The sequence below is a fragment of the Nocardia sp. NPDC055165 genome (assembly GCF_053606985.1).
Window position 1 is genome coordinate 222,831 of sequence record NZ_JBSGSS010000010.1, and the last position, 55,301, is coordinate 278,131.

General features: G+C 67.8%; 58 protein-coding genes (2 of these 58 cut by a window edge). 38 read left to right on the forward strand and 20 right to left on the reverse strand.

The window, feature by feature from the left end:
- The 3 genes in view from ACWFRF_RS22130 to puuE are tightly spaced (at most 59 nt apart) and all read left to right on the forward strand, a layout consistent with a single transcriptional unit that may run on beyond the window.
- A protein-coding gene (locus ACWFRF_RS22130; protein WP_452452002.1) for a DUF6986 family protein crosses the window boundary here: on the forward strand, window positions 1–957 show its 3' portion. The gene continues 267 nt to the left of window position 1, outside the view; the window shows 957 of its 1,224 coding nt (coding positions 268–1,224); its start codon lies off the left edge, out of view; it ends in the stop codon at window positions 955–957.
- A 59-nt stretch (window positions 958–1,016) separates the two neighbouring features.
- Entirely contained in the window at window positions 1,017–1,991 is a 975-nt protein-coding gene (gene alc / locus ACWFRF_RS22135) for an allantoicase (RefSeq protein ID WP_452452004.1), read from the forward strand.
- On the forward strand, window positions 1,988–2,962 hold the full coding sequence (puuE, locus tag ACWFRF_RS22140) for an allantoinase PuuE (protein WP_452452006.1): 975 nt from the start codon (window positions 1,988–1,990) through the stop codon (window positions 2,960–2,962). Before alc ends, puuE begins: the two co-directional genes overlap by 4 nt.
- Before the next feature lie 44 nt (window positions 2,963–3,006).
- Here the strand turns inward: puuE and ACWFRF_RS22145 are convergent, their stop codons facing one another.
- On the reverse strand, window positions 3,007–3,297 hold the full coding sequence (locus tag ACWFRF_RS22145; protein WP_452452007.1) for a hypothetical protein: 291 nt from the start codon (window positions 3,295–3,297) through the stop codon (window positions 3,007–3,009).
- 77 nt (window positions 3,298–3,374) lie between these two features.
- Window positions 3,375–4,517, reverse strand: coding sequence for an alpha/beta hydrolase (locus ACWFRF_RS22150; RefSeq protein ID WP_452452009.1), 1,143 nt, complete (start codon window positions 4,515–4,517; stop codon window positions 3,375–3,377).
- Between the two features lie 497 nt (window positions 4,518–5,014).
- Here ACWFRF_RS22150 and aceA point away from each other — a divergent pair, with 497 nt between their 5' ends.
- The 5 genes from aceA (at window position 5,015) to ACWFRF_RS22175 (ending at window position 11,120) form a co-directional block, all read left to right on the forward strand.
- Window positions 5,015–6,304, forward strand: coding sequence for an isocitrate lyase (aceA, locus tag ACWFRF_RS22155; protein ID WP_266293925.1), 1,290 nt, complete (start codon window positions 5,015–5,017; stop codon window positions 6,302–6,304).
- 163 nt (window positions 6,305–6,467) lie between these two features.
- Window positions 6,468–7,340, forward strand: a complete 873-nt coding sequence (locus ACWFRF_RS22160; protein WP_358186489.1) for a 3-hydroxybutyryl-CoA dehydrogenase — start codon at window positions 6,468–6,470, stop codon at window positions 7,338–7,340.
- Between the two features lie 350 nt (window positions 7,341–7,690).
- Complete coding sequence (gene metE / locus ACWFRF_RS22165; protein ID WP_378991100.1) at window positions 7,691–10,015, forward strand: 5-methyltetrahydropteroyltriglutamate--homocysteine S-methyltransferase; 2,325 nt, start codon at window positions 7,691–7,693, stop codon at window positions 10,013–10,015.
- A 110-nt stretch (window positions 10,016–10,125) separates the two neighbouring features.
- A complete protein-coding gene (locus ACWFRF_RS22170; protein ID WP_452452011.1) occupies window positions 10,126–10,545 on the forward strand; it encodes a VOC family protein in 420 nt (139 codons plus the stop codon).
- Entirely contained in the window at window positions 10,545–11,120 is a 576-nt protein-coding gene (locus ACWFRF_RS22175) for a TetR/AcrR family transcriptional regulator (RefSeq protein WP_387445637.1), read from the forward strand. The genes ACWFRF_RS22170 and ACWFRF_RS22175 overlap by 1 nt, the downstream gene beginning before the upstream one ends.
- A 66-nt stretch (window positions 11,121–11,186) precedes the next feature.
- Here the strand turns inward: ACWFRF_RS22175 and ACWFRF_RS22180 are convergent, their stop codons facing one another.
- Together ACWFRF_RS22180 and ACWFRF_RS22185 are read right to left on the reverse strand one after the other, a co-directional pair.
- Window positions 11,187–12,521, reverse strand: coding sequence for a DUF1254 domain-containing protein (locus tag ACWFRF_RS22180; RefSeq protein ID WP_452452014.1), 1,335 nt, complete (start codon window positions 12,519–12,521; stop codon window positions 11,187–11,189).
- Between the two features lie 136 nt (window positions 12,522–12,657).
- The gene (locus tag ACWFRF_RS22185) at window positions 12,658–13,197 is read right to left on the reverse strand and encodes a TetR/AcrR family transcriptional regulator (protein ID WP_452452015.1); all 540 of its coding nucleotides are present in this window, start codon (window positions 13,195–13,197) and stop codon (window positions 12,658–12,660) included.
- 97 nt (window positions 13,198–13,294) lie between these two features.
- Between ACWFRF_RS22185 and ACWFRF_RS22190 the strand changes: the two genes are divergently transcribed.
- Entirely contained in the window at window positions 13,295–14,578 is a 1,284-nt protein-coding gene (locus ACWFRF_RS22190; protein ID WP_452452017.1) for a phthiocerol/phthiodiolone dimycocerosyl transferase family protein, read from the forward strand.
- Window positions 14,579–14,600: 22 nt separating this feature from the next.
- Here the strand turns inward: ACWFRF_RS22190 and ACWFRF_RS22195 are convergent, their stop codons facing one another.
- Window positions 14,601–15,671 (reverse strand): S1C family serine protease, encoded by a 1,071-nt coding sequence (locus tag ACWFRF_RS22195; protein WP_378991089.1) that lies wholly within the window; start codon window positions 15,669–15,671, stop codon window positions 14,601–14,603.
- Window positions 15,672–15,790: 119 nt separating this feature from the next.
- Here ACWFRF_RS22195 and ACWFRF_RS22200 point away from each other — a divergent pair, with 119 nt between their 5' ends.
- The 7 genes from ACWFRF_RS22200 (at window position 15,791) to ACWFRF_RS22230 (ending at window position 22,107) form a co-directional block, all read left to right on the forward strand.
- The gene (locus ACWFRF_RS22200) at window positions 15,791–16,843 is read left to right on the forward strand and encodes an NAD(P)-dependent alcohol dehydrogenase (protein WP_452452019.1); all 1,053 of its coding nucleotides are present in this window, start codon (window positions 15,791–15,793) and stop codon (window positions 16,841–16,843) included.
- A gap of 51 nt (window positions 16,844–16,894) precedes the next feature.
- Window positions 16,895–18,085 (forward strand): AI-2E family transporter, encoded by a 1,191-nt coding sequence (locus tag ACWFRF_RS22205; RefSeq protein ID WP_378991086.1) that lies wholly within the window; start codon window positions 16,895–16,897, stop codon window positions 18,083–18,085.
- A 7-nt stretch (window positions 18,086–18,092) separates the two neighbouring features.
- Window positions 18,093–18,824: a ZIP family metal transporter gene (locus tag ACWFRF_RS22210; RefSeq protein ID WP_379312792.1), complete on the forward strand. Its 732-nt coding sequence runs from the start codon at window positions 18,093–18,095 to the stop codon at window positions 18,822–18,824.
- A 33-nt stretch (window positions 18,825–18,857) separates the two neighbouring features.
- Window positions 18,858–19,829, forward strand: a complete 972-nt coding sequence (locus ACWFRF_RS22215; RefSeq protein ID WP_452452021.1) for an alanine/glycine:cation symporter family protein — start codon at window positions 18,858–18,860, stop codon at window positions 19,827–19,829.
- Between the two features lie 15 nt (window positions 19,830–19,844).
- Entirely contained in the window at window positions 19,845–20,690 is an 846-nt protein-coding gene (locus ACWFRF_RS22220) for a polyphosphate kinase 2 family protein (RefSeq protein WP_452452023.1), read from the forward strand.
- Between the two features lie 92 nt (window positions 20,691–20,782).
- Window positions 20,783–21,544, forward strand: coding sequence for a DsbA family protein (locus tag ACWFRF_RS22225; RefSeq protein WP_379312790.1), 762 nt, complete (start codon window positions 20,783–20,785; stop codon window positions 21,542–21,544).
- On the forward strand, window positions 21,544–22,107 hold the full coding sequence (locus ACWFRF_RS22230; protein ID WP_378991240.1) for a vitamin K epoxide reductase family protein: 564 nt from the start codon (window positions 21,544–21,546) through the stop codon (window positions 22,105–22,107). Before ACWFRF_RS22225 ends, ACWFRF_RS22230 begins: the two co-directional genes overlap by 1 nt.
- Here ACWFRF_RS22230 and ACWFRF_RS22235 read toward each other — a convergent pair.
- The 4 genes from ACWFRF_RS22235 to ACWFRF_RS22250 form a co-directional block, all read right to left on the reverse strand.
- Entirely contained in the window at window positions 22,093–22,737 is a 645-nt protein-coding gene (locus ACWFRF_RS22235) for a class I SAM-dependent methyltransferase (protein ID WP_452452025.1), read from the reverse strand. The genes ACWFRF_RS22230 and ACWFRF_RS22235 overlap by 15 nt on opposite strands.
- Window positions 22,734–23,978, reverse strand: a complete 1,245-nt coding sequence (locus ACWFRF_RS22240; RefSeq protein ID WP_452452027.1) for a saccharopine dehydrogenase family protein — start codon at window positions 23,976–23,978, stop codon at window positions 22,734–22,736. Before ACWFRF_RS22240 ends, ACWFRF_RS22235 begins: the two co-directional genes overlap by 4 nt.
- A gap of 22 nt (window positions 23,979–24,000) precedes the next feature.
- Window positions 24,001–25,434 (reverse strand): ABC1 kinase family protein, encoded by a 1,434-nt coding sequence (locus ACWFRF_RS22245; protein ID WP_378991074.1) that lies wholly within the window; start codon window positions 25,432–25,434, stop codon window positions 24,001–24,003.
- Window positions 25,435–25,560: 126 nt separating this feature from the next.
- Window positions 25,561–26,247 (reverse strand): TetR/AcrR family transcriptional regulator, encoded by a 687-nt coding sequence (locus ACWFRF_RS22250; protein WP_378991072.1) that lies wholly within the window; start codon window positions 26,245–26,247, stop codon window positions 25,561–25,563.
- Between the two features lie 339 nt (window positions 26,248–26,586).
- Here ACWFRF_RS22250 and ACWFRF_RS22255 point away from each other — a divergent pair, with 339 nt between their 5' ends.
- The 6 genes from ACWFRF_RS22255 to purU all read left to right on the forward strand — a co-directional run bounded on the left by ACWFRF_RS22255 (window position 26,587) and on the right by purU (window position 31,457).
- Window positions 26,587–27,840 (forward strand): DUF445 domain-containing protein, encoded by a 1,254-nt coding sequence (locus ACWFRF_RS22255; RefSeq protein ID WP_387445885.1) that lies wholly within the window; start codon window positions 26,587–26,589, stop codon window positions 27,838–27,840.
- Between the two features lie 113 nt (window positions 27,841–27,953).
- On the forward strand, window positions 27,954–28,400 hold the full coding sequence (locus ACWFRF_RS22260) for a helix-turn-helix domain-containing protein (RefSeq protein ID WP_101465494.1): 447 nt from the start codon (window positions 27,954–27,956) through the stop codon (window positions 28,398–28,400).
- Entirely contained in the window at window positions 28,400–29,047 is a 648-nt protein-coding gene (locus tag ACWFRF_RS22265; RefSeq protein WP_378991069.1) for a heparin-binding hemagglutinin, read from the forward strand. The genes ACWFRF_RS22260 and ACWFRF_RS22265 overlap by 1 nt, the downstream gene beginning before the upstream one ends.
- A gap of 91 nt (window positions 29,048–29,138) precedes the next feature.
- A complete protein-coding gene (locus ACWFRF_RS22270; protein WP_235569396.1) occupies window positions 29,139–29,417 on the forward strand; it encodes a DUF2516 family protein in 279 nt (92 codons plus the stop codon).
- A 76-nt stretch (window positions 29,418–29,493) separates the two neighbouring features.
- The gene (locus ACWFRF_RS22275) at window positions 29,494–30,546 is read left to right on the forward strand and encodes an alpha/beta fold hydrolase (protein WP_452452030.1); all 1,053 of its coding nucleotides are present in this window, start codon (window positions 29,494–29,496) and stop codon (window positions 30,544–30,546) included.
- Between the two features lie 20 nt (window positions 30,547–30,566).
- A complete protein-coding gene (gene purU / locus ACWFRF_RS22280; RefSeq protein WP_378991066.1) occupies window positions 30,567–31,457 on the forward strand; it encodes a formyltetrahydrofolate deformylase in 891 nt (296 codons plus the stop codon).
- A 1-nt stretch (window position 31,458) separates the two neighbouring features.
- Here purU and ACWFRF_RS22285 read toward each other — a convergent pair whose 3' ends face one another.
- On the reverse strand, window positions 31,459–31,986 hold the full coding sequence (locus ACWFRF_RS22285) for a GNAT family N-acetyltransferase (RefSeq protein ID WP_378991064.1): 528 nt from the start codon (window positions 31,984–31,986) through the stop codon (window positions 31,459–31,461).
- 92 nt (window positions 31,987–32,078) lie between these two features.
- On the opposite strand from ACWFRF_RS22285, the gene deoC reads away from it, so the two are divergent.
- Window positions 32,079–32,744: a deoxyribose-phosphate aldolase gene (gene deoC, locus ACWFRF_RS22290; RefSeq protein ID WP_452452033.1), complete on the forward strand. Its 666-nt coding sequence runs from the start codon at window positions 32,079–32,081 to the stop codon at window positions 32,742–32,744.
- Between the two features lie 35 nt (window positions 32,745–32,779).
- Here deoC and ACWFRF_RS22295 read toward each other — a convergent pair whose 3' ends face one another.
- Complete coding sequence (locus ACWFRF_RS22295; RefSeq protein WP_378991062.1) at window positions 32,780–33,514, reverse strand: LmeA family phospholipid-binding protein; 735 nt, start codon at window positions 33,512–33,514, stop codon at window positions 32,780–32,782.
- Window positions 33,515–33,620: 106 nt separating this feature from the next.
- Here ACWFRF_RS22295 and ACWFRF_RS22300 point away from each other — a divergent pair, with 106 nt between their 5' ends.
- A complete protein-coding gene (locus tag ACWFRF_RS22300; RefSeq protein ID WP_358186434.1) occupies window positions 33,621–34,229 on the forward strand; it encodes a hypothetical protein in 609 nt (202 codons plus the stop codon).
- Here the strand turns inward: ACWFRF_RS22300 and ACWFRF_RS22305 are convergent.
- The 3 genes from ACWFRF_RS22305 to ACWFRF_RS22315 all read right to left on the reverse strand — a co-directional run bounded on the left by ACWFRF_RS22305 (window position 34,215) and on the right by ACWFRF_RS22315 (window position 36,764).
- Entirely contained in the window at window positions 34,215–35,012 is a 798-nt protein-coding gene (locus ACWFRF_RS22305) for a class I SAM-dependent methyltransferase (RefSeq protein ID WP_387445658.1), read from the reverse strand. The two genes, ACWFRF_RS22300 and ACWFRF_RS22305, sit on opposite strands and share 15 nt — an antisense overlap.
- Window positions 35,013–35,035: 23 nt before the next feature.
- Window positions 35,036–35,563 (reverse strand): DUF2505 domain-containing protein, encoded by a 528-nt coding sequence (locus ACWFRF_RS22310; RefSeq protein ID WP_378991059.1) that lies wholly within the window; start codon window positions 35,561–35,563, stop codon window positions 35,036–35,038.
- A gap of 64 nt (window positions 35,564–35,627) precedes the next feature.
- Window positions 35,628–36,764, reverse strand: a complete 1,137-nt coding sequence (locus ACWFRF_RS22315) for a UDP-N-acetylmuramate dehydrogenase (protein WP_452452035.1) — start codon at window positions 36,762–36,764, stop codon at window positions 35,628–35,630.
- Between ACWFRF_RS22315 and ACWFRF_RS22320 the strand changes: the two genes are divergently transcribed.
- Both ACWFRF_RS22320 and ACWFRF_RS22325 read left to right on the forward strand, forming a co-directional pair.
- Window positions 36,763–37,251 (forward strand): DUF2505 domain-containing protein, encoded by a 489-nt coding sequence (locus tag ACWFRF_RS22320; RefSeq protein ID WP_387445661.1) that lies wholly within the window; start codon window positions 36,763–36,765, stop codon window positions 37,249–37,251. The two genes, ACWFRF_RS22315 and ACWFRF_RS22320, sit on opposite strands and share 2 nt — an antisense overlap.
- A 174-nt stretch (window positions 37,252–37,425) precedes the next feature.
- Window positions 37,426–38,556, forward strand: a complete 1,131-nt coding sequence (locus tag ACWFRF_RS22325) for a L,D-transpeptidase (RefSeq protein ID WP_378991238.1) — start codon at window positions 37,426–37,428, stop codon at window positions 38,554–38,556.
- Between the two features lie 61 nt (window positions 38,557–38,617).
- On the opposite strand, the gene ACWFRF_RS22330 is transcribed toward ACWFRF_RS22325, so the two are convergent.
- Both ACWFRF_RS22330 and ACWFRF_RS22335 read right to left on the reverse strand, forming a co-directional pair.
- Window positions 38,618–40,060 carry a DHA2 family efflux MFS transporter permease subunit gene (locus ACWFRF_RS22330; RefSeq protein WP_452452037.1) on the reverse strand — a complete coding sequence of 481 codons (1,443 nt, stop codon included), beginning with the start codon at window positions 40,058–40,060 and terminating at the stop codon, window positions 38,618–38,620.
- Complete coding sequence (locus tag ACWFRF_RS22335) at window positions 40,057–40,659, reverse strand: NADPH-dependent FMN reductase (protein ID WP_378991056.1); 603 nt, start codon at window positions 40,657–40,659, stop codon at window positions 40,057–40,059. Before ACWFRF_RS22335 ends, ACWFRF_RS22330 begins: the two co-directional genes overlap by 4 nt.
- A gap of 171 nt (window positions 40,660–40,830) precedes the next feature.
- Between ACWFRF_RS22335 and ACWFRF_RS22340 the strand changes: the two genes are divergently transcribed.
- On the forward strand, window positions 40,831–42,189 hold the full coding sequence (locus ACWFRF_RS22340) for an MFS transporter (RefSeq protein WP_452452039.1): 1,359 nt from the start codon (window positions 40,831–40,833) through the stop codon (window positions 42,187–42,189).
- An 82-nt stretch (window positions 42,190–42,271) separates the two neighbouring features.
- On the opposite strand, the gene mscL is transcribed toward ACWFRF_RS22340, so the two are convergent.
- Window positions 42,272–42,724, reverse strand: a complete 453-nt coding sequence (gene mscL / locus ACWFRF_RS22345) for a large conductance mechanosensitive channel protein MscL (protein ID WP_378634088.1) — start codon at window positions 42,722–42,724, stop codon at window positions 42,272–42,274.
- Between the two features lie 295 nt (window positions 42,725–43,019).
- On the reverse strand, window positions 43,020–43,754 hold the full coding sequence (locus ACWFRF_RS22350) for an SDR family NAD(P)-dependent oxidoreductase (RefSeq protein ID WP_387445665.1): 735 nt from the start codon (window positions 43,752–43,754) through the stop codon (window positions 43,020–43,022).
- Window positions 43,755–43,879: 125 nt separating this feature from the next.
- On the opposite strand from ACWFRF_RS22350, the gene ACWFRF_RS22355 reads away from it, so the two are divergent.
- The 5 genes from ACWFRF_RS22355 to ACWFRF_RS22375 all read left to right on the forward strand — a co-directional run bounded on the left by ACWFRF_RS22355 (window position 43,880) and on the right by ACWFRF_RS22375 (window position 49,256).
- Window positions 43,880–44,698, forward strand: coding sequence for an alpha/beta fold hydrolase (locus ACWFRF_RS22355; protein ID WP_378634094.1), 819 nt, complete (start codon window positions 43,880–43,882; stop codon window positions 44,696–44,698).
- 119 nt (window positions 44,699–44,817) lie between these two features.
- The gene (locus ACWFRF_RS22360) at window positions 44,818–45,831 is read left to right on the forward strand and encodes an alpha/beta hydrolase (RefSeq protein ID WP_452452042.1); all 1,014 of its coding nucleotides are present in this window, start codon (window positions 44,818–44,820) and stop codon (window positions 45,829–45,831) included.
- Between the two features lie 430 nt (window positions 45,832–46,261).
- A complete protein-coding gene (locus tag ACWFRF_RS22365; RefSeq protein WP_378991236.1) occupies window positions 46,262–47,254 on the forward strand; it encodes an alpha/beta hydrolase in 993 nt (330 codons plus the stop codon).
- A gap of 152 nt (window positions 47,255–47,406) precedes the next feature.
- Window positions 47,407–48,765 (forward strand): D-inositol-3-phosphate glycosyltransferase, encoded by a 1,359-nt coding sequence (gene mshA / locus ACWFRF_RS22370; RefSeq protein WP_452452058.1) that lies wholly within the window; start codon window positions 47,407–47,409, stop codon window positions 48,763–48,765.
- Window positions 48,762–49,256 carry a type III secretion system chaperone family protein gene (locus ACWFRF_RS22375; RefSeq protein WP_378991050.1) on the forward strand — a complete coding sequence of 165 codons (495 nt, stop codon included), beginning with the start codon at window positions 48,762–48,764 and terminating at the stop codon, window positions 49,254–49,256. The genes mshA and ACWFRF_RS22375 overlap by 4 nt, the downstream gene beginning before the upstream one ends.
- Window positions 49,257–49,307: 51 nt before the next feature.
- On the opposite strand, the gene ACWFRF_RS22380 is transcribed toward ACWFRF_RS22375, so the two are convergent.
- Window positions 49,308–50,483 (reverse strand): lipase family protein, encoded by a 1,176-nt coding sequence (locus ACWFRF_RS22380; RefSeq protein ID WP_378991049.1) that lies wholly within the window; start codon window positions 50,481–50,483, stop codon window positions 49,308–49,310.
- Between the two features lie 187 nt (window positions 50,484–50,670).
- Between ACWFRF_RS22380 and ACWFRF_RS22385 the strand changes: the two genes are divergently transcribed.
- The 4 genes from ACWFRF_RS22385 (at window position 50,671) to ACWFRF_RS22400 (ending at window position 53,074) form a co-directional block, all read left to right on the forward strand.
- On the forward strand, window positions 50,671–51,564 hold the full coding sequence (locus ACWFRF_RS22385) for an ROK family protein (RefSeq protein ID WP_452452043.1): 894 nt from the start codon (window positions 50,671–50,673) through the stop codon (window positions 51,562–51,564).
- Between the two features lie 86 nt (window positions 51,565–51,650).
- On the forward strand, window positions 51,651–51,827 hold the full coding sequence (locus tag ACWFRF_RS22390; RefSeq protein ID WP_170112119.1) for a KOW domain-containing RNA-binding protein: 177 nt from the start codon (window positions 51,651–51,653) through the stop codon (window positions 51,825–51,827).
- Between the two features lie 27 nt (window positions 51,828–51,854).
- Window positions 51,855–52,592: a phosphoglyceromutase gene (locus tag ACWFRF_RS22395; RefSeq protein WP_378634111.1), complete on the forward strand. Its 738-nt coding sequence runs from the start codon at window positions 51,855–51,857 to the stop codon at window positions 52,590–52,592.
- A gap of 134 nt (window positions 52,593–52,726) precedes the next feature.
- Window positions 52,727–53,074, forward strand: coding sequence for a DoxX family protein (locus ACWFRF_RS22400; protein WP_449967548.1), 348 nt, complete (start codon window positions 52,727–52,729; stop codon window positions 53,072–53,074).
- A gap of 77 nt (window positions 53,075–53,151) precedes the next feature.
- Here ACWFRF_RS22400 and ACWFRF_RS22405 read toward each other — a convergent pair whose 3' ends face one another.
- Window positions 53,152–53,862 (reverse strand): NADPH-dependent F420 reductase, encoded by a 711-nt coding sequence (locus ACWFRF_RS22405; RefSeq protein WP_452452045.1) that lies wholly within the window; start codon window positions 53,860–53,862, stop codon window positions 53,152–53,154.
- 106 nt (window positions 53,863–53,968) lie between these two features.
- On the opposite strand from ACWFRF_RS22405, the gene ACWFRF_RS22410 reads away from it, so the two are divergent.
- Window positions 53,969–54,349, forward strand: a complete 381-nt coding sequence (locus ACWFRF_RS22410; protein WP_379298636.1) for a winged helix-turn-helix transcriptional regulator — start codon at window positions 53,969–53,971, stop codon at window positions 54,347–54,349.
- 130 nt (window positions 54,350–54,479) lie between these two features.
- Window positions 54,480–55,301 carry the 5' portion of a sensor histidine kinase gene (locus ACWFRF_RS22415; protein WP_056816211.1) on the forward strand. The gene runs 417 nt beyond the window's last position, so 822 of the gene's 1,239 nt are visible here — the first part of the coding sequence; it begins with the start codon at window positions 54,480–54,482; its stop codon lies off the right edge, out of view.

Below are 55,301 nucleotides of genomic sequence, written 5' to 3' on the forward strand. Positions count from 1 at the left end.
CGGCCGGTGCAGGACATGCGTATCGACTTCGAGGACGGTTACGGGTTCCGGGCCGATGACGAGGAGGACGCGGCGGCGAAGGCGGCGGGCGAGGCGCTGGCGGCATGGGCCGACAAGCCCGGCGCACCGGTCTCGTTCGGTGTTCGGACGAAAGGTCTGGCCGCGAACGAACGTCGGCGCGCGTTGCGCACTCTCGAACTCGTCCTCGACGGGGCGGGCGGCGCACTGCCCGGATTCGTGTTCACGGTGCCCAAGATCCGTGCCGCGGAACAGGTGTCGGCGATCGTCGATCTGTGCACCGGACTCGAGCGCGGCCACGGCCTGCCCGAACGGTCGCTACGTTTCGAGCTCCAGATCGAGAGCCCGCAGGCGATTGTCGCCCCCGACGGCACCGCGCCCATCGTCAAGATGATCCACCTGGCCGACGGCCGCTGTAGCGCACTGCATTTCGGTACCTACGACTACACCGCCGCCTGCGGCATCGCGGCCACCGATCAGGCCCTCGACCATCCCGCCGCCGACTACGCCAAGTCGGTGATGCAGGTCGCCGCCGCGCAGACGGGGGTGTGGATCTGTGACGGCTCCACCCAGATCGTCCCCGACGTCGATCCCGAAGTCGCCATGGCCAACCACCACCGCCTGGTCGAGCGGGCCTTGCGCCGCGGCTACTACCAGGGCTGGGACATGCACCCCGGCCACCTGATCACCCGCTGGCTCGCCACCTACGACTTCTTCCGCGGCGCGCGCGAGGTGGCGGTGCCGCGCCTGGTCGCCTACCTGGACCGGCGTGGCGGGGGTGTGATGGACGAGCCCGCGACCGCCGAAGCCTTGGCGAGCACCGTGCTGCGCGGCCTGCGTGCCGGTGCGTTCACCGAGGCCGAACTGCTCGCCGATGCGCCGGGTCTGACCGGCGAGGTTCTGCTCGATCTCGCCGCTCGACGGGTGCGCGCGACGTGATGAGCCCGGCACAAATAGCGGTATACCAGTAATATGGCACCCGACCCCAGGAGGCACCCGTGAGCCGATTCACCGGCAGCGACGATTTCACCCTGCTCCCTGATCTGGCCGTCCGCACCCTCGGCGGTTCCGTGATCTGGGCGAACGACGAATTCTTCGCGGAGAAGGAGAACCTGGTCAGCCCGGGTCCGTCGGAGTACCAGCCGGCGACATTCGGCCACAAGGGCCAGGTCTACGACGGCTGGGAGACCCGCAGGCACCGCGGCAAGCCCGGCGACGATTCGGCCGTCGTGCGCCTCGGCGTGCCCGGCGTGATCCGTGGCGTCGTGGTCGACACCGCCTGGTTCAAGGGCAACTTCCCGCCCGAGGTATCGCTGTCGGCGCTGGCGATCGAGGGCTACCCGCCTGCCGAGCAGATCGCGGCCCGCACCGACTGGGTGACCCTGCTCGACCGCGTGAAGGTCGGTGGTGACAGCCGTAATCCGTTCGCCATCGACAGCGAGAACCGCTGGACCCATGTGAAACTCACCATGCATCCGGACGGCGGCGTCGCCCGCCTGCGCGTGCACGGCGAAGGCCGCCCCGATCCCGCGCTGCTCGGCCTCGGCCCACTCGATCTCGCCGCGCTGGAGAACGGCGCCGTCGTGCTCGACTGCTCCAACCGGTTCTACAGCTCGCCCAACCAACTGCTCTACCCCGGCCTGGCCAGGGAAATGGGCGACGGCTGGGAGACGGCACGCCGCCGCGACGACGGAAACGACTGGGTACGAATCCAACTCGCGGGACCGGGGGCGATCCGGCTGGCCGAGATCGACACCTCCTGCTTCCTCGGCAACAGCCCCGGCGCGGCCTCGCTCACCGGATTCACCAGTGACGGAACCGAAGTCGAGCTCTTGCCGCGCACCGACCTGCTGCCCGACACCCGCCACCGGTTCGTGCTACAGCCCGCAGCCGCCTCCGTCGTGGAGGTACGCCTCGACATCTATCCCGACGGCGGCCTCGCACGGCTGCGCCTCTACGGGGAGCTCGGATGAGCGCAGTATCGCGCAGCGATTCCGTGGGGGGTGGCGGCCGGGCGACGGGTGGGCGCGATATTCGCGATTTCGTCGGGTACGGGCCGAATCCGCCCGACCCGCAATGGCCCGACGACGCGCAGATCGCCGTGCAGTTCGTGCTGAATTATGAAGAGGGCGGGGAGAACAACGTCCTCGACGGTTCGCCGCATTCGGAGACCTTCCTCTCCGAGATGACGCCCGCCGATGCCTTCCCGAACCGGCACATGAGCATGGAATCGCTCTACGAATACGGTTCGCGCGCCGGGTTGTGGCGGGTGCTGCGCGCCTTCGAACGGCGTGACCTGCCGCTCACCGTCTTCGCGGTGGCGCGAGCCATGCAGCGCAATCCCGAAGCGGTGGCGGCCTTTTCCGAACTGGGCCACGAAATCGCCTGCCACGGCTTGCAATGGAAGTCCTATCAGCTGATCGATCGCGATATCGAGCGCGCCGATATGGCAGAGGCGATCCGCATCCTCACCGAACTCACCGGCTCCGCCCCGCTCGGCTGGTACACCGGCCGCGACTCCCCGAACACCCGCGAATTGGTCGTCGAACACGGCGGTTTCGTCTACGACTCCGACTCCTACGCCGACGACCTGCCCTACTGGACCGAGGTGCGCGGCCAGAGCCACCTGGTGGTTCCGTACACCCTCGACACCAACGACATGCGCTTCGCCTCCCCGGCGGGCTTCGCCAACGGCGAGGAGTTCTACGCCCACCTGCGCGACGCCTTCGACGTTCTCTACCGCGAAGGGGCCGAGGACACCCCGAAAATGCTCTCCGTGGGCCTGCACTGCCGTATCGCGGGCCGTCCCGCCCGCACCGCCGCCCTGGAACGCTTCCTCGACCACGTCCAATCCCACGACCGGGTGTGGACAACCCGCCGCATCGACATCGCCGAACACTGGCGCAAGGTGCATCCGGCGGGCGTCCGGCTCCTGGGCAACTGACGCGAAACGTCGACCCCGGTAAGGGGCCGACGTCGGCTCGGTGTCTAGGCCAGACCGCAGCGTTCGATATTGCTCAGCGTGATCTGGCGATCGGATTCCTTGGCCTGCGGAACGCGGTTGTAGGCGCCCATGGAATCCATGTAGTTGACGAACGTGTCCGCGATCTCCTCCGGCGTCGCATCCGGTTTCGCGGCGCGAACGTTGTCGACCAGGGTGCGCGTGGTCTCGCACTGCTCTTCCGGAGTGAAGATCGGCGGCGGCGGGTCGGCGTGCGCGAAAGCCGGTGCGAGCAGCAGCACGAAAGCGGCCAGGGCGGCGGATCGAATAATTCTCACTCCGGCGACTCTACGTATCGAAACCGCAACGGCCCCAAGCTACTCGGCGTAGCGCGGGGCCGTTGTCGTGCTCGTCGTCAGTCGAACAACGCGCTGACGAAGGGGAGGGAATCGACCAGGGAGGCGTTCACGGTGCCGTCGTGGTCGGTGGGGTAGGTGCGGAAGGTGACGGGCTGGCCGTTGGCCTGGAGGACCGCGGCGTAGCGGAGAGTTTCAGGGGTGACCACGTCGGTGTCCCGCAGGCCCTGGCCCAGGAAGAGTGGGCGGTCGAAGCCGGATTCGGGCAGGCCCATGTAGCGCGCGAGCAGGCCGTGGACGTCGGGGATCGACGACAGCGGGCGGGCGAACATGCTGCCGACCGAGGGCTTCGCGGCGGCCAGCTCGTCGCCCAGTGGGCCGATGCAGCCGGTTTGGGCGCGGGCGAGCCAGGTCCGGCCGGTGTCGGTGAGCAGGCCGTCGATGTCCAGGTCGGGGTAGGTGGTGCGCAGACCGCTGAGGATGTAGAGGACGTACGCGGTGAGGTGCGAGCTCAGGGCGATCGGGGGCACGCCGGGGCCGATGAGCCCGATGACGTCCTCGATGTAGGCGGGCACGCCGGTGCCGACCGCGCCGCGGTAGTCCAAGTCGGTGCCGCCGAATTCGGTGGCGTAGCGAGCGGTGAACACCGCGGCGCCGGCGCCCTGGGACTGGCCGACCACGGCCCACTTGTTCGACAGGGACGCGTACTGCTCGGTCGCGGCCTTGACCCCGTCGACCACGTTGTGCGCTTCGGCGATGCCGTTCAGATAGGGATGTTCGCCGGGTCCGCCCAGGCCCGCGTAGTCGGCGGCCACGATCGCGTAGCCCTGTTTCAACCAGGTGCCGAGGTAGGCCCGGTCCCGCTCGACCGCGGCGGGCCCGGCCACGCTGTAGGCGCAGTCGTCGCCGAGTCCGACGGTGCCGTGTGCCCACGCGATCACCGGCCAGCCGCCCTGCGGCGCTTCGCCCGCGGGGAAGTACACGGCCGCGCTGGTGGTGGTCGGCTGGTCGCCCGCGGTGGTCGAGCGGTAGAGCAGGCGCTCGGCGCGGGCCGATCCGGGCAGGGTGGCCGCGGGGGACAGTGACTCGACGCCGACGACGGTGCCTGCCGTCTCGGCCGGTTGCGCGCTCGCCACCGGCGCCGGGCTCAGCGCCGCCGCCAACACGGTCAGCGTTGCCGCCGCGATCCTCGGAATCCTCATGGGCCCACTCTTTCGCCTCGGCGGATGAGTGTCCACTTCCGGGGGGCGATGGGATCGATACCCGCGTCGTGACCGAATCGAGTGACGACACGCACATCATTCGTGTCCGGCGTGGTGTGTGAAACGACTCACAGACTGCCAGGCTCGGGAGTGTCGGCGCGTGCCCACCTGATGATCGCTAACAGTACGAGCGTTATGCTAAAACTCCAGGTCAGCGCTACTCGCTGGTAGGCGGAGTCCTTGCAATCAGCCCGCTAATTTCGCAAAGTTAGCAAACACGTCGGCAAAACTAGCTGAGATTCACACAACCAACAGGTAGACGGCTATTTCTGGGTGTGCCATTGTTTGGAAGTACACCCCTTGGGCCCTAGTAAGTCCTAGCAAGCCTGCAAATTGCTCCAGCAGTACGAGATGTGCAACCGAAAGCGTTCAGCCACCGGTTGATTCGCACGCCGACTGCGTGGAGCACCGACCACACGAGGAAGTGGAGTCAAGAGATGTCTCTCCCCGGCACCCCGAAGACCGCAGCGGAAATCCAGCAGGATTGGGACACCAACCCGCGTTGGAAGGGCCTGACCCGCACCTACTCCGCCGAGCAGGTTTCCAAGCTGCAGGGCAACGTCGTCGAGGAGCACACCCTCGCCCGTCGCGGTTCGGAGATCCTGTGGGACCTCGTGAACAACGAGGACTACATCAACTCGCTGGGCGCCCTCACCGGCAACCAGGCCGTGCAGCAGGTTCGCGCCGGCCTGAAGGCCATCTACCTGTCCGGTTGGCAGGTCGCCGGTGACGCCAACCTGTCCGGCCACACCTACCCGGACCAGTCGCTGTACCCGGCGAACTCGGTTCCCGCGGTCGTGCGTCGCATCAACAACGCCCTGTCGCGCGCCGACGAGATCTCCAAGGTCGAGGGCGACGAGTCGGTCAAGAACTGGCTGGCCCCGATCGTGGCCGACGCCGAGGCCGGCTTCGGTGGCGCCCTGAACGCCTACGAGCTGCAGAAGGCCATGATCGTGGCCGGTGCCGCCGGTGTCCACTGGGAAGACCAGCTCGCTTCGGAGAAGAAGTGCGGCCACCTCGGTGGCAAGGTGCTGATCCCCACCCAGCAGCACATCCGCACCCTGACCTCCGCGCGTCTGGCCGCCGACGTCGCCGACGTGCCGTCGGTGATCATCGCCCGCACCGACGCCGAGGCCGCCACCCTCATCACCTCCGATGTGGACGAGCGCGACCGTGAGTTCCTGGACGGCACCCGTACCGCCGAGGGCTTCTTCGGTGTGAAGAACGGCATCGAGCCCTGCATCGCGCGTGCCAAGGCCTACGCCCCCTACGCCGACCTCATCTGGATGGAGACCGGTATCCCGGATCTCGAGGTCGCGCGCAAGTTCGCCGAGTCGGTTCGCAGCGAGTTCCCGGACCAGCTGCTGGCCTACAACTGCTCGCCTTCGTTCAACTGGAAGCAGCACCTGGACGACGCGACCATCGCGAAGTTCCAGCGTGAGCTCGGCGCGATGGGCTTCAAGTTCCAGTTCATCACCCTGGCGGGCTTCCACTCGCTCAACTACGGCATGTTCGACCTGGCGCACGGCTACGCCCGCGAGGGCATGACCGCGTTCGTCGACCTGCAGGAGCGCGAGTTCAAGGCTGCTGCCGAGCGTGGCTTCACCGCCATCAAGCACCAGCGTGAGGTCGGTGCCGGCTACTTCGACACCATCGCCACCACCGTCGACCCCAACACGTCGACCGCCGCCCTGAAGGGCTCCACCGAAGAGGGTCAGTTCCACTGATCCCCCTCGGAGTTGCTTTGACCGGCAACGCCTTTCCTCTACTCCGGTAGGGGTGTACGCCCTCCCTCGCCGATCAGCCCTCGGTGAGGGAGGGCATCCCTATACTTTGGTCGCTATGACCTCCCCAGCCACCCCACAGCCAGACACACAGCAGGAGCGGGACGTGAGCAGCAGCGAGAAGATTCAGCGCGTTGGCATCATCGGCGCCGGACAGATGGGCGCGGGCATCGCGGAGGTGTGCGCACGCGCGCACGTCGACGTCCTCGTCTACGAGACCACGCGTGAACTCGCCGCTGCGGGCCGCGCACGGATCCTGCGTTCGCTGGACCGTGGCGTGAGCAGCGGCAAGATCACCGAGCGCGAGCGTGAGCAGGCCGCATGGCGGCTGCGCTTCACCTCCGATCTCAGCGACTTCGCCGACCGTCAGCTGGTGGTCGAGGCCGTTGTCGAGAACGAAGAGGTCAAGACGGCCATCTTCAGCGAGCTGGACAAGGTCGTCACCGACCCCGACGCCGTGCTCGCCTCCAACACCTCCTCGATCCCGATCATGAAGATCGCCGTCGCCACCGCGAACCCCGAGCGCGTGGTCGGTCTGCACTTCTTCAACCCGGTGCCGGTGCTGCCGCTGGTCGAGCTGGTCACCACGCTCAAGACCAGCGAGCCGGTCGCCAAGCGCGCCGAGCAGTTCGCCGCCGAGATCCTCGGCAAGCAGATCGTGCGCTCGGCGGACCGCTCCGGTTTCGTCGTCAACGCGCTGCTGGTGCCGTACCTGCTCTCGGCCATCCGGATGGTCGAGTCGGGCTTCGCCACCAAGGACGACGTCGACAAGGCGATGGTGCTCGGCTGTGCCCACCCGATGGGCCCGCTGGCGCTGACCGACCTCGTCGGCCTCGACACCGTGAAGTCCATCGCGGACTCGATGTACTCCGAGTTCAAGGAGCCGCTCTACTCGGCTCCGCCGCTGCTGATGCGCATGGTCGAAGCCGGGCTGCTCGGCAAGAAGACCGGAGCCGGGTTCTACCAGTACGGCAAATAGGGGACTCGTCCGAACAGCCCGGATTCGGGCTGTTCGGTAGGGACGCATCAGGTTTACCCGCTCGGGGTCGTTTGGTGGCTGTGTTTATCGGAGCGCTGGCGCGCTCGAGCGGGGCCCTTCGGGCCCCTGATCTTCCCTCCCTACGGGTACTCCTTCGTCGCACCCTTCGGTCAGTCCAGATCAGGGCGGGCCCCTAGAGAGACTTACAAAAGGCGCTCAGGTGCTCGGGGTTTGCGGGGGGAGCGGCGCGGGGGCGTTCTTGCGGCTTAAGCTGCTGTTGCCGGACGTGCTTGCTTGCCCGGTGCTATGTCTCGAGCGCAGCGTGTGATCGAAAGGGAGTATCGGCGGTCATGGTCAACGTCACCGATGGATTCGGGTCGAGCGTTCTCGGATACCCGAGGATCGGTCCGCACCGAGAGCTCAAGCGTGCGCTCGAGTCGTATTGGCGCGGATCGCTCGAACGCGAGGAACTGCTCACGGTAGGACGCGATATCCAGGAGCGTCAGTTCAACGAACTGGCCGCGACCGGACTCACGCAGGTGCCGGGCAACACCTTCTCCTTCTACGATCACATCCTCGACAACGCGCTGCTGTTCGGCGCTGTGCCCTCGCGTTTCAAGGAGTTCGAGGCCGGGCTCGACCCGCTCGACTTCTACTTCCTGATGGCGCGCGGCAACCCGGACACCCCGCCGCTCGAGCTGGTGCGATTCTTCGGCACCAACTACCACTACCGCCAGCCCGAACTCGACGCCGACACCACGTTCTCGCTGCATCCGCAGGCCCTGCTCGACGAGTGGGACCGGGCTGCCGCCCGCGGGATCGAGCTGCGTCCGGTGGTCCTCGGCCCGGTGTCGTTGCTGCTGCTGTCGAAGGCCGGGCATGTGCCGGGCGAGGCCGAGTTCGACACGTTGAGCCTGCTCGATCAGCTGCTGCCGTTCTACGAAGAGCTGTTCGAGATCCTCGCCAAGCGCGGGTCGACCTGCGTGCAGCTCGACGAGCCCTGCTTCACCGGCGAGCGCACTCCCGCCGAGCTCGCCGCGTTCGAGAAGGCCTACAACCAGCTGGCGAAGGCGCCGCTGCGTCCGCGCATCCTGGTCACCGGGCAGTACGGCGACTTCGGCGAGGCGCTGCGGATTCTGGCCGCGAGCAATGTCGAGGCCATCGGACTCGATCTGGCCTCCTACCGGATGCAGCCGGAGGAACTGGCGGCGATCCCGGGGATCCGGCGCAAGCGGATCTACGCGGGTGTCATCAGTGGCCAGAACGTGTGGCGGGCCGACCGTTTCGTCACGCTGAGCTACCTCAACGCGATCGCCGAGGTGTGCCCGGATCTGGTGGTGTCGACCGGCACCACGCTGCTGCACGTGCCCTACGACGTGCTCGCCGAGTACGACATCGAGGGCAATGTCGCCGACCGGCTCGCCTTCGCGAAACAGAAGGTGGGCGAGGTCGTCTCACTCGCCAAGGCACTCACCGAGGGCCCGTCGGAGAACTGGCGCAAGCGGCCGACCGAGGTGCACTTCAAGCAGAAGCACGCGGTGCGCCAGCGGGTGTACGCCGTGACGCCCGAGATGCGCGAACGCGCGCCCTACGACGAGCGCGCGGCCGCGCAGCAGGAGCGGTTGAACCTGCCGTTGGTGCCCGCCACCACGCTCGGTTCGTTCCCGCAGAGCGGCAAGCTGCGCCAGGCCCGCCACGAGGTGGCCTCGGGCCGGCTGTCCGACGACGACTACCGCAAGCAGGTCGAGGCCGAGATCGAGGCCACGATCCGGCTCCAGGAAGACATCGGCCTCGACGTGTTCGTGCACGGTGAGCACGAACGCAACGACATGATCCAGTTCTTCGCCGAGCAGCTCGACGGTTTCGCCACCACCCGCTTCGGCTGGGTGCAGGTGTACGGCTCGCGCTGTGTGCGACCGCCGATCGTCTACGGCGATGTGGCACGGCCGGCACCGATGTCGGTGGAGTGGACCACCTACGCGCAGTCGCTGACCGACAAGCCGGTGAAGGGCATGGTCACTGGGCCGGTCACGATGCTGGCGCGTTCGTTCGTCCGCCAGGATCAGCCGCTCTACGAGACGGCCGACCAGGTGGCGCTCGCCATCCGCGACGAAGTGGTCGACCTGGAGAAGGCCGGGATCGCGATCATCCAGGTCGACGAACCCGCCATCCGCGAGCTGCTCCCCGCCCGCCCGCACGGCCGTGAGGAGTACCTGCGCTGGGCGGTCGGCGCGTTCAAGCTGGCCACCTCCGGCGTGCGTTCCGACACCCAGATCCACACCCACATCGGCTATTCCGGCCGCACCGAGGTGGTCGACGCGATCGATCAGCTCGACGCCGACGTCACCGCCATCGTGGCGACCCGCTCGATCGAATGGGTCATCGAGGCGCTCACCGAGGACCTGTCCTCGGGCCACGGCCTCACCCACGGCGTCGGCCCCGGCGTGTACGAGAGCCGCTCGGCCCGCATCCCCGATATCGACGAGTTCGACGAACTGCTCACCCAGGCCGCGAATGCCGTGACCCCGCAACGGTTGTGGGCCAACCCCGACGGCGGCCTCAAGACGCGCCACTACTGGCAGCTGGAGCCGTCGTTGCGCAACATGGTGGCCGCGGCTCGCCGGGTCCGCCGCCGCGCGTTGGCTGCGCAGGAGGCTGCCGCGACCGAGGAGTAAGCGAACAAAGCAAAAAGGGCGCACCGGGTTTCAGTGCGCCTTTTTTGTTGCCGGATGGCCCCTACGCCCAGCACCGGGTTTTATTACGGTACGTACTGTACCGTTGTGGAATGACTGCGATGACCTGGCCGGATTCCTTACGTGTAGCGCAGGTTCGGATCGCGCGCCCGACGGATCGGCTCGACGAGGTGGTGCGCTTCTATGTCGACGGGCTCGGGCTGCGCGAGCTGTACCGGTTCGAGAACCATGCCGGATACGACGGGGTAATGGTCGGGTTGCCCGGCGCCGATTACCACCTCGAGTTCACCAGTCATGTCGACGGCAGCCCGGGTGCGGCGCCCAGCGCGGAGAACCTGCTGGTGCTCTATTTCGACGGTGCGGCGCCGATGTTCGACGTGGTGGAGCGGCTCGGTGAGTTCGGGGTCGAGCCGGTGCCCGCGGAGAATCCGTACTGGGCGGCCAACGGCGGTATGGCATTTCCCGATCCGGATGGGTGGATCGTCATGCTCGTGCCACGGCCGGTCTTCTGATGCCCGGACGCGCGCGCGAGGACCGGATCGATGTCGCGGTGCTGGCCGCCACCCGGCAGCTGCTCGACGACAACGGCTACGCCGAACTGTCGATCGGTGCGGTGGCGACCAGGTCGGGCATCCATCGCCCGGCGATCTACCGGCGCTGGCCGTCCAAGCGGCATCTGGTCGTCGCGGTGGTCGCCGATCTGCTCGGTGTCCGGCCGACGGACGACACCGGCGATCTGCGCGCGGATCTCACCGCGGCCCTGCGCGGCCTCGTCGCCGCACTGCGCGACACCCCGCTCGATCGGGTGCTGCCCGCGCTGGTGGCAGACCTGACGAACGACCCTGAACTGCGCGCGCACTTCCTGTCCACGGTCTTCGAGCCACGCAGGGAAACCACCGCGAACGCCCTGCGCTCGGCGATGAGGCGCGGCGAGGTCGATCCGGACATAGATCTCGACTTCGTCCTCGACACGGTCGCGGCGACGATCTACTTCCGCGCACTCTTCGGTCATCTGCCGTTGGACGACGCACTCGTCGATGCCTCGGTGAACGCCGTCCTGCGTCTGGTGCGCCCGCTCGATAGCTGAGGGCGCCAGCACCTCGACTGATACTCGAACCGTTCGATGAGGTCGGGCCGCGGGCTGTGCCTGGGGTCAGGTTCTGGTGATCGGGGGGAGGACGTAGGTCTGGTCGAGGACCGGTGGCTGGGGCTCGTACATGCGCAGGCAGGGGCGGAAGTCGCCTTCCGGGGCGGGGAGCCAGTTGGCACGGGCCTTGGGGTCGGTGGGCTCGGCGTGGCTGATGGTGATCGTGAGGGCGCCGTTGTCGTCGTAGACGAGGCCGGGGGTGCGGTCGCCGATCGAGTAGCGGTCGATCGGGTTGGCGCAGAGGTAGAAGTCCGGGGTCGAGTACATGGTGACCGACCAGAACGCGCTCACCGGTGGGGTGGGGTCCAGGCGCAGGGTGTAGGTGTTCGCGCCGGTCAACTGCCCGCCGGTGCTGTCGGTGTAGATCATCGCGTAGGCGGCCTCGTAGGCGTGGTTGCCCCAGAGTCCGGCCTTGGCGGCTACGGCGCGCGCGATGATGCGCTGTTCGGGGTCGGTGATCTTGAAGTTCTCGTCGTCGAGCGTGCCGACCTCGAAGAAGTCGATGTTGTAGTCGAAGAGGTGCAGTGTCGACTGCCAGCCGTTCTCCCCGGCGCTTGCCCCGCCCTTCGTCGCGTTGCTCAGCTCTTCCTGGCCCTCACCCAATCCGGCGCGCAGCGCGGATGCTCGATCAGGGTCGAGGGACGGGTAGGGCGAGTCGCCCGCTGTCGTCAGGCCGATCGGCGCGAACGATTCCTGGAGCGCGAGATCGCGCTTCGCGGAAGGGAAGGCCTGCGACCAGACACGGACCTTCTCGAGGAACATCAGGTCCGGGGCGACCGTCGGATCCGGTGACGGAAGTCCCGTCGGCTGTGCGCCGCGGTCGGCGGGTGTCAAGGTCAGCGCGTCCTGCAGGGCGTGCACGGCGGGGAGGTCGTCCGCGCCGGCGCAGGCCCATCGACCGGCGATCACGCCGACAACGGTGGGGAAATGGATGACCGTCGTGTCGTCAGGGGCGGTACCGGTCCATCCCGGCGGTACGAGGAGGTAGTCACCCGCGCGGTTTCCGGTGGCCCGGGTGCCGACGTAGGCGAAGTTGTCGGTCCAGGCGTCGATGAACTGCATGACGTAGTACCGATCACCCGCATCAGGCACGTGGAAGGTTATCGGACCGACTGAAAGGTCGATCAGGGCGATCGAATACACGGTGTCGTTGTTGACCGAGACGAAGGTCGCCGAGGCGCCGGCGAGGGTGCGGGCATGGGAGAAGTCGTTGAACGGCGTCGCGGGGATGTCGCCGATGCCCTCGCGGAGCAATCGCTCGATCGAATCGAGGTTGAAGACCAGGGGGAATCCGTACAGATAGGCCTGTGCGGTCAATGCGGGGACGTTCTGATCCGGCATGTGCGCTCCTCGTCCTGGCGTCCACGTCGCGCGACCGTCGTCGGACCGCGCGACACCAGCATCCGCTGATGCGCGACCGGCGCACATCGCCCGGACCGGGTGAGATCGTCGCGTGCCGGTTCGGTGGTGGAGGGCGTCAGGCGCGGATCATGGCGCGGGCACCCGCCGTGAGCTCGGCCGCGGAGGGGGCGTTGTCCGGGTCTATCAGCCATTGCAGGAGCAGGCCGCCGATCATCGTCTGCAGGATCGCGCCGACATTGCTGTCGCCTTCGCCGAAGGCATCGGTCAGGCCGCGGCGGGCTCGTCCCTGCGCGTCGGCGAGTTCGGCGCGCAGTTCGGGGGAGTGCAGTGCCTGGTTCAGGCTTTCGGCGTTGGCGTGCCACAGTGGCGCGTTCTCGACGAACGAGGTGATCAGGCTGTGCCAGAACGCTTCGAGGCGGGCGGTGGGATCGGTCGGGTCGTCGGCGGGTAGCGCGTCGAGGATCTGCGTCACCGCGGTCGCGCTGGATTCCAGCATCGCCTGTTGGAGCAGCTTGTCGCGGGTGCCGAAGTGGTAGTTGATGGCCGCGAGGTTGGTGCCGGAGGCTGCGACGATGTCGCGCACGGTGGTGCGGGCATAGCCGCGTTCGGCCAGGCATTGCTTGGCGGCTTCCAGAAGATCTTCGCGCGTTCCCACTCGCGCACGATAGCAAGTCGCGCATACATCTGTTTGTGACATCAGTTTCAAACAAACGTCAGTGACAAGTGTATGAAACAGATGTATGTTCTCGACCATGACCTCTCGGCGACGTATCTCCCCGTTCGAATCCAGCTACTTCGGCACCGGCACGACCATCGGCAGCGTCCCGACCGGCGGGATGCCGCTGTTCCTCGGCACCACCGTGCACGGCGAGCTGGACCCCGCGATCCTGCGCACGGTGCTCGACGAGCTCGCCGCGGCGCATCCGCTGCTGCGCAGCCGGGTGGTGACCGAGGACGGTGTGGGCTATTTCGTCCGCGACGACGCGTTCCGGCCTCGGCTGGACCTTGTCGAAGGTGGGGAGGCCGAATATCTGGCGCTGGTCAACGGCCCGCGGGACTGGAGCGATGGGCTGTTCCGCGCATACCTGCTGCGTGCGGGCTTGCGTCAGCAGATCGTGTTGGTCATCCATCACGGAATCTCCGATGGCAGATCAGGATTCGCGCTGCTCGGACAGCTGTGGCGGCACTACACGGCGCACGTGGCGGATAAGGCTGTGCCGGAAGTGGATTCGGATCAGTCGATGCCCGAGGCCATGGATACCCGCTTGGCCGAGGTGGTTTCGGTCGCGGCGGCTGAAGCGTGGTTGGCCGAGGTCAGGGCGGGCGCGGCGACGATGAACCCCGAGGACGCGCCTCGAACACTGCCCCGCGACGGCACCGACACCGACCGGCTCGGCCGATTCGCGATGCAGCGCATCGAACTGACCGCCGAGGAGACCGCCGAACTGGTGGCAGCGGCGCGCTCCCACGGTCTTTCGGTGAACAGCGTGCTCACCGGTGCGGTGCTGGCGGCCGTCAGAACCCGGTTCCCCGAATCGGGCAGCGTGCCGCTGTTCTGTGGCTACGCGGCCGACGTCCGCGCGGAATTCGACCCGCCGGTGCCCGTCGACACGATCGTCAACTACGCCTCGGGCGGCGGCACGCTGGTCCTGGCGACCGGCGAGACCACTCAGCTCGAACTCGCTCGTTCGGTCGACACCGGCCTGCGCGCCGGCCTGGACCGTCGCGAACCCGCGCTCTTCCCCCTCGCCACCCAGCTCGTGAACGACGACGTCACCGCCGCCCTCCTCACCGCGCCGCCGACCTTCGCGCTCTCCAACATCGGCCGGGTCCGACCCCATGCGATCCCCGACCACATCGCGTTCGTCCGCGACGACATCTACGCCATGGGTCCCGCCATGCCCCCGAAACTCACCGCCTTCACCATCGCGGGCCGCCTCACCCTCCAACTCGAATACGACACCACCCTCTACAGCCGCCCCCAGATGGAAAAGCTGCGCCTCACCCTCATCGAACTGCTGCACACGCTCGAGTGACGTCGTTCTCAGCGGCCACGGGTCAGTTGGGTGTTCCGTAGGCCAGGACTACGTCGACGATTCGGGTGGTGCCGTGGGGGGAGGTCACCTCGAGCCGGATGGAGTCAGCGGGCTTGCGGGTGTTGATGGCCGCGCTCAGTGCCTTGGCGGTGGTGATCGAGGTGCCGTCGACCGCGGTGATCACGTCGCCGATGTTGATCCCGGCTTCGCGAGCGGGTTGGCCGTAGAACGCCCAGCTCACCTGGGCACCTGCCGGTCTGGCATCGATCACCTGCACGCCGAGGGTGGCGGTCGGGCCGATGTGGACGGTGTCGGTGGGCGTGCCCGAACGGATCTGCGCCACGATCCGCAGGGCGGTGTCGATGGGGACCGCGTAGCCGTTGGCCGGTTTGCCCTTGGCTCGGGAATCCTCGCCCGACGCCGCCGTGATCACCCCGACCACCGCCCCGGACGCGTCGGCCAGCGCGCCGCCGGACTGCCCGCCCATCACCGGTGCGGCGACCTCCACCATCCCGTTCAATGCCTTGCGAGTGAGGTCGGCGGAGTTCATGGCGACGATCGTGGCGTCCAGATCGGTGATCGGACCGGCGACCGCCGTCGGCTCGCCGCCGTCGCCACCCGCATCACCGATCGCCAGCACGTCCTGGCTGATCCGCAGATCAGCCGAGGTGCCGAGGCGCGCGGTCGGCAGGTCCGTGGCCCCGCCCAGCGACAGCAGCGCGATATCGGCGCCGGAGTCGTAGCCCAGGACGGTGGCCTCGTAGACGAGACCGTTGGCGATATCGGTGACGGTCAGCGCCTCGGCGCCTTTGATCACGTGATGGCTGGTGAGGATCTGCCCGTCGGGGGTGAGCACGATCCCCGACCCGGCCGCTCCGATCCCCAAACCGGCCGCGTCGACATCGATATTGACCAGCGCCGATCCCACCTGCCCGGCGACCAGCGCGGGATCCAGCGGCACCAGCACGGGCGCCTGTGCCTGCGCCACGAACTCCGGCTCGACCACGGCGATCTCCCCGCGATACCCGAGGAACGCGCACACCCCGAGCAGCGCCGCCATCATCGTCACCAGCACTCGTCCGACACGCTTCACAGCACATGTCCTCTCTCGCGAGCCGACCAGTCCATTGTGACCCGTTTTCGGCGTCCGCTGGTCTCGATACGGACGCGGTGGGTTGGCAAAGACACGCATGCGGCTGTAGGCATGTAGCCATGAGCACCGCTGCCGCCTACGCCAAGCCCTCTCCCGACGGGGCCTTCGAGAAGGTCACGATCGAACGCCGCGAAGTCGGTCCCGACGATGTGCTGATCGATATCAAATACGCCGGTATCTGCCATTCCGATATCCACACCGCGCGTGACGAGTGGGGTGGCGCGCAGTATCCGTGCGTGCCCGGTCACGAGATCGCGGGCATCGTCGCCGCCGTCGGCTCGTCGGTGCACAAGTACCAGGTGGGCGATCGGGTCGGCGTCGGCTGCCTGGTGAACTCGTGCGGCAAGTGCGTGCCGTGCCTGGCGGGTGAGGAGCAGTACTGCACCAACGGCCCCACCTGGACCTACAACTCGAGGGTGCCCGAGTCCGCGCAGCCCGGCGGCTACACGATGGGCGGCTACTCCACTCAGATCGTGGTCGACGAGAGCTTCGTCGTCGCGATTCCCGAGGGCATCGGCCTCGATGTCGCCGCGCCGCTGCTGTGCGCGGGCATCACGCTGTTCTCACCGCTGAAGCACTGGAACGCGGGACCGGGCAAGAAGGTCGCGATCATCGGGATGGGCGGGCTCGGGCACGTCGGCGTGAAGATCGCCGCGGCGCTGGGCGCGGAGGTGACGGTGCTCAGCCAGTCGCTGCGCAAGCGTGACGACGGCCTGCGCATGGGCGCTGACCACTACTACGCCACCAGCGACAAGGAAACCTTCCGTCAGCTGCGCGGCCAGTTCGACCTGATCATCAACACGGTGTCGGCCGACCTGCCCATCGACAGCTACCTGCGCCTGCTCGCCCTCGACGGCACACTGGTCATCCTCGGCCTGCCGGAGCACCCGATGAGTGTCACCGGGCGCAACCTCGCCGGTTTCCGCCGGTCGCTGGCCGGTTCGATGATCGGTGGCGTCGCGCAGACCCAGGAGATGCTGAATTTCTGTGCCTCACACGGCATCGGCGCGGAGATCGAACTGATCTCCGCCGACGAGATCGACTCCGCGTACGACCGCGTGGTCGCCAGCGATGTGCAGTACCGGTTCGTGATCGACACAGCCACCGTGTGAGGCGAGCGCGCCGACAGGCTGTCGGCGCACGTCCTGGGTACCGTGACATTCGTGGTTGCCCAGGACGAATCCGCTGAACCCGCCGCGCAGTCCGTCGACGTGAGCGCCCTGCCCGCCTTCTGGTCGGTGCGTACGCCGCCGCGCTGGCTGCCGCGGGCACTGCTGTACGCCGTGCTCGCGGTCGCCGGGTTGATCGCGGCGTTCTGGGTGCTCGGCAAGATGCAGGGCCTGCTCACGGTGCTGCTGGTGTCGATCTTCCTGGCGTTCGCGATCGAACCCGCGGTGAATTGGCTTGCCGCGCGCGGCGTTCGGCGCGGCGCGGGCACCGGCGCGGTGTTCCTGGTGGTGCTGGTGGTGATCGTCGCGTTCGTGTGGACGCTGGGCGCGCTGCTGGTCAACCAGGTGACCATGCTGGTGACCAACGCCCCGGACTACGTCCAGGATCTGGTCGACTGGGTCAATTCGACCTTCCATCAGGATATTTCGGGCGACGATCTGACCAAGTACGCCTCGGAGTGGAGTTCCACCATCGAGAAGTACCTGGTCGGTCTGGCCGGAAATGTCTGGGGCATCGGCACTGTCGCGATCGGCGCGCTGTTCCAGCTGCTCGGCGTGCTGCTGTTCACGTTCTACTTCGCCGCCGACGGACCGCGATTCCGCACCTGGGTGTGTTCGCTGCTGCCGCCGAAACAGCAGAAGCATGTGCTGCGGGCCTGGGACATCGCGGTCGAGAAGACCGGGGGCTACATCTATTCGCGCGCACTGCTGGCCCTGTGCTCGGCGATCGCGCACTACGTCGCGTTGCGGGTGCTCGATGTGCCGTCGGCCTTCGCCCTGGCATTGTGGGTCGGCGTTGTCTCCCAGTTCATTCCGACCGTCGGCACCTATATGGCCGGCGCGCTACCGGTACTGGTGGCGTTGGTACACGACCCGATCACGGCGCTGTGGATTCTGCTGTTCATCATCGCCTATCAGCAGTTCGAGAACTATGTTCTGCAGCCGCGCATCACCGCGACCACCCTGGACATGCATCCGGCGGTGGCCTTCGGGGCGGTGATCGCGGGCGCCGCGTTACTCGGTCCGACCGGCGCCCTGCTCGCCATCCCCGTCACCGCCACGCTGCAAGGTTTCGCGGGTGCCTACGTGCGGCGCTACGAAGTCACCGAAGAGGCCGACGCGCCACCGGCCAAGAAGAAGAAGCGCAAGAAAGCCGACACCGAAGCCGCATCCACCGACGAATAGGCAGCTCATGGCGATCCTGTTGTCCCTGGTGTCGATGTTGTCGACGCTGCTCGGCGGCTTCGTCGCCATGAGGATCGGCGACCGCAAGCACCTGGTTCTCGGGCTGGCCGCCGGGGTGATGTTCGGTGTGGTCGCGTTCGACCTGATCCCCGAGGCGCTCGAACAGTCCGACGGCATGTTCCGGGGCATTCCGTATGTGTTGATCGCCGCGGTCCTCGGCTTCCTCAGCCTGCACGTGATCGAGCGCGCGGTGGCCGTCCACCGTGGCCACGAGCAGGAATTCGGTACGCACAAGCACGGTTTCGAGTCGGTCGGCCTGCTCGCGGCGGGCGGCTTGATCTTCCACAGCACCCTGGACGGTTTCGGCATCGGCCTCGGCTACCAGGCAGGCGCGGCGGTCGGCATGTCCGTGGCGATCGCCGTCATCTGCCACGACTTCGCCGACGGTTTCAACACTTTCACCATCCCCACCGTCTACGGCAACGCCCGCAAACGCGCCCTCACCCTGCTGGCCCTCGACGCCATCGCGCCCGTCGTGGGCGCCGTCCTGGGCACCCTGATCCACGTCCCCGAGAACTGGATCGGCCTCTACATGGGCTACTTCGCCGGTTTCCTCCTCTACCTCGCCACCGCCGACATCCTTCCCGAGGCCCACGCGGGCCACCCCTCCCGGCTGACCCTGCTGTGCACCCTGTTCGGCGTAGCCGCCATGTTCGCCGTCGCCGCCTTCAGCCACTGAGCAACATGAGCGCGGCCTGATCGGTCGTGGGGTGTGGCGGCGGTAGCGGTGCAGTCCAACACCATCGTGGCCACCGGGCGGGCGTCGCTGTCGGCGCTGGACGGTGACTGGTTCGCGCCGCTGGTCGGGCTCTGCCTGATCACGTTGCTCGGGGTGGTGATCTTCGGCGGGGTGCGCCGGATCAGCCACATCACCGAGGTGCTGGTTCCGGTGATGGCGGTGGTGTATCTGCTGCTCGGCATCGCGGTGGTGGCGCTGAACATCACCGACCTGCCGCAGGTGCTCGCCGATATCGTCGGCGGGGCGTTCGGGCTGCGTGAGGTGGTGGGCGGCGGAATCGGGACCGCGCTCGCGCAGGGCATCCGGCGCGGCATGTTCTCCAACGAGGCCGGACTCGGGTCCTCGCCCAATGCCGCTGCGGCGGCCGATGTCTCGCATCCGGTGAAGCAGGGATTGGTCCAGTCGCTCGGCGTCTACTTCGACACCCTGCTGATCTGCTCGATCACCGCGTTCATCATCCTGACCAGCGACCCTGATCTGTCCGAGCGGCGCAGCGCCGACCTGACCCAGAGCGCACTCCAGGCGTCGCTGGGCACCTGGGCCGGGCACGTGCTCACCGCGGTGGTGTTCCTGCTCGCGTTCAGCTCGATGATCGGCAACTTCTACTACGGTCGCGCCAATATCGAATTCATCACCACCCGTCCCCAGGTGCTCACCGCGTTCCGAATCCTGGTGCTGGTGGCGGTCTTCGGCGGCGCGCTCGGCTCGGTGAGCCTGATCTGGAACCTGGCCGATGTGTTCATGGGCGTGATGGCGCTGGTCAACCTGGCCGCGATCATCCCGCTCGGCGTCGTCGCGTTCCGCCTGCTCGCCGACTACCGCGCTCAGCGCGGTGCGGGTGCGGACCCCGTGTATGTGCACCGTGCCGACATCGCCGACCCGGCGGGCGTGCAGTGCTGGCAGGCAACGATTGCGTCGAGCTTGCCCGGCAAACCCGCCCATTAGTGGTAGGCATGGGAAATGGCGAAACAGTGGACCGAAACGGCCGATATCGCGCTGCGCGCCGACGGTCAGCGCGTCGCTGATCTGGACACCTCGAGCACGCCGGGCTTCAGCGGCGGCAAGCGCCTCGGCAAGGAACTGCTCGCCGAACGGGCGACGGTGCTCTCGGTCTTGCAGGAGAAGCTGTTCGCACACGGTCGCACCGGTGGACAGCGCAGCGTGCTGCTGATCTTGCAGGGCATGGACACCGCGGGTAAGGGCGGCATCGTGCGCCACGTCATCGGGTCGGTCGACCCGCAGGGCGTCGACCACGCGTCGTTCGGCGTGCCCACCGAGCTGGAGAAGCAGCACGATTTCCTGTGGCGCATCCGCAACAAGCTGCCCGCCCACGGCCAGATCGGCGTCTTCGACCGCTCCCACTACGAGGACGTGCTGGTGGTGCGGGTACACGATCTCGTGCCGCAGGCGGAGTGGGAACAGCGCTACGACCAGATCAACGCGTTCGAGAAGGAGATCGCCGACGCGGGCACCACCATCGTGAAGGTCGCGATGTTCGTCTCCCTCGACGAGCAGAAGAGCCGGCTGCGCGAACGGCTGGAACGCCCGGACAAATACTGGAAGTTCAACCCCTCCGACATCACCGAACGCGCCTACTGGCCCGAATATCAGAAGGCGTACCAGGCCGTTCTCGACCGCACCAACACCGATTACGCGCCCTGGCACGTGCTGCCGTCGGACCACAAGTGGTACGCGCGCCTCGCGGTCACCGAATTACTGATCGCCGCGTTGGCGCAGATGGAACTCGACTGGCCGCTCGCCGACTTCGATATCGCCGAGCAGTTGCGTCGACTCGACGAGTCCTGAATACGGGCAAGACGCGCATTGCGGAAACTCTCAGGTTCGGCCCGCATGATGTTCCCGGTGGGGAGCCAACGAGCGAAAGGCGTGTGACGACGGTGAGCACGGGCAAGAGTCCCTCGGGCAGGAATCCGCTGGCGGCGGCCGAGGCGGCCGACAAGAAGCGCAAGATCGCGATCCAGGCCGGCGTCGCCGCCGTCCTGGTCGCGCTGGTCGCGGCCATCGGCATCGGCATCGCGGTGAACAAGTCCGATTCCGACAAGGAATCGTCGACGACCTCGGCGGCGCAGCTGCCCGCGACGGGCGGGGCGGTCACCGAGACCGGCACGGTCGTGATCGGCAATCCCGATGCCAAGGTCAAGGTGCGCGTGGTCGCCGACCTCCAGTGCCCGGCCTGCAAGCAATTCGAGGCCGCCAACGGTGCGACACTCGCCAAGGCCGCCGCCGACGGCACCGCCTCCGTCGAGTACCAGATCATCTCGTTCCTCGACAAGGCCTCGACCAACCAGTACTCCTCGCGTGCGGCCAACGCGTCGTTCTGCGTGGCGAAGTCGGACACCACCAAGTACCAGGCCTGGTTGCAGACGATGTTCGAGAAGCAGCCCGCCGAGGGCGGTGCGGGCCTGAGCAACGACGAGCTCATCAAGATCGCCACCGACGCGGGGTACACCGATCCGGCCGTGGCGACCTGCATCAACGACAAGCCGTACAACGACTACATCCAGCAGGTCACCCAGACCACGCTGCAGAGTGGCGTGAAGTCCACGCCGTCGGTGTACATCAACGGCCAGCTGAACCAGACCGACGCGATCTTCACCGAGAACGGCCTGGCCCCCGTGATCGCTGACGCGGCGAAGTGATCACCGCCCCCGCCCGCTCGGCCTGGCTGCTGCTGATCGCCGGGCTGGCGGGCTGGCTGGCGTCGTTCACGCTCACCGTCGAACGGTTCAAGCTGTTCGTCGACCCGGATTACGTGACCTCGTGCAGCATCAACTCGGTGCTGTCGTGCGGGTCGATCATGAAGACCGACCAGGCCGCGGTCTTCGGTTTCCCCAACCCGCTCATCGGCGTCGTCGGGTTCTCAGTGGTGGTGACCCTCGCCGTGCTGTCGGTGGTCGGCGTGGGCTTCCCGCGCTGGATCTGGGGCGGGCTGTGGCTCGGCACCGTGCTCGGCATCGCCGGACTGTGCTGGCTGATCTTCCAGAGCCTGTACCGGATCAACGCGCTGTGTCCGTACTGCATGGTGGTGTGGGTGGCGGTGCCGGTGCTGTTCGCGGTGACCACGCAGGAACTGTGGGGCCGGTCGCGCGGGGCGATGGGAATCCTCGCCGAATGGCGCTGGACCCTGGTTGTGGTGTTCTACGCGGTGGTGCTGCTGCTGGTGTTCCTGAAGTTCCAGGACTACTGGCTAAGCCTGGTCTGACACCGGCTTGGTGGCGTCCACGTATTGCATGAAACGGTGGACGCGCTGGTCGATTTCGGTCAGGCCCGCGCGGGCGAACAGCTTCGGGAAGGTATCGCGGTCGAACAGGCGAAGGCCGCTCAGGCTCGCGGCCAGGCTGCTCGCCGAGCCGAAGAGGTTGTCCTCGGCATAGCTGGTGCTGATCGCGATACGGCCGCCCGGGGCGAGGACGCGGATCATCTCGCGGGTGGCGACCAGCGGATCGGGGATCAGGTAGAGGGCGCCGAAACAGCAGACGGCGTCGAAGGTCCCGTCGGCGAACGGCAGCATGCGCGCGTCGCCGCGGACATAACCGACGCGCGGGCTGGCGTTGTCGGTGGCGGCCTTGGCCAGCATCGGCGCCGAGTAGTCCAGGCCGGTGACGAAACCGCCCTTCGTCAGATATTCGCTGAGGTAGCCGGTGAAATTGCCTGGGCCGCACGCCACATCGAGCACCTTCATGGGGCCGCTCAGCCGCAGGGCACCGACCGCGTCGTGGCGGTCGGTGCCGGTGGTCCGGCCGCTGGCGAGGTAGAACAGCGTGGGTCGCCACGCGTGCTCGTACACCGCGGCCAGCGCCGGGGCGTTCATCGTCCTGCGCGCGAGATTCACCGGCGCGCGACCTCGATGGTCATCCCGGCCTCGCGCAGCCGCGTGGTGAGCGCCTCGCCCATCGCCGACGCGGGGGTGAGCACACCCGCGCGCCCGGGCAGGGTGTCGAAGGCCAGGCTCAGGCCGCTCTGGCCGAGCAGTACGGCGGTGGCCTGGTAACCGGGGTCGCCCGTGCCGGAGAAGGTGGCCTGATACTTGGCGCCGGAGCTGGTGCGTGCGAAGGTCTTCATGGTGAACCACCCACTGCGGCGGGCCTTTTCGCTGGGGCCGGTGCCGGGCTTGGGCAGAATTCGGTCGAGCAGCTTACGGCCGAGCGAAACTCTCGACAGGACCGCGCCCGAGGCCATCCCCGCCACGATGCCGCCCGCGATACCCGCGGCGACCAGCGGCGCGGCGGCCGAGGTGCCCGCGTTCATCACCTCGCGGTAGCGGAACTGCTTGCCGTAGACCCAGCCGAGCAGGCCGTTGGTGCGGCGCACGACCTTGGTGTTGTGCGAGGCCATCACGAACGTGGTGACCCAGCCGTCCAGGCCGGGGTCGATGCTGTCGGCGCGGGCCAGCGCCAGATCGGACTGGCGGCCGACATCGGGTTCCATGCTGCGATCCGGGCTCAGCGAATACGGGTGGGCCAGGATCTTGCCGCGCGCGGAGTCGGCCGCCACGTCCTCCCACATGGCACGCCCGGAATCGATGGTGCCGCCGCTCGCGCCGCCCTTGAGATAGGCGACCAGGGTGGTGTCCTCGAGCTCGCCGGTGTCGTCGGCGATCGTGGCCCGGTAGATCTCGTACACGCTCAGGTCGGACGGAATCGAGTCGTAGCCACAGGAATTCACGATCTTGGCGCCCGAGTCGACCGCGGTCTGCTCGTACTTCTCGATGGCGTCGTGGATGAACAGCGGCTCACCGGTGAGGTCGGCGTAGTGGGTGCCTGCCGCGGCACACGCGCCCAGCAGGGGCATGCCGTAGCGCAGGTACGGTCCGACAGTGGTGACCACGACCTTGGTGCGCTCGGCCATCGAGGCCAGCGACGCGGGGTCGCTGGAATCGGCGACGACGAGTTCCCATGTCGCGGCGGCGGGCCCGAGCTCGTCGCGAGTGGCGGCGAGCTTGCTCGCCGAACGGCCGGCCAGGGCGATCCTGGCGTCGGCCGGGGCCGCGGTGAGCAGATATTCGGCGGTGAGTTTGCCGACGAAACCTGTTGCGCCGAACAGGATCAGGTCGAACTCACGGTGCTGCGGCATGACGCGCCTTTCGAAAGATGATTCAGGGCTTGGTGGCCGGTGCGCTCGCCTTGCGGGGGGCACGAGTCTTCTTCACCGGTTTCGGTGGATGAGTGGCGAGCCAATCACGATGGGCCAGACCGAGTTCGGTGACCGGCTGATCGCCGTAGAGCCATTCCCTGGCGACCAGATGCCAGTTGTTGGTGCTGTCGAGCTGGCCGAGCATGCCGAAGGTGAGGAAGTCGGCGCGGCGCGAGAACAGGTGTTCGGGCGGCAGATTCTGCTGCTTCATACCGGTGAACTCGCTGGCCCTCGGGTCGACGGCGAGCAAGAACGCGCCACTGGCCAGTTCCGGGGTGATGGTGAGTTCCTCGTCCACCAGACACCATTCCGAGGCGGCGAGCACATATTCGAGGCATTCCTCGGCGCCGATCTCCTCGGGCGAATCGATCACGCCGCGATCGATCATCAGCTGGCGCAGGTCTTCCGCGCGATCCTCGGCGGCCGCGCGCAGGCACTGGATCTCGAATCCGACCAGCTTGGGGTCCATCCGGTTGAACAACCCGAAATCGAGGAAGGCGACCCGGCCGTCCCTGGCGAGCAACACATTGCCCGGGTGCGGGTCGCCACAGAACTCGTTGAAGCTGAACAGCGAGCCGACGTAGAAGCGGTAGATGATCTCGCCGACCCGGTTACGTACCGCGGCGGGCATTTTCCGCACCTCGTCGAAGCCGTCGCCGTCGATGAACTCGCTGACCAGCACGCGGGTGGTCGACAGCTCCGGCACCGAGGACGGCACCACGATGAACGGGTGGTCGCGGTACAGGTGCGCGATCTCGGCCTGCGTGGCGGCTTCGGCCTGGTAGTCGAGCTCGCTCTCCATGTTCAGTTTCAGCTCGTCGAGCACCGCGGGGGTGATCCACGGCATCGCCGAGGCGAGCACCCGGCGGAACATGGTGAGGTTCTTCAGATCCGCGCGCACGGCGGCGTCGACCCCGGGGTACTGGACCTTCACCGCGACAGCACGGCCGTCGTTCAGCGTGGCCCGGTACACCTGGCCGATCGAGGCGGCGGCGATCGGCTCCGGATCGAATTCGGCGAAGATCTCCGCCAGCGGGGCATTGAAATCCTGCTCGATCACCGTGCGCATGGACTCGAACGACACCGTGGGTGCGGCGTTGCGCAGCACGGCCAGGCGCTGCTGGAACCGCTCGCGATGGTTCTCCGGCACCAGATCCAGGTCGAGCACCGACATCATCTGGCCCAGCTTCATGGCGACGCCCTTCATGGTGCCCAGCACCATGACCACCTGTTCGGTGGTGCGGATCATCGACTCCTCGGCCATCCGCGCGCGCACGGCCTCCGAGCGGCCGCGCATCGATAATCTGGTTTTCTTCGAGCGGATGACCGACCCCGCCGCGACTGCCCCCAGCTTCGTCCCGCGGGCAAGCCGGGAAGTCGGCACGTTCTTCGCCATCGAGATACCTCCGTTGGTGCCGACGCGCACGGCGGTGACACAAGCCACAGCGTCCCGCCCGGGTTCAGCGTAGCCAACCGTGCGCCGTTGTCGAGCCCGGCTCCCTCGAACGCGGGAAATCCCAGCTCAGGGCGACTGTTGCGGCATTTCGGGCAGCGGATGCGGCTGCGCGGTGAAGATCTCGGGTGAGCCACCCGCGCGGGCCATGCCCTCGATCGCACTCCAGGCCATCATCGTGAGGTAGTCGATGACGTCCTGACGCGGCATGGCCTTGTCGGTGGTGGTCCACCAGTGGGTGGCCAGCTGGATGCCGCCGACCAGCACGTACGACCACAGCATCGCGCCCTCGGTGCGGATGCCCTTGGCGCCCGCCCGGTCGACCAGCACCGTGGTGACCACATCGGCGAAGAGGCGCTCGAACTCCGCGAGCGAGGACTTGTCGCCCGCGGCATTGCTCATGATGAACCGGTAGACCTCGGGGTCGTCGTCGACGGTGCCGACGTATTCGGTCATCGCGGCGCGCACGAGTTGGTATTCGTCGGCGTCGAGACTGATCGCGCCGTACACCCGGGGTAGCAGCGTGGTTTCGATGAACCGCTGCATGGTGGCGTGGACCAGGTCGTTCTTGTCCGCGAAGTAGCGGTACAGCACGGTCTTGGACACGCCGATCTCGGTGGCGATCTCGTCCATGCCCGCCTGGCTGCCCCGCGCGCGGATGGCGTTGAGCGTGCCGTCGACCAGTTCCTCGCGGCGGTCGATCTTGTGCTGTCGCCACCGACGTTTGCGGCCGTCAGCCTGGCCGCCGCCGCGCACTCCTGCTCGGCTCGACTGCTCGCCGATCTCGACAAGGTCTTCGGTGGACAGAACAGCCCCCTCGTATCGATGTTGGCGTCTTTAGTCAACAGCTTAGGCGCGCCGGTGTGGGGTGGCGCTCCTTTGGCCCACGTTGCGGCATTTACCACACTCGAGTGCTTACGCGCGCGTACGACAAACCGCGCGGTTCGCCGTGTCGTGGGCGACGCCACGCGGGGTTGGCGGCGGCGCACTCGCCGTGCGCACAGCAGAATGGGTGCTATGGAGAAATCTCCCGGCAACACGGCGGTTCTCACGCCGCGCACCGAGCCCGCCGCACAGCCCGCCGGCTTCGCGGTGATGACCGACGAGGCGGGCAAAAAACGTGACCTGTTCAAGATGAAGGCACTGGCGACCAGCTTCCTGCTGGTGGCCAGTGTGATCTACCTGCTGTGCCGCTGGCTCGAATCGCGTGGCGGCGGTGGCGAGTGGGTGGGCTATGTCCGCGCGGCCTCGGAGGCGGGCATGGTCGGCGCACTGGCCGACTGGTTCGCGGTCACCGCGCTGTTCAAGCACCCGCTGGGTCTGCCGATCCCGCACACCGCGATCATCCGCAAGAAGAAGGACCAGCTCGGGGAGAGCCTCGGCGCCTTCGTGGGCACCAACTTCCTCGCCCCCGACGTGGTCTCGGCGCGCCTGGACTCGGCGCAGATCTCGCTGCGCGTGGGCCGGTGGATGGCCGATCCGGCGCACGCGGCGCGGGTGGCGCAGGAGAGCGCGACGATCCTGACCGCGGTGGTCAACACCCTGCGCGACGAGGACGTCGAGCAGATCATCGACAACACCATCGTCAAGCGGATCGCCGAACCGCTGTGGGGGCCGCCGCTGGGCCGGGTGCTCTCGGAGATGATCGCCGACAACCGGCAGCGGCCGCTGATCGACCTGCTGGCCGAGCGCGCGCATCAGTGGGCGCTGGGTTCCCAGGACACGATCGACCGGATCGTGGTGCGCGATGCGCCGCAATGGGCGCCGAAATTTGTCAATACATTGCTGTCGGAGCGAATTTATCGGGAACTCGTCGAGTTCACCTGGAAGGTGCGCTCCGATCCTGAACACGAATTGCGGCGGGCCGCCGATCGCTTTCTCCAGGATTTCGCCGAGGACCTGCAACACGACGACGCGATGATCGCCAAGGCGGAGAAGGTCAAGGCCGAGATCATGGGCCGCGAGCAGATCACCGGAATGGCCGAGGCCACCTGGCGGGCGGCGAAGCGGTTGATCTTGGAATCAGCCGAAGACCCGGATTCCACCCTTCGCCGCAAGGTGGCCGAGAATGTGCAGCAGCTCGGCGAGCGCCTCCGCGACGACCCGGAGATGCGTGGCAAAGTGGACGGGTGGATCGATCGCGGTGCTCGCTATCTGGTCGGCAACTACTCCGCGGAGATCACGACATTGGTGACCGATACGGTCGCGCGCTGGGACGCCGACGAGGCGAGCAGGAAGATCGAATTGCAGGTCGGTCGGGATCTGCAATTCATCCGGATCAACGGCACGGTCGTCGGCTCGCTCGCCGGCCTGGCCATCTACACGATCTCGCAGCTGCTGTTCCACTGAACGACCTGGTAACCGGGGCTGCGTACGCGTTAGCCGACCGGGTGCTAACTGTAGTGCTTGCAATAGCTAGCACCCTGTTCTACTATTGGCCTTACAACGCCAGAAGGTGAGCGATGACAGACCAACCCGAGAGTCGTGTAGCGCACGCGGCTCAAGACATCGGAGGTTTCATCAGGGCACAGCGCGAAGGTGCGCAGGTGTCCCTGCGTCAGCTCGCCGCTCTGGCGGGGGTAAGTAATCCGTACCTGAGCCAAATCGAACGCGGATTACGTAATCCCTCCGCCGAAGTACTCGCGCAGATCGCCAAGGCACTGCGGGTTTCCTCGGAGGTGTTGTATGTGCGGGCAGGATTTCTGGAACAGCGTCCGCACAGCCCGGTCCGTGACGCCCTGCTGGCCGACACTTCGGTGTCCGAGCGGCAGAAACAGGTGTTGCTGGAAATCTATGAGTCGTTTCGCCGGGAAAACGGGGAAGAAGCCGGCTCAGGGGGGAACGAACGAGACACTGACGTTTCGTTCACGACAACTGACACTCCGCCACACCAGGAGACTGAAGACTGATGACCGAGAAGACCGCCACTGTGACCAAGCCGCTGTTCGCCACCGTCGGCGCCGGTGACGCCATCTACGCCGCCGTGAACGACGTCGTCGCCGACGTGCGTGGCCGCGTTGCCACCGCCGACCCGAAGGCCCGCGTCGAAGAGGCCCGCGAGCGCATCGCGAACGTGCCCGCCGACGTGCAGGCCCAGTTCGACACCCTGCGTGACCGTATCTCCGGCCTGCCGTCGGAGCTGCCGGAGGACCTCGCCGAGCTGCGCGAGAAGTTCACCCCCGAAGAGCTGCGCAAGCTGGCCGAGCAGTACTACCGCCAGGCGCTCGACATCTACGCCGATCTCGCCGTTCGCGGCGAGGAGACCGTCGACCGGCTGCGTGCCAACCAGGCCGTCGACGAGCAGATCGGCCGCGTCGAGAACCTCTACAAGGATGCCTCCGCTCGCGCCGAGGATGCCCTGACCAAGGTCAACGACCTGCTGGGTCGCACCAAGGCCGAGGCCGAGGCCGTGGCCGACAAGGTCGACGCCGTGGTCGAGGCCGAGGTCGTCGCCGTCACCACCGAGCCGGCTCCGGCCAAGGCTCCCGTCGCCAAGAAGGCTCCGGCCAAGAAGGCCGCTCCGGCCAAGAAGGCCGCCGCGCCCAAGAAGGTCTAGCCTTCGCGCAGCACCGCTGACAGCGGCCCCGTACACCAGGTGTGTGCGGGGCCGCTGTTCGTATGATGGGGGTGTGAACATGGTGAATGGGATGACCTCGCTGATTCTGCTGATCCTGTGGATCGGCGCCTTCGGCGCGACGGTGTTCGCGCTCATTCACGCTGTGCGCCAGCGTTCGGATGCTTTCACTGCCGTCGACAAGATGACCAAGCCGATCTGGCTGGCCATTCTCGGTGGTGCGCTGGTGTTTCTGCTGATCGGCATCGGCGGGCTGGGGATGCTGTCGTTCATCGCGATCATCGCGACCGGGGTGTACCTGGCCGATGTGCGCCCGAAGGTGGACGAGGTGCAGCGCGGACCGCGCTGGTAATTCCCGGCTCGAAGGGCTCGCGGGTGAGTGGTACGCGGTGTTACTGTATCTGGCAGTAACACAAAGGAGTGTGCCGATGCGCGCAAAGTTGCCGACGGCTCTGGTGAACCTGGTCGACCGGGTGTCCACCGTGGTCGAGACCACCCTCGCGGCCCACCGGGCGGACCTGCGGACACGGACGCACGGGATCGCGGCCTTCGATCCGCCGCGGATACCGCACGACGTGATCCCCGTGGTCACCGCCGACGGCGCCCGCCTGCGGGTGCACGCCTACGGCCCCGTCGCCGCGCCCGTCATCGTGTTCGCCCACGGCTGGACGTGTTCGATCGAATACTGGAACGCCCAGATCAACGCCTTCGCCGGCGAGTACCGCGTGGTCGCCTACGACCAGCGCGGCCACGGCGAGAGCACCAACGGCTACGCCCGCCCCAGCACCGATCTGCTCGCCGACGACCTGTGCGACGTACTCGACGCGGTACTGCTGCCGGGTCAGCGCGCGGTACTGGCCGGGCACAGCATGGGCGGGATGACGCTCATCGCCTGGGCGGGCCGGTACCCCGAGCGGGTCGCCGAACAGGCCGCCGCGGTGATCCTCACCAACACCGGCGCGCACTCACTGGTCGAGGTGTCGACCATGGTTCCCGGCCTGAACATCCCGCTGCGGATGCTCGGCGGCCGTTCGATGCCGACGCCGGACTGGCTCGGCAAGCTCATCCTCGGCACCCCGGTGGTGTTCCCGCCGATCAAGCCGGTGCGCTGGATCTTCGCCCGGCAGGTGATGACCCTCGATACCTCGCGCGAGAAGCTGAATTACGCGCTCTCGGTGGTGCGTGGCTGCCCGATGATGACGCGTTCGCGCTACGGCTTCCTGCTCACCGAGCTGCACCTCGGCGATGACGCGAAGAACTTCTCGGTCCCGACCACCGTGCTCGCGGGCGATCGTGACGACATGACCCCCGCGATCCACGCCGAGCGCCTGGCCGCGCTGCTCCAGGAAGCAGGCACGCTCGCCGGGTTCAAGGTGCTGCCGACCGGACACCTCGGCAACGTCGAACGCTACGACCTGTTCAATGCCGAGGTGGCCCGAGTGCTGGCCGCCGTCAGCGAGCCCGTGCGCGCCCTGGCCTGACCGCCTGCGAGAATCGGCGGATGAGCTCTACCGCTGTGACCTCGGACGACCGTCGGTTCGTGCTGACCCTCGGGTGCCCGGACCGGCCGGGCGTCATCGCCCGGATCTCCTCGTTCATCGCCGAATTCGGCGGCTCGATCGTGGAGGCCGGGTATCACTCCGACGGTGACATCGGCTGGTTCTTCACCCGCCAGGCCGTGAAGGCCTCGACGGTGCCGTTCTCCATCGACGAGCTGCGGGTGCGCTTCGCCGAGGTGGCCGCCGAGTTCGGTCCCGAGACCGACTGGCAGCTGCACGATTCCGGTGCGCCGCGGCGCGCGGTGCTGCTGGTCAGCAAGGACGGGCACTGCCTGCACGACCTGCTCGGCCGCGCACAGGCCGGTGAGCTGCCCGCGACCATCGAGGCCGTGATCGGCAACCACCCCGACCTCGCGGGCATGACCGAGGCCCACGGGGTGAAGTTCCACCACGTGCCGTTCCCGAAGGACCCGGCCGAGCGCGGTCCGGCCTTCGAGCAGGTGCGCGACCTCGTCGACTCCCACGATCCGCATGCCGTGGTGCTCGCCCGTTTCATGCAGGTGCTACCCGCCGAGCTGTGCGAGCACTGGGCCGGGCGCGCGCTCAATATCCACCACAGCTTCCTGCCCTCGTTCGTCGGCGCGCGGCCCTATCACCAGGCGTACGCGCGCGGGGTGAAGCTCATCGGGGCGACCTGCCACTACGTCACCGCCGAGCTGGACGCGGGGCCCATCATCGAGCAGGACGTGATCCGCGTCGATCACGCCGACGACGCGCGCGACATGGTCAGACAGGGACGCGACATCGAGCGGGTCGTGCTCGCGCGTGGACTGCGCTGGCACCTGGAGGGCCGGGTGCTCGTGCACGGTCGGCGCACGGTCGTCTTCGAGTGACCTACAGGTCGTAAAACGGTGCCGGATAACGGAATTCGCCGGTGACGGCGGAATCGTAGGCCGTGAGCGGGCGGACCTGGAAATACGGCGCCCATTCGGCTTCGTCGGGCACGACGCCCAGGCGCGCGCCGGGGACGAAGCCGAAGCGGGCGTAGTAGTCGGGATCGCCGACCAGGCCGACAACCGATTCGTCGAGAGCGTCGGCGGCGCCGAGGGCGGCGTGGACCAATGCCGAGCCGACGCCGGACTTCTGATGCTCCGGATCGACGCCGAGCGGACCCAGCGCGAGCACCGGGAACGGGCCGATTCCGGCTCTGGTGAGACAGATGTGCCCCACGACGGTGTCGTATTCGAGGGCGACCAGCGACAGCGTGGGCATCCACGACTCGTCGGTCCGTAGCGTCTCGACGAGGGCGGGTTCGGGTGGTTCGGTGACGGCCGGATCGCCCGCGTAGTGCGGGGCGAAAGCGGCGCGGTGGATCGCGGCGATCGCCGGGGCGTCCGCTGGGGTCTCGCGACGGATCAGCACAGGCTTAAGTCTCCAGGATTTGGGTACGGGAGCGCAATGATGTGCCGTGCCCGATGTTCCGGACTCGGCCGCGCGTGTGCGATGCTCGGGAAATGACTTCCGCGCCGCTGACCCGGGCCGCCGTGGCCGACATGATCGACCACACCCTGCTCGCGCCGGAAGCCACTCCGGCCGAGGTCGACTCGCTGGTCGTCGAGGCGCGCAAGCTGGGGGTGTACGCGATCTGCCTGTCGCCCTCGATGCTGCCGGTGCGTGCGCCGGGGCTGGTGGTGGCCACAGTGGCGGGTTTCCCGTCCGGCAAACACCATTCGCTGGTGAAGGGTGCCGAGGCGCGGCTGGCCGTGGATCAGGGCGCTGCCGAGGTGGACATGGTGATCGACGTGGGCGCCGCGCTGGCCGGTGATTTCAACGCCGTGCTCGCCGACATCATCACCGTGCGCGAGGCGACCAGGGATCGGGCCGTGCTCAAGGTGATCATCGAATCGGCGGCGCTCACCGATGCGGCGATCGTCGGCGCGTGCCGGGCGGCCGAACAGGCGGGCGCCGATTTCGTGAAGACCTCCACCGGTTTCCATCCCGCGGGCGGTGCGAGCGTGCACGCGGTGCGGTTGATGGCCGAGACCGTCGGCGGACGACTCGGGGTGAAGGCCAGCGGCGGCATCCGCACCGCCGCGGATGCCGCCGCGCTGATCGAGGTCGGTGCTACGCGGCTCGGGTTGTCGAAATCGGCTGCGGTCCTCGACGGTTTTCCCGACTAGCCGAGGTTTTCCCGCGTCGTCACCGCCGCGCGCGATCAGCAGGTGAACCCGGACTGCTGAGCGGCCGGGTCGCTCTCGAGTGCGGTCTTGCCACCCGAAAGGTGCACGCTCACACCGTCATCGGTGACCTTGACCTCCTGCGCGCGCAGGCCGAGCGGATAGCTCTGCAAGCTCTGGGTGAAGGTCTCGACGATGTCCTGCACGAGGTCGGTGGGCAGGCCGATGCCGAGTATCTGCGCCGACTTCGTCTCCACCGTGACGTTGCCGTCGCGGACCATCGGCTGCACCTCCAGCTGGGCGAGGCCGCCGAGCACATCGAGAGTGATCACTCCGGTGCTCGCCGAGGAGCTCACGCCGCTGACCATGGTGCCGAGGGTCTCGCGGATGCCGTCGTTGTTCCAGGTCACGTCGGCGGTCGAGCTGTCGATGGTGCCGCCGCCTCGGCCGCGGTCGACGAGTTCGATGTCGTTGAATTTCGCGTGCACCACCATCCCGACAGCGGGGCCGAACTTGTTGTCCTCGCTGTCGACGGTGATCGTGCCGACCTTGCCGTCCACATAGGACAGCAGGATCGGGCGCGGGCCGAAGCCCACGTCGATGCTCGAGCCCATCTGTTGCTCGAACGCGCCGCTGATGCAGCTCGAGATCTTGTGCCTGGCATACGCTTCGGTTCCGCCGATGGCCGCGACGAGTAGGGCTGCGACCACGGCCAACGCGATCACCAGCGAGCGCCGACCGATCCTGGGGCGAGGGGGCTTTTGTGTGGTCATGGCATCGGATTCTTCCCGATCTTTCTGTGTCCGCTCTGAGGACGTAGTGAAAGCCTTCACAGCAAAATGTGACCTGGCGCACGCAACCGGGCGTAATCTGGGTTGCATGACTGGCGAGGGCGCGCGCCGGGTGGCGGGGACAGCGGATCATCGATGGCGGGTGCTGCGGCGCCTCGCCGGGCGGCACGCGGGCTTCTTCACCACGCGTCAGGTGTTGCGTACCGGCTGCGAATCGCAGGTCAGAGCCGCCCTGGGGGACGGGTCGGTGACCAGAGCAGGGGTCGGGATGATGCGGCTGGGCCAGTGGCGGGTGGGGCCGCTCGACGAGTACGCGATGTGGGCGGCGTGGTTCGACGGCGCGGCGGCGGTGTCGTATCAGAGTGCGGCGGAACTGCACGGGATCGGCAGGTTGCAGCCGCGGTTTCTGCACCTGTCGGTGTCGGCGGGTCGCCCACCGGTGACCCCACGGTTGGTGCTGACCCGACGCAAGCTCTGCGCGGCGGATGTCGAGTCGGCCGGGCCGTTTCTGGTGACCACGCCGGTGCGGACGGTCCTGGATCTGGCCGAGACCGAGATCTCGCAGTCGGCGCTGGACGAGGTGGTGGCCGACGCGGTGGCGATCCACCGATGCGATACCGACGAGATCTGGTGGGGTGGGCAGCAATTGGCGCCGCGGGCGTCGGCGCGGGTGCGGCGGGCGTTAAGCCGGGTCTGACGGGGCGACCACGTCCCAGGGCACCGACAGCACGCAGTCGCGCATTCGCCGGTTGTAGGGGTGGACCGGGAAACCGTTGGCGCGCAGCATCTCCGCCGCTGCACGCCAGCGGATGCGGGGGCCGTACGGCGCCATGGCCGCGGTACGCTCCCAGGCCCGGTCGGCGGCGGTGAGCAGCGTGTGGACGCGTTCGCCGGGAATGTTGCGGTGGATCAACGCTTTCGGCAGGCGCTCGGCGATGTCGGAGGGCCGGTCCACGGTGAACGGATCCCAGGCCAGCGTCAGGGAGAGGGGGCGGTGCCGGTCGAGCAGCACCCAGGCGCAGCGGCGGCCGAGTTCATCGCAGGTCCCGTCGACGAGCAGGCCGTCGGGTGCCAGATTCGACTGGATGCGCGACCACGCGTCGGGCACGGCGTCCTCGGGATATTGGCGCAGGACGTTGAACGCGCGGACCAGGGTCGGTCGCAGGCCCGCCAGTTCGAAGCCGCCGCGGGCGAAGCGGACGCCGTCGCGGGGTGCCACGACGCGGGCCGGGTCGATTTCCAGGCCCACCACCTCGAGGTCGGGGCGCACGGTGCGCAGCCGGGCGGCCAGTTCGAAGGTGGTCCACGGTGCGGCGCCGTAGCCGAGGTCGACGACCAGGGGATTCGGCGATTCACGCAGTGTCGCGCTGACGAGTTCGTCGTTGACGAGCCAGCGGTCACTGCGGCGCAAACGGTTGACGCCGGTGGTGCCACGGGTGATGGTGCCGACCGGCGGGAGGGCCTTGCGGCTGGGGGCCACGGGCGTCGAAGTTCTCCGGTGCGTCAGACCGACTTGTCGGCGGTCTGATTGTCCAGGTAGCGCAGGGTTTCTTCCTGCTCGGCGCGGAACAGGTCGACCAGGTTCACCAGCATCAACTGCTCCAGGCGCGGGCCGACCATGGGGATGAAGACCTTGGCGGTGGGGGAGAAGCGCATGGTGGCGCCGGTCTCGGTGGGAAACAGGCGGATGGTGCCGGTCAGGCTGCCGGGGCCGGCCGGAATCGAGGCGGAGAACTTGCCCTCGGTCTCGTCGTGGTCGAACGGGCCCCAGCTCTCCTTGCGGGTGATCACCATGTCTTTGCGCATCACGGTCTGGGCGATCTCGGGGAGCATCTCGCGGGGCAGGGTGTGGTGCAGGACCACGTCGATGCCGTCGTCGGTGACGTCGAGGCTCACCACTTCGTTGTTGGGCGCGTACTTGCGCATTTCGGCGACGCGGGCTTCCCAGTAGTCCCTGCTCTGGAGGGCTGCGTACAGCTCTTCGGTGGTGTGCAGGGGGTAGCGAGCCGAGTAGTCCAGTCTGCGTGCCATGGCAGCACACGTTACGTGGTTGGGGTGCGGGCGGAGGGAAGAGGTGGGTTGTCTGTGCTCGGTCCTATAAATCGATGCCGACGGTTACCGGTTCCGGTTCCAGCGTCACGCCGAACCTTTCCTGGACGCCCGCGCGGACGGTGCGGGCCAGGGCGACGATGTCGGACGCGGTCGCGGTGCCACGGTTGGTCAGGGCCAGGGTGTGCTTGGTCGACAGGCGCGCGGCGGCGCTGTCGCCGGGGAAGCCCTTCGCGAAACCGGCGCGTTCGATGAGCCAGCCCGCCGAGAGTTTGGTGCCGTCGGGTGCGGGATAGGTGGGCACCTTGACGTCGTCGCCGACGTGCGCGGCGATCGCGGCCAGTACCTGTGGCAACTGCTCCTCGGTGACGACCGGGTTGGTGAAGAACGAACCGGCGCTCCAGGTGTCGTGGTCGGCCGGGTCGAGGACCATGCCCTTGCCCGCCCGCAGGCGAAGCACTTCGGCGCGCACCTGCTCGACCGGGCGGGTCTCGCCGTCGCCCGCCCCGAGCACCTTCGCCAGCTCGCCGTAGCGCAGCGGCGCGCTCATCCCGCTCGGATCGAGGGCGAACTCCACCGCGAGGACCACCGCGTCGTCGCTGTGCTTGAGCACGCTGGTCCGGTAACCGAAGCCGAGTTCGGCGGGTTCGGTCCAGCGCACGTCCCCGGTCTTGCGATCGAGCAGGCGTACCCGGCGCAGCAGCGACGCCACCTCCACGCCGTACGCGCCGACGTTCTGCACCGGTGTCGCACCGGCCGAACCCGGAATGCCGGACAGGCACTCCAGCCCACCCAACCCGGCCGCGACGGTCGCCGCGACGACCTCGTCCCAGTTCGCGCCCGCCTCGGCCACCACGCCGTCGGTGCCCAGCTCGACGCCGGTCGTGCCGACCAGCACGACCACGCCGTCGAAGCCCGTGTCGTCGATGAGCAGGTTCGACCCGCCCGCCACCAGGAGCACCGCGATACCGGCCGCGTCCAGGGTCTTCACCGTGGCCACCAGGGCCTCGGTGCTCGCGCATTCGGCGAGCAGCGCGGGCCCGCCGACCCGCAAGGTCGTCAGTTCGGACAAACGCACCGAATCGCGGACCGTCGCGCCGGTATCGGCAAGCAGGTCACGCAGCTGATCGGAGGACACCACCCGTGTTGTACGCACGTCCGCAGACGGTACCGTGTCGAGCATGGCTACACCTCTGGCGTTCACTGCCGGCTACACGCATTCCGTCGATGCGGTGCGCGCCGCGTACTCCGACGAGCAGTACTGGAAGGCCCGGATCGCCGAGGTCGGCGGGCCCGGTGCCCGGCTCGACGCCTTCGCCGTCGACGGCGACCAGGTCCGCGTCCAGATGGTGCAGTCCATCCCCGCCGACCAGCTCCCGCCCGCCATCACCGCGGTGCGCCCCGGCGACCTGATCATTCCGCGCACCGAGACCTACACCGGCACCGGCGGTATCTTCGAGGCCCACGTCGACGGTGCCCCCGCGGTGGTCCGCGGCACGGTGACCATGGCACCCGACGGCGGCACCGGCTCCACCACCGCCATCAACGGCACCATCGAGGTGAAGATCCCGCTGTTCGGCGGCAAGATCGAGGCGGCCATCTCCGAGCGCCTGATCGAACTCCTCGGCAACGAGGCCACCTTCACCGAGGAATGGCTCAACCGGTCGTAGCGGTCTCGGTGAGACCGCGCTCACGGGGTATGGGTCGGTAGCTCGGCGTACATTCGATGCGTGAGCAAACATTCGGTAACCGAACTGTTGCGCGCGCGGGCCACCGCGCGGCGCAATTCGTCGGCGCACAGGCGTGAAGTGGGCGTTCGGGGCGGGCGATCCGTGGTTGCGGTGATGGTGCTGGCGGTGCTCGTCGTGCTCACCGGGTGCACCATCGACCGGCAGGGCGAGGCCGCCGAGGCGGCGCCGGTGGCGCAGGTCACCATCGCGCCCACGCCCGGAGCCACCGAGGTGGATCCGGTCGCGCCCGTGTCGGTGACGGTCGCGCACGGCACGATCGACCAGATCGCCCTCACCAACGCCGGCGGCAAGCAGATCACCGGTCAGCTCAGCCCCGACCGCACCACCTACAAGGTCTCCGAACCGCTCGGCTACGGCGTCGAGTACACCTGGGCCGGTACGGCCATCGGCGCCGACGCGAAACCGATCCCGATCGACGCCACCTTCACCACGATCAGCCCCCAGTCGACCATCCCGGCCACGATCAACATCGGTGACGGCCAGGAGGTCGGGATCGCGGCGCCGATCATCCTGAAGTTCGCGGGGCCGGTCACGAACAAAGCGGCCGTGGAGAAGGCCCTCACCGTCACCACCGACCAGGGCACCGAAGGCTCGTGGGCCTGGCTGCCCGACGACGGCGGCTCGCGAGTGCACTGGCGTCCGAAGGACTATTGGACCCCTGGCACCACCGTGCACGTCGCCGCGAAGCTCTACGGCGTCGACCTCGGCGGCGGCGCCTACGGCGACTCCGATGTCACCTCCGATTTCACCATCGGCCGCAGTCAGATCGTCATCGCGAACGCGCCGAGTCACCGCATGCGGGTGGTGCGCGACGGCGCCACGATCTTCGACTTCGCGGTGTCCTACGGCGAAGGCAACGAGCCGCGCAACGTGACCCGCTCGGGCGTGCACATCGTCACCGAGAAGTACGAGGACTTCATGATGTCGAATCCGCCGTACTACACCAACGTCCGTGAACGCTGGGCCGTCCGTATCTCCAACAACGGCGAATTCATCCACGCCAACCCCGAATCCCTCTCGGCGCAGGGTTCCTCGAACGTCACCAACGGCTGCATCAACCTCTCACCCGCCGACGCCCAGGCCTACTTCCCGACCGCCCTCTACGGCGATCCGGTGGAGGTGACCGGCACCTCGATCGAGTTGTCCCAGGCCGACGGCGACGTCTACGACTGGGCCCTCGATTGGCCGACGTGGAAGTCGATGTCCGCCTTGCCCGCCGAATAGCGCGCACCTGTGCCGTCGTGCCGCGGTGGTTCGACACCACGGCACGACGGCTCGGCCGTCCCTAACGTCGGGGCAGGAACAGCGCCGGGACGAGCGCCAGCGCGATCATGACGGGCGCGATCAGATAGGTGTGCTGGAACGCGTCGGCCAGGGCGGGAGCGAGTTCGGCCCGCTGGTCCGCCGTCATGGCGTGCAGCGCCTGGAGGCCACCCGTCACCGGGAGCAGTGCGCCCAATGTCACCGAGGCCACCGCGGTCCCGATCGCCATCGACGTGGTGCTGATCATGTTCAGCACCGTCGAACCGGCGGGCTGCTGCTCGCGGCTCAGCGGCCGGGTCGCCGTGGTCATCACCGGCATCAGGGTCCCGCCGCCACCCGCGCCCATCAGCACCATCGTCAGGCACAGTGCCCAGTACGGTGCGTCCGCGTCGAGCTGGATCACGAACAGCACGAAACCGGTGAGCGCCACCGTGATCGACGCGGGCAGGTACCGGCCGGGCGGAATCCGGTCGATCAGCCTGCCCGCCACCTGCATGGTCGCACCGGATGCCAGGGCGAACGGAATTCCCAAAGCGCCTGCCACCAGCGCTGACTCGCCGCGCACCACCTGGAAGTACAACGGCAGCAGCAGCATCGAACCGAAGTAGCCGCCGGCGAACACCGCCAGCAGCACCGCGGAGGTGCCGGTGATCCGGTTGCCGAGCACGCGCAGATCCAGCAGTGGCACCGAGGTGGTCAGCGATCGGCGCACGAACGCGGCGATGAGGCCGACCCCCACCAGCAGTGGCACCAGTACCGCGGGCGTGGCGAATCCGGCACTCTCGCCTGCGGCGGTGACGCCATAGATGACCAGCGCCAACCCGGGCGACATCAGCAGCAGCCCACGGATATCGAGCGCCCGCGGCGGTTCCGGGGCATCGTCGGGCACCACCCGCACCGCCAGCAGCAGCACCAGCGCGCCCAGCGGCAGATTGATGAAGAACATCCACCGCCACGACACCTCGTCGATCAGGTATCCGCCGATCACCGGGCCCAGCAGCGGGCCGACCAGAATGGCCAACCCGAGCGTGCTCATCAACTGTCCCAGGCGCTCCGGCCCGGCCGCGCGCAGCAGGATCGTCATGCCGACCGGCATCAGCAGTCCGCCGCTGGCACCCTGAACCAATCGAAAAGCGATGAGTGACTCGATGTTCCACGACAGTCCGGCCAGTACCGAGCCGACCGCGAAGGCCGTGATCGCCGTCAGATACAGCCGCTTGGCGCCGAATCGGCCGACCAGCCAGGCCGAGGTCGGCACCACGGCGCCGAGGGCCAGCGAGTAGCCGGTGGCGACCCACTGGATGGTGCTCAGGCCGGCGTGGAACTCCATCGACAGCTTGTTGATGGCGACGTTCACGATGGTCTGATCGAGCGTCGCCATGATCATGCCGACCACCAGGACCAGGGCGATCCGCATCGGATTGCGACTGGTGGTCGGTTCGACGGTGGTGATCACGGCGGTCACTTCCCGTACGGCTGGGCCAGGCGGGCGGCGCGCAGCGCTTCGCCCCACCAGGTGAGCTGATCGAGCATGGTCGCCGCGGCGGCGTCGGCATCGTTGGGCGCGGACAGCTCGCCCGCGTCGTCGAATCGGCCCCACGGATTCGGGAAGCAGACCGAGTCGCGCACGGTGACGGCGTGGAGTTCGGCGAAGACCGGGCGCAGGTGTTCCACGGCGCGCAGTCCGCCGGAGATGCCGCCGTAGGAGACGAAGCCGACCGGCTTGGCCTGCCATTCGGCGTGGTGGGTGTCGATCAGGTTCTTCAGCGTGCCCGGGTAGCTGTGGTTGTACTCGGGTGTCACCACGACGAACGCGTCGGCGCGCGAGAGCTTTTCGGTGGCTTCGGCGACGGAGGGGTGGTCGGTGGCGGCGCCGAACGCGTGCGGCAGTTCGATACTCGCGGTGTCGACGATGTCGACGGTGACGGTGTCGCGCAGGGCCGCTTGCCGGACGAACCAGCTCGCGATCGTCGGACCGAAGCGCCCCTCCCTGGTACTGCCGATGACGACCGCGAGTCGCAGCGGGCTGATGGCGGTTCGGACGTGGTCAACCGTGGCGCTCATGACGTTCCTCTTCGTCGGTGACGGCCCTCGGCCGCCGCTGCGCTCTACCGTCCTACCTCAACGGTCATTGAGGTCAAGTCGACAAAGATTTGGGTGGTCCGGGAATACTTCTCGGCTTATGCTGCTTATTGCGTTCATACGCAGATAAGCAGTTTTGAAAGGGCAGGCATCATGAGCACCTCACTGTTCGCGCACCGCGACTACCGACTGCTGTTCACCGCCCAGGTCGCGGCCCTGTTCGGGACCGGGCTCACCACCGTCGCCCTCGGTCTGCTCGCCTACGAACTGGCAGGCGGCAACGCGGCCATCGTGCTCAGCACCGCGCTGACGCTGAAGATGGTCGCCTACGTCACCGTCGCGCCGATCGCGGGCGCCTACGCGGGCCGGCTGCCGCGCAGGCAATTCCTGATGGCGCTCAACGGTGTGCGCGGCGCGATCGTGCTCGCCCTGCCCTTCGTCGACCAGATCTGGCAGATCTACGTGCTCATCACGCTGCTGCAGATCGCCTCGGCCGCCTACACCCCCACCTACCAGGCGGTTCTGCCCGACATCCTGCCCGACGAACGCGACTACACGAAGGCGCTGTCGGCCACCCAGCTCGCGGCGACCATGGAAACGCTGCTCAGCCCGATGCTGGCGGCGCTGGCCCTGAGCCTGATCAGCTTCCACTGGCTGTTCGTCGGCACCGGCCTCGGTTTCGCGGTGTCGGTCGCCCTGGTGACGGCCGCGCGCATCCCGAACGCGGCGGTCGGTGACGGCGCGATCACCGAACGGCTCGCCGCCGGGCTGCGGCTGTTCGCTGCGACGCCGCGACTGCGTGGACTGCTCGGATTGAACCTGGTGGTCGCCGCGGCGGGCTCGGTGGTGATGGTCAACACCGTGAACTACGCGCGGGATGTGCTGGGCGGCAACCAGTCCGGCGTCGCGCTGCTGCTCGCGGCGAACGGTCTCGGCACGATGTTCATCGCGCTCACCCTGCCCAAGATCCTGGACCGCCGCGGCGAACGCCCGGTCATGCTCACCGGGGCGGCGGTGCTGCTCACCGGCCTGACCGCGGCGCTCGTTCTCTCCACCCTGCCGACGGGCGAGTGGCACTGGCCCGCCGCCCTCACCACCTGGGCCACCATCGGTGCCGGCACCGCCCTGATCCTCACCCCCACGGGCCGCGTCCTACGCCGCTCCGCCCGACCGGAAGACCGTCCCGCCCTCTTCGCCGGCCAGTTCTCCCTGTCCCACCTCGCCTGGCTGATCACCTACCCGATCACCGGCTGGCTGGCCACCACTGCCGGCTTCACGACTACCTGGGCGACCCTGGCCGTCATCGCCGGCATCGGCACCGTCGCGGCGATCCGGCTGTGGCCCCGCCACGACCCGGCCGAGATCACCCATATCCACGAACTCGGCGCGGTCGACCCGGCGATCCTGGCCGACGCGATCCAGGTCGGCCCCCGGCACTTCCAGCACACCCACCCCTACGTGATCGACTCCGGCCACCCGCGCTGGCCTGCCAAGACCCTGGCTTACGCCTGAACCCGACCCGGAAAGCGAACGACCCCCCGACTCGACGGTCGGGGGGTCGTTCGCGTCGGGTGGGCCGGACGGTCGGAAGTGACTACGCCTCGACGGACTCGCTGGCGCGTTCCTTGCTCAGCGCGACGGCCTGGTCGGTGCTCAGGCCCTGCTGCTTGGCGAGCAGATCGCGGATCTCGATGAGCAGTTCGGTCTCGGTGGGCTCGGCGTCCTTGGTGGTGCCGAACTTGTTCTTCAGCGACTTCATCGGGAGCATCAGCACGAAGTACAGGACCGCGGCGACCATGAAGAAGTCGATGAACGCGGTGATGATCGGGCCGAGCGCGATGAACGTCGCCGGCTTGTCGGCGATCAGCTGGACGCCGAGGCCCAGTTCGTTGGTCGAGCCGAACACCGCGAGCAGCGGATTGATGAGTCCCTTGCTGAACGAGGTGACCACAGCGGTGAACGCGGTACCCATCACGACCGCGACCGCGAGGTCGATGACGTTCCCGCGCATCAGGAAATCTTTGAACCCACTGAAAACAGACTTCATACCGAGCATCGAACTTCTACTCCTAGGGCTGGCTAACGGCAAACGGCGATGTTAATGCCAGTTCGAGTATCGCGGCGAATTCGCAGCAACGATCGAACCGCCCGCTCCCAGTATCAATTCCCACGCCCGCTCTCGCCACTCGAACGGCTGCCGCGCCGGATTCGCCTGTCCCGCGCGCGGATTGACCGCCCGGCTCGTCGCGTCGTGTGATGGGCCGGGCGGCGGACCCGGCGAGGCCAGGTGTCGAGTCTCACGTTTGAGGGGGAGTAAGTGGTGCGGAACTGGGGAAACGCACTCAGGTGCGGCGGGCGAAGGAGCCGGGGCCCGCCTGGTCTCGGGGTTTGACGACGATGGTGTCGAGGTTGACGTGGGGAGGGCGGGTGGCCACGAAGCCGACGATTTCGGCGATGTCCTGGGCGTGCAGGGGATCGATGCCCTCGTAGACCTTGGCGGCGCGGTCGGCGTCGCCGTCGAAGCGGACCAGGGAGAACTCGGTTTCCACGGCGCCGGGGGCGATCTCGGTGAGGCGGACCGGCTTGCCGAGCAGCTCACCGCGCAGGGTGCGGTGGGCGACGGCCTGGGCGTGCTTGGCGGAGGTGTAACCGGAGCCGTTGTCGTAGGTGTGCAGGGCGGCGATGGAGGTGATGGTGACGATCAGGCCGTCGCCGGAGGCGATCAGCTTGGGGAGCAGCGCCTTGGTGACGCGCAGGGTGCCCACGACGTTGGTCTCCCACATCCAGCGCCAGTCGTCGAGGTCGGCGTCGATGACCGCGGCCATGCCTTTCGCGCCGCCCGCGTTGTTGACCAGCACGTCGACGTGGTCGATGGCGTCGGTGAACGCGCGCACCGATTCCTCGGAGGTGACGTCGAGTTCGATGGCGGTGCCGCCGATCTCCTCGGCGAGGCGCTGCACGCGGTCGAACCGGCGGGCACCGACGTAGACGTGATAACCCTGCTTCGCCAGTTCCCGGGCGGTGGCTTCACCGATTCCCGAGCTGGCCCCGGTGACGACAGCGGTGCGAATGCTCATGTTTGCCGATCTTATTCGCCCGCGATTCCCGGCCGCCATGGCTCCGATCACGGTGATGTCAGGCGTTCGCCGCGGCCGTGCGCAGCTGGGGAATCCTTCGTGACTGCGCCGATTAACCTGTCGGTATGGCTATTCGCGATGCTGTCAGTGCCGATGGAACGAGGATCGTCTACCGGGTGATCGGTACCGGTAGGCCACTGGTGCTGTTGCACGGGTGGGCCGGGAATCTGCGGTGCTGGGGGGCGGCCGCGGACGAGCTGGCCGAGCGCTATCGAGTGATCGCGGTCGACCTGCGCGGACACGGGTACTCCGACGACCCCGGCGCCGGTTACGACGACCCCAAGGCGTGGGCGGGCGATGTGGCCGCGGTGCTGGCCGCCGAGGGTGTCGACGCCGGTGCGGTGCTGCTGGGCTGGTCCTACGGTGGGATCGTCGCCACCGACTACCTCGCCACCTACGGCACCTCGGCTGTCGCCGGTGTCGTCTACTGCGGGGCGCCCGCCCATATCGGGCGCGATGTGCCCGGCGCGGCACCGGGGCCGTCGATGGAGAAGGCGATTCCGGGCGTGTTCGACGAGGCCGCCGGGCGGGCGGTGCGGGCGTTCTCGGTGTTCGGCAATGCCAATACCGGGCCCGGCGCGGACAAGGGCGTCGACGCGCAGCGGCTGTTCGGCGGCAGTCTCGCGACCCCGCCCTCGGTGCGCAAGGCGTTGTTCTACCGCACGATCGACAACACCGAAACCCTGCGCGCCCTGGATGTTCCGGTTCTGGTGCTGCACGGCACCGATGACCCGGTGGTCCCGGCGGCCAATGGTCAGTACATCCTCGACAATGCCCCTGACGCTCGCGGTTCCTTCTGGGAAGGGGCTCTGCACGGGCTGTTCATCGAGGACCGGCCACGCTTCCTCGCCGAGGTCAGCGCGTTTGTCGACGCGCTGGAGTGAGCTCGGCGGGCCATACCTGCTCTGAATCGGCAATGTTTCAGAAACGTGTCCGGGGCAGGTGAGGCCGACCTACTCTGAGCTCGACGGCCATTTCTGGCGGCCGGGCATGGAGGTGGCGCATGAGCGTCTTGACGCGATGTGTGCTGGCTCTCGTGGCAGTCATGGTGTGCGCCGCCCCGGTCGCCGGAGGCAGTCCGGCCACCGACGCCGCGCGGCTGATTTCCGTCGAGCCCGGTCCCGGCCGCGTCGTCGAGCTCGTGGTGCACTCCGCCGCCATGGCGAAACCGGTGACCGTCGCGGTGCTGCCCGCGGCCGACCGTTCGGCGACTGCGCCCGTCCTGTATCTGCTCAACGGCGTCGACGGCGGCGTCGGCCCGTCCGGTGACTGGCGCGACGGCGGCAACTGGCTCACCCGCACCGACGCCGACACCTTCTTCGCCGACAAACAGGTCACTGTCGTGATGCCGATCGGCGGCGCGGGCAGTTACTACGCCGACTGGCAGGCCGACGACCCCGTTCTCGGCCGTCAGCGCTGGACCACCTTCCTCACCCGCGAGCTGCCCCGCGTCATCGACCGTGAGTTCCACGGCACCGGGGCCAATGCCGTTGCGGGCGTGTCGATGGCGGGCACCGCCGCCTTCCAGCTCGCGCTCGCCGCGCCCGCGCTGTACAAGGCGGTCGGTTCCTACAGCGGCTGCGTCTCCACCAGCGGTCCGCAGGGTCATGCCATCGTCAACACCGTCGTCTCCGGCCAGAACGGTGACCCTGTGAACATGTGGGGACAACCCGGCGACCCGCTCTGGGCCGCCAACGATCCCTTCCTGCACGCCGAGCGCCTGCGCGGCCTGGCGATCTACGTCTCCTCCGGTACCGGTCTTCCCGGTGTACTCGACACCGTCGACGGGCCAGGGCTACACGGTGATTCGATCAAACTCGTCGACCAGCTGATCATCGGCGGCGCGCTCGACGCGGTCACCGCGCTGTGCACCCAGCAGCTCGCCACCCGCTTCCACGACCTGGCCATCCCCGCCACGGTCGACCTGCGCCCCAATGGAACTCACTCCTGGGGCTACTGGCGCGAGGATCTCCGTCACTCCTGGCCGCTGTTCGCCGCGGCCCTGCGCGTCGGCTGAACGTTCCCGCAGGTCGCGCCGACGGCTGGTACCGACGTGACCTGCCTGCGGTTTTCGGTGCGGACTTCACCGCCGATTCCGGTGATGCGAATAAGTTTGCAGACATGTTGCGTCATGTTTCGCAATTCGCGGTATCCGATGAAAAGGTCCGGTCGGTCTATTCGCGGAGACGATATCTGTCGGCGGGTGCGCGGGTCGTGACGAGCCGACCAGGTGTCTGCGCAGGTAGAGTGATCGGTGTGATTGGTCTGCCGCGCTGATGTGATCGGCCTGTGATTGTTCTCGCTAACCAATCGGATCGAACGTCCAGAGTTCAGGAAAATCTTCTGGGAATCGTCACAGACTTCCGGTGAATTCGTGTGTAGCGTTCTGGAATGTCGTTGGATCGTATGTGGAGAAGAGGATTCGGCGTCGAGAACGGAGTTCGATGATGTTTGGTCGGGCAGTGGGCGTACGGGTCGCAGTGGCCGTGCTGGGCTTGTTGGCCGGTGTCGTGGCCGGGGTGCCCGCAGCCGCTGAACCGGGGGCGGCGCACATCGAGGATCAGCGGGTCGAACCGGATCGCACTATCGATGTCGGCGTGTACTCACCGGCGATGGACATCGTCACCCGGGTGCGGGTGTTGCGGGCCGCGGATCCGAAAGCGCCCGCGCCGACGCTGTATCTACTCAACGGGGTCGGCGGAGGTGCCGACGGCAACTGGCTCGATCGCACCGATGTCGTCGAGTTCTTCAAGGACAAACAGGTCAATGTGGTGATCCCGTTCGGCGGGGCCGGAAGCTATTTCGCGGACTGGCGAACCGACGACCCGGTGCTGGGCAAGCAGCGCTGGACCACCTTTCTCACCAGGGAACTACCGCCCGTGATCGACGCGGAGTTCGGCGGCACCGGCGCCAATGCCATCGCGGGACTGTCGATGGCGGGTACCTCGGTGTTCCAGCTCGCGCTCGCCGAGCCGGGCCTGTACCGGGCGATCGGGTCCTACAGCGGGTGCGTGCGCACGAGTGATCCACGCGGACAGGCGATCGTGCGGACGGTGGTGGGCAGCAGGCTCGGCAACGCGGCCAATATGTGGGGCCCACCCACCGATCCCGCGTGGTCGGCCAACGACCCCTACCTGCACGCGGAAGCGTTGCGCGGCACCGACGTCTACATCTCCTCGGGCACCGGAATTCCCGGGCCGTACGACACCATCACCGCCGCCCAGGGCGACCCGGCGCAGCTGACCATGCAGTTGTTGTTCGGCGCCGGGCTCGAAGCCGTCACGAATCTGTGCACCCAGCAGCTGCGCGATCGACTGCAAACACTCGGCATTCCCGCGACCGTGGACATGCGCCCCAACGGCACTCACTCGTGGGGCTACTGGGAGCAGGACATGCACAAATCGTGGCCCGTGTTCGAGGCGGCGCTGCACCGCGCGTGACGGCCGAACGCGAGGGCCGAAATCCGCTCGCGCGCGGACCGCGGATCGGGCAGGCTCGACCACGACGAGGACGTGAACTCACTCACGAACACGCTGTGACAGCCGTCACCGAACCCGGTAGGGGCAACGGTGGCGGCGTCGCGGCGTGCACACTGGAGGGTGTGAGCCAGCGTCGTCCCGATCTTTTGCCCCATCGCATCGCGGTGCTATCGGTGCATACCTCGCCGCTGGCGCAGCCCGGTACGGGGGACGCGGGCGGGATGAATGTCTACGTGCTGCAAACCGCGCTCGAGCTGGCCAAACGGGGCACCGAGGTGGAGATCTTCACCCGGGCGACCTCCTCGGAGCTGCCGCCGGTGGCCGAGGCCGCACCCGGCGTGATCGTGCGCCACGTGGTCGCGGGCCCGTTCGAGGGACTCGACAAGCACGAGCTGCCCACCCAGCTGTGTCCGTTCACCGCCGAGGTGCTGCGCCAGGAAGCGCGGCATCTGCCGGGCCACTACGACCTCGTGCATTCGCACTACTGGCTGTCGGGCCAGGTCGGGTGGCTGGCACGCGACCGCTGGCGGGTGCCGCTGGTGCACACCGCGCACACCCTGGCCGCGGTGAAGAACGCCGCGCTGGCCGAGGGCGATACTCCCGAACCCGAGACCAGGGTGATCGGCGAGAAGCAGGTGATCGCCGAGTCCGACCGGCTGGTGGCCAACACCGGTGACGAAGCCCGTCAGCTCGTCGAGCTCTACGGCGCCTCGCCCGACCGCATCGACGTGGTGCCGCCCGGCGCCGACCTGACCCGTTACCGGCCCGGTGACAAGCTCGCCGCGCGCACCGAGCTCGGGTTGCGCGCCGACGAGCAGATCGTCGCGTTCATCGGCCGGATCCAGCCGCTCAAGGCCCCCGATGTCCTCGTGCGCGCGGCCGCCGAGCTCCTCGGCCGTGATCCGAGCCGCAAGCTGCGCGTGCTGATCGTGGGCGGGCCGTCCGGCACCGGACTGGCCAGACCCGACGCGCTGATCGAACTGGCCGCCGACCTCGGCATCGCCGAACGGGTCACGTTCCTGCCGCCGCAGCCCGCCGACAAGCTCGTGCAGGTGTATCGCGCGGCCGATGTGGTGGCCGTGCCCAGCTACAACGAATCCTTCGGCCTGGTCGCCATCGAGGCGCAGGCCAGCGGTACCCCCGTTCTCGCCGCCGACGTCGGCGGTCTCGGCACCGCGGTCCGCAACCACGAATCCGGCTTGCTCGTGCCGGGGCATCGCACCCCCGACTGGGCCGACGCGCTGGCCGCCCTGCTCGACGATCCCGACCGGCTCACCCGCATGGGCGCCACCGCCGTGGAGCACGCCAGCCGGTTCTCCTGGGCGCACACCGCCGACGGCCTGCTCGACAGCTACGCTGCCGCGATGGCCGGATTCCGCACCGAACGCGGTCCCATCGCTCTGTACGCGGGCGAGACCAGGCAGGCCAGATCGCGGGCGCTGTTGCGGCGCCGGACGGGAGTGCGCAGGTGAGCGCCGTTTCGCAGGTAGTGGACGACACGCTGCGCGATCGCGAGATCGAGTACACCCGCCACGATGACGACACCTTCATCGTGGTGCTGCCCGGCGAGCGCAAGCTGAAGACCACGGTGATGCTGACCGTCGGCAAGCACGGTGTCCGCATCGAATCGTTCGTGTGCCGCAAGCCGGACGAGAACTTCGAAGGCGTCTACAAATACCTGCTGCGCCGCAACCGCCGCCTCTACGGCGTGGCCTACACCCTCGACAATGTCGGCGACATCTACCTGGTGGGCCGGATGTCCGCCGAGTCGGTCACCGCCGACGAACTCGACCGCATCTTCGGTCAGATCCTCGAAGCGGTCGACAACGACTTCAACATCCTGCTCGAGCTCGGGTTCGCCGAATCCATTCGCAAGGAATGGAAGTGGCGGGTCTCGCGCGGTGAGTCACTGAAGAACCTGCGCGCCTTCGAGCACCTCATCGACGACGCCGACAAGGTCTGAGAACACAACGATGCCGGACAGGAAAGTTCCTGTCCGGCATCGTTTTTCAGCTCAGCAGTTCGTCGGGACCGGTTCGTTGCGGAAGCGGGCCTCGACGTAGTTCCACGCGTCCGGGAAACCTGCCACGGCGGCGGTCATGTGCTCGGAGATCTCGACCGTGTTCAGCTGGACCGGGGCACCCTGACCACACCAGCGGGCGATTGTCTCGGCGACCGGAGCGTACGGGGTGAGGATGTCGTACTTGCCCTGCCAGATGTAGGTGGGTGCGGTCGGCGCGCCCTGGAAGTGCACGAGGCTGTTCTCGCGCAGCACGCCACGGGCCACCTGGCTGCCCATCAGCTCCTTGGACGCCGCCATCTGCTCGGCGTTGCGCAGGGCACCGTGGAACAGCAGGAAGCGACGGCACGCGTCCTTGGTGAATTCCCGGAACCACAGGCCGTTCTCGTTGAGCTGGTCCGACACCGGCACCTGCTCGGGGTACTCGCGCTCGATGCCCATCGCGGCGGCGAAGGCGAGGCCGAAGCCGGGGTGCGGTGCGAAACCCAGTGCGTCGGCCATCAATTCGAGGTCGGCGGGGATGCCGCCTGACACCACGGCCGCGAGCTTCAGTTCCGGTGCGTAGGTGGGCTGCAGCGCACCCGCCCACGCGGTGGCCATGCCGCCGCCGGAGTAGCCGGCGATCGCCACCGGCGAGTTGCCGACGCCGAGCTCGGCGACCTTCTGCACCGCGCGCACGCTGTCGAGGGTGACCATGCCGCTGAGCTTGGCCGCACCATAGGCCACCGTCGGGCCGAGGTAATCGGGCACCGAGATCGCCCAGCCGCGCGCCAGCGGCAGCATGGCGCCCGGCGCGTCCTGCAGCTCGCCGTTGAACAGCGACTGCGACGGATTGCAGCGGGTGCCGATGGAGTTGATCAGCGCCTGGTACGACACCAGGGGCGGGTTCTTCACGCCGATCGGCATGAGCACGGTGGTGATGCCCATGATCGCGTTGCCCGCCGAATTGGTGGAGCGGAACGCGACCTGGTGGCCTTCGGTGCCCGGGTACATCCAGGTGTCGATGTGGCGGGTCCGCACAACGTCGCCGGGTGCCAGCGCGGCGATGTCGGCGGGTGCGGTGAAGAACGGATCCGGATCAGGCGTCGGATACAGCGGGTTCGCGCCCGCGGGCGCGGCGAACAAGCCCACAGATAGCAGACTCAACACCAGTACAGCGATTTTCGACACAGCTTTCCTTCATCAACAGTAGTGCTGCCCAACGAGACGACCCGACCCGTGTCGAAGTATCTAACGAAAACCTGTGATTTGTACCGACCAGTAGTCAAAGTGTCGCGTGCCACATGTTGTGATGACTCACATCAGGTGCGGGCGAGGTGTGCGGCGACGCGGCCCGGCGCGGGAGGTAGGAGTGGTGATGGCGGTGCTTGCGCTCGATATCGGGGCAACGAAATTCGCTGCGGGACTTGTGGACCCGCACTACCGGCTGCACGGGGTGCGCCGGGCCCCCGCCGCCTCGGACGATCCGTGGGCGGCGTGTCGAGACCTTCTGGTCGCTGTGGCAGGTGACAACGAGGTGAGCGCGGTCGGGATCGGAGCGGCGGGTCCGGTCGATGTGCCCGCGGGAACGATCAGGCCGTTGAACCTGGCGGCGTGGCGCGGCGGGTTCGCGATCGTCGACCACGTGCGCGCGCTGTTCCCGAACGCGGTGGTGCGGTTGGCCATCGACGGCGCCTGTCTGGTGCTGGCCGAGCATCGGGTGGGCGGGTTGCGCGGGGTGGACAACGGCCTGGCCATGACGGTGTCCTCGGGAGTCGGTGGGGGGATCATCACCGACGGTCGGGTTGTGGTGGGGCGCACGGGAAACGCCGGTCACATCGGGCACATCGTGGTGCCCGGGGATGACACCGCCTGTCCCTGTGGGGGATTCGGGTGCGTCGAAGCGGTGGCGAGCGGGATGTCGTCGGTGCGCTGGGCGCGGGCGCGTGGCTGGGCCGGGGCGAGCGGGATGGAGCTCGCCGAGGCCGCGCATCGTGGCGATCCGATCGCGCTCGCCGCCATGGCGCGTGCGGGAACCGGCCTCGGTGCGGGAATCTCGTCGGCCGCCGCGCTACTGGATGTGGATCGGGTGGTGATCAGCGGCGGGTTCGCGCATTCGGGGGAGCCGCTGTGGGGACCGTTGCGCGCTGCCGTCGCCCGGCATGCGCGGCTCGAGTTCGTCGAGGAACTGTCGGTGGAACTGTCGACGTTGAGCGAAGGCGCCACACTGGTCGGTGCGGGGGTGCTAGCGGTCGAGGCCGCCGCGGATTGAGGCGATGTGAGGACTCTTCGGTCCGGCCGACAGTGTGCTCGGCGCGTTCGTTCGGCCTGGTCACCGGCGGGCGTAGCCTCCATGAGGTGGCTGCCGACTACGTGCCGGGCGATGTCGTCCATATACCGGAGGGTCCGTTCCAAGGAGTGTGCGCCGTAGTGCGCGAAGTCGACTCGGTGGCGTCACGATTACAGGTCGACGCGCTGGTCAAGGGCGGGCCGTACGAGATCGTCATCGGCTTCGACGAGGTGGAGTGGGCCTGACATCACCGCAATGTCAGAATGACCCCTATGACCTACACCCTCGTGCTGCTGCGCCACGGCGAGAGCGAATGGAATGCCCTCAACCTCTTCACCGGTTGGGTGGACGTCCAACTCACCGACAAGGGCATCGCCGAGGGCAAGCGGGCCGGAGAGCTGCTCAAAGAAGCAGGCATCCTGCCCGATGTCGTCTACACCTCGCTGCTGCGCCGCGCGATCAGCACCGCGGACAACGCGCTCGGCACCGCCGACCGGCTGTGGATCCCGGTCGTGCGCGACTGGCGCCTCAACGAGCGCCACTACGGCGATCTGCAGGGCAAGAACAAGGAGCAGGTCCGCGAGCAGTACGGCCAGGAGCAGTTCATGCTGTGGCGCCGCAGCTACGACACCCCGCCGCCGCCGATCCAGCCCGACAACGAGTACAGCCAGGAAGGCGACCCGCGCTACGCGGGCATCGAGGTCCCCGAGACCGAGTGCCTGCTCGATGTCGTCAAGCGGATGGTCCCGTACTGGGAAGACACCATCTCCAAGGAGTTGCTGACCGGCAAGACCGTGCTGGTCGCAGCGCACGGCAACTCGCTGCGCGCGCTGGTCAAGCACCTCGACGGCATCTCCGATGAGGACATCTCCGGCTTGAACATCCCCACCGGCATTCCGCTGGTCTACGAACTGGACGAGAACATGCGCCCGGTGAAGGCCGCCGAATACCTGGACCCGGCCGCTGCCGCAGCCGGTGCCGCCGCTGTCGCCAACCAGGGCGGCAAGTAACTCCCAGCGCTTCGGCCCCACACCGTCCAACGGTGTGGGGCCGTCGTGTTTTCCGGGCGATGTCACACTCGCGGGGGCTGTGTCGTCACCTCGGTAGATACCGCGAAACACGCGGCTGCCGAAGGAGTTACGCCATGTACACCGCCTACGTCATCGTCACTGTCGTCGCCGCACTGTGGGTGGGGTTCTCGGCGTTCTCCCTGCTGCGCAAGGCGCCGTTCGTGGTGGATCCGCTGGTGGAATACGGTGTGCCGCAGACCTGGTGGACACCGCTGGGCATCGCCAAGGCCCTCGGGTCGATCGGGCTGCTGGTCGGCCTGTTCGTGCCGGTGATCGGGGTTCTCGCCGCGATCGGGCTGATCCTGTACTTCGCGGGTGCGGTGGTGACGGTATTGCGGGCGCGGTCGTACAAGACGGTCGCGTTCCCGGTGCTGTACCTGGCGCCGGTCGCCGTGGCGCTGGGTTTGGGGATCGCCGCCTGAACGTCCCGGCACGGCCGAGGCCGGCGTGATCATGTGGATGACGACGCATCCCACGATTGCGCCGGCCCGACCGTGTGTCAGGCGTCGGCGACCGCGAAGGCCGCCGACAGTGGAGGCAGCATCGCGCGGGCATCGCGGCCTGCGAACCAGAGGCCGACGGTGAAGACCGAGGTCGCCTCCAGATATCTGGCGCGGTGCAGACCGCCGGCGGTAAACGGTTGCAGGGCCAGTTCTTCGGCGAGCCGGGCCACCGTCTGTACCGCCGCCGCGTCGTCGCCGCAGATCGGGACGGCCAACCGCACACCGTCGAAGACTCGGTCGGCGCCCGCCCACACCTCGGCGGCGAGGAGGTTGAAGGCCTTGACCACGTGGGCTTTCGGTGCGGCCGCGGCGATACGTTCGGCCACCGCGTCCTCGCTCAGGACGAACCCGGTGACGCCGTCGGGTGCCGATTCGTCGGGCAGGAACGCGTTGGTGCAGTCGATGACGATCTTTCCGGCCAGCTCGGCGCCGTGTGTGGTGAGCAGTTCGGTGAGCGCGCTCACGGGTACCGCGAACAGGACTACCTCGGCGAAGGCGATCGCCGCGCTGATCGTCGCCGGTCGCACGTCGACCGGAGATCTGCTCGCCCGGTCGGCATCCGGTCCGCTGATCGCGTTGATCTCGGACGCGAGTGCCCGCGCCGAATCGGCCGAGCGGGCCCCGATCCGCACCTCGTGGCCCGCCGTGGCCCAGCCGCCACCCAAAGCGGACGCCATCGCGCCCGCGCCGATGATTCCGATACGCATGAGAACTCCCGTGATTCGTGCCGAGCCCGGTGGCATCGGCCACACCGACGCTAGAAAGGCCGAAAGGCACCCGCGGGTGCCTTTCGGCGGTGGCACGCTGGTACCCATGACCGCCGCCGAACCGGTGCAATACCCGCCCTACGGTGACTACGAGGCCGACTGCCCCGCGCGAATGGCGGTGGACCTGTTCGCGAACTCGTGGCTGCCGGTGGTGGTGTACCTGTTGCGCGATGGTCCGCAACGTCACAGCGAACTTCTGACGGGGGCCGGTGGGATCAGTCAGAAGATGTTGACCCAGACGTTGCGGCGGATGGAGCGGATGACGCTCGTACGCAGGCGGCGGTATGCCGAAGCGCCGCCGCGAGTGGAGTACGAACTCACCGAAGCGGGCCGCGATCTGCTGGTTCCGATTTATGCGCTCGGCGCATGGGTCGACCGACACGGGCCCGCGGTGACCACCGCGATGTACGGCGAACCGCCCGGCTGACACGCCCGGCGAAGGTCCAGGTGCCCGCTGGGTGAACGGCAAAAGAACGCCATGCCAAGTGCCTGTGACCTGCGCGAAACTTCGTCGACCCGCCGACGTTATGTCGGTCCGCACTCGTACGATCAATCTTGTGAGTGTTCCGCAGGCCGTGCTGTTGGCAGTCCTCGCGGCTGTCGTCGGGCTGGCAGTCGGTGGCCTGCTGATCCCGTTCGTCAATGCCAGGCAGGCCGCCCGTACCCAGGAAGACACCGGGCTGACGATGTCGCAGGTGCTCGACCTGATCGTGCTCGCCTCCGAGTCCGGCATCGCGGTGGTCGACGAATATCGCGATGTGGTGCTGGTGAATCCGCGCGCCGAGGAACTCGGGCTGGTCCGTAACCGGTTGCTCGACGAACGCGCGTGGGCCGCCGTGGAGAAGGTCCTCGCGACCGGCGAATCCGCCGAATACGACCTCACCGCCAAGAACCCGCTACCCGGCCGCGGCCGGATCGCCGTGCGTGGTGTGGCCCGCAAACTCTCCCGCGAGGAAACCAGCTTCGTCGTGCTGTTCGCCGACGACGATTCCGAGCAGGCCCGCATGGAGGCGACGCGGCGCGATTTCGTCGCCAACGTCAGCCACGAACTCAAGACCCCCGTCGGCGCGATGAGCCTGCTGGCCGAGGCCATGCTGGAATCGGCCGACGACCCCGAGGCCGTGCGCCACTTCGGTTCGCGCGTGCTGGGCGAATCGCGGCGCCTGGGCAAGATGGTGACCGAGCTGATCGCCCTGTCGCGATTGCAGGGCGCCGAGAAACTGCCCGACCTGGCCGTGGTCGACGTCGACACGGTGGTGCAGCAGGCGGTCGACCGCTCGCGCACCGCCGCCGAGGCCGCGGGCATCACCGTCAGCACCGACCGGCCCAGCGGGCTGGAAGTGCTCGGCGACGAAACGTTGCTGGTGACCGCGCTGTCG

What these genes read in the sequence shown, in the direction of transcription:
- puuE (WP_452452006.1), top strand. Translation starts at nt 1,988, where the DNA reads ATGAGCGCAGTATCGCGCAGCGATTCCGTGGGGGGTGGCGGCCGGGCG.
- ACWFRF_RS22150 (WP_452452009.1), bottom strand. Translation starts at nt 4,517, where the DNA reads ATGAGGATTCCGAGGATCGCGGCGGCAACGCTGACCGTGTTGGCGGCG.
- aceA (WP_266293925.1), top strand. Translation starts at nt 5,015, where the DNA reads ATGTCTCTCCCCGGCACCCCGAAGACCGCAGCGGAAATCCAGCAGGAT.
- metE (WP_378991100.1), top strand. Translation starts at nt 7,691, where the DNA reads ATGGTCAACGTCACCGATGGATTCGGGTCGAGCGTTCTCGGATACCCG.
- ACWFRF_RS22170 (WP_452452011.1), top strand. Translation starts at nt 10,126, where the DNA reads ATGACTGCGATGACCTGGCCGGATTCCTTACGTGTAGCGCAGGTTCGG.
- ACWFRF_RS22175 (WP_387445637.1), top strand. Translation starts at nt 10,545, where the DNA reads ATGCCCGGACGCGCGCGCGAGGACCGGATCGATGTCGCGGTGCTGGCC.
- ACWFRF_RS22180 (WP_452452014.1), bottom strand. Translation starts at nt 12,521, where the DNA reads ATGCCGGATCAGAACGTCCCCGCATTGACCGCACAGGCCTATCTGTAC.
- ACWFRF_RS22190 (WP_452452017.1), top strand. Translation starts at nt 13,295, where the DNA reads ATGACCTCTCGGCGACGTATCTCCCCGTTCGAATCCAGCTACTTCGGC.
- ACWFRF_RS22200 (WP_452452019.1), top strand. Translation starts at nt 15,791, where the DNA reads ATGAGCACCGCTGCCGCCTACGCCAAGCCCTCTCCCGACGGGGCCTTC.
- ACWFRF_RS22210 (WP_379312792.1), top strand. Translation starts at nt 18,093, where the DNA reads ATGGCGATCCTGTTGTCCCTGGTGTCGATGTTGTCGACGCTGCTCGGC.
- ACWFRF_RS22220 (WP_452452023.1), top strand. Translation starts at nt 19,845, where the DNA reads ATGGCGAAACAGTGGACCGAAACGGCCGATATCGCGCTGCGCGCCGAC.
- ACWFRF_RS22240 (WP_452452027.1), bottom strand. Translation starts at nt 23,978, where the DNA reads ATGCCGCAGCACCGTGAGTTCGACCTGATCCTGTTCGGCGCAACAGGT.
- ACWFRF_RS22245 (WP_378991074.1), bottom strand. Translation starts at nt 25,434, where the DNA reads ATGGCGAAGAACGTGCCGACTTCCCGGCTTGCCCGCGGGACGAAGCTG.
- ACWFRF_RS22255 (WP_387445885.1), top strand. Translation starts at nt 26,587, where the DNA reads ATGACCGACGAGGCGGGCAAAAAACGTGACCTGTTCAAGATGAAGGCA.
- ACWFRF_RS22260 (WP_101465494.1), top strand. Translation starts at nt 27,954, where the DNA reads ATGACAGACCAACCCGAGAGTCGTGTAGCGCACGCGGCTCAAGACATC.
- ACWFRF_RS22265 (WP_378991069.1), top strand. Translation starts at nt 28,400, where the DNA reads ATGACCGAGAAGACCGCCACTGTGACCAAGCCGCTGTTCGCCACCGTC.
- ACWFRF_RS22270 (WP_235569396.1), top strand. Translation starts at nt 29,139, where the DNA reads ATGACCTCGCTGATTCTGCTGATCCTGTGGATCGGCGCCTTCGGCGCG.
- ACWFRF_RS22275 (WP_452452030.1), top strand. Translation starts at nt 29,494, where the DNA reads ATGCGCGCAAAGTTGCCGACGGCTCTGGTGAACCTGGTCGACCGGGTG.
- purU (WP_378991066.1), top strand. Translation starts at nt 30,567, where the DNA reads ATGAGCTCTACCGCTGTGACCTCGGACGACCGTCGGTTCGTGCTGACC.
- deoC (WP_452452033.1), top strand. Translation starts at nt 32,079, where the DNA reads ATGACTTCCGCGCCGCTGACCCGGGCCGCCGTGGCCGACATGATCGAC.
- ACWFRF_RS22295 (WP_378991062.1), bottom strand. Translation starts at nt 33,514, where the DNA reads ATGACCACACAAAAGCCCCCTCGCCCCAGGATCGGTCGGCGCTCGCTG.
- ACWFRF_RS22300 (WP_358186434.1), top strand. Translation starts at nt 33,621, where the DNA reads ATGACTGGCGAGGGCGCGCGCCGGGTGGCGGGGACAGCGGATCATCGA.
- ACWFRF_RS22310 (WP_378991059.1), bottom strand. Translation starts at nt 35,563, where the DNA reads ATGGCACGCAGACTGGACTACTCGGCTCGCTACCCCCTGCACACCACC.
- ACWFRF_RS22320 (WP_387445661.1), top strand. Translation starts at nt 36,763, where the DNA reads ATGGCTACACCTCTGGCGTTCACTGCCGGCTACACGCATTCCGTCGAT.
- ACWFRF_RS22315 (WP_452452035.1), bottom strand. Translation starts at nt 36,764, where the DNA reads ATGCTCGACACGGTACCGTCTGCGGACGTGCGTACAACACGGGTGGTG.
- ACWFRF_RS22325 (WP_378991238.1), top strand. Translation starts at nt 37,426, where the DNA reads ATGGTGCTGGCGGTGCTCGTCGTGCTCACCGGGTGCACCATCGACCGG.
- ACWFRF_RS22335 (WP_378991056.1), bottom strand. Translation starts at nt 40,659, where the DNA reads ATGAGCGCCACGGTTGACCACGTCCGAACCGCCATCAGCCCGCTGCGA.
- ACWFRF_RS22340 (WP_452452039.1), top strand. Translation starts at nt 40,831, where the DNA reads ATGAGCACCTCACTGTTCGCGCACCGCGACTACCGACTGCTGTTCACC.
- mscL (WP_378634088.1), bottom strand. Translation starts at nt 42,724, where the DNA reads ATGAAGTCTGTTTTCAGTGGGTTCAAAGATTTCCTGATGCGCGGGAAC.
- ACWFRF_RS22350 (WP_387445665.1), bottom strand. Translation starts at nt 43,754, where the DNA reads ATGAGCATTCGCACCGCTGTCGTCACCGGGGCCAGCTCGGGAATCGGT.
- ACWFRF_RS22355 (WP_378634094.1), top strand. Translation starts at nt 43,880, where the DNA reads ATGGCTATTCGCGATGCTGTCAGTGCCGATGGAACGAGGATCGTCTAC.
- ACWFRF_RS22360 (WP_452452042.1), top strand. Translation starts at nt 44,818, where the DNA reads ATGAGCGTCTTGACGCGATGTGTGCTGGCTCTCGTGGCAGTCATGGTG.
- ACWFRF_RS22365 (WP_378991236.1), top strand. Translation starts at nt 46,262, where the DNA reads ATGTTTGGTCGGGCAGTGGGCGTACGGGTCGCAGTGGCCGTGCTGGGC.
- ACWFRF_RS22385 (WP_452452043.1), top strand. Translation starts at nt 50,671, where the DNA reads ATGGCGGTGCTTGCGCTCGATATCGGGGCAACGAAATTCGCTGCGGGA.
- ACWFRF_RS22395 (WP_378634111.1), top strand. Translation starts at nt 51,855, where the DNA reads ATGACCTACACCCTCGTGCTGCTGCGCCACGGCGAGAGCGAATGGAAT.
- ACWFRF_RS22400 (WP_449967548.1), top strand. Translation starts at nt 52,727, where the DNA reads ATGTACACCGCCTACGTCATCGTCACTGTCGTCGCCGCACTGTGGGTG.
- ACWFRF_RS22405 (WP_452452045.1), bottom strand. Translation starts at nt 53,862, where the DNA reads ATGCGTATCGGAATCATCGGCGCGGGCGCGATGGCGTCCGCTTTGGGT.
- ACWFRF_RS22410 (WP_379298636.1), top strand. Translation starts at nt 53,969, where the DNA reads ATGACCGCCGCCGAACCGGTGCAATACCCGCCCTACGGTGACTACGAG.